Origin of the sequence: Calothrix anomala FACHB-343, from assembly GCF_014696435.1 — a bacterium.
GTDB lineage: Bacteria > Cyanobacteriota > Cyanobacteriia > Cyanobacteriales > Nostocaceae > Aulosira > Aulosira anomala_A.
On sequence record NZ_JACJQG010000024.1, the window covers coordinates 57512 to 114344 of the forward strand.

A 56833-nucleotide genomic window follows, 5' to 3' on the forward strand; every position below is an offset into this window, starting at 1 on the left:
TAGTCGCAGAACGACCAAAATTGAAACCCCATATTGAGACAATGCGGGATAAGCTAGCGGCTGTTTTACAGTTAGAACCAAATCAAATTGGTATCAAAGCTACTACTAACGAAAAATTAGGCCCTGTGGGAAGAGAAGAAGGGATATGCGCCTATGCTGTGGTTTTACTAGTAGCTGCTAATTAACTCAAATTTCGGTAACAGATTGGTTAATGGATAGCATAGGTATACATGAGCAAGAAATTTCTCAAGAATTATTAAATTATTTAGGAGAACTAGGACAATGGAAGCTGCAAAATTTCAGATTCCTAATTATGTTGCTGATATTGTTGCCTTGGATAAGGATGAGAAAATTGTTTTATTAGTGGAAGTTAAAGCAACAAAATTAGAAGGGAGAGATGCCAAAGAGGAAGCTATTTCACAATTAAAGTCATATTTACAAAATGCCAAAAATACTCGGTTTGATTTAGCAAATGAGACATTTGCTATGTTCGCAGATCTAGAAAATATTTATATTTTTAAATGGGATGGGAAGAAATTTTCAGATTTTCTGATTTCACAAGAAACTGCTAATACTCTTAGCTATTACGATCCTGATTTTAGCAGCAAAACAATCTTGGGATTCTACTTAAAAACGCTGGTAGAGGCTTGGCTACGAGACTTAGCTTATCACTGGAAATCAGAAACACCGCCAGCATCAGAAAAGTTGGCAGAAATAGGGTTGCTGCAAAAATTGGAAGGGGGAACCACTTATTCACAGGTAAATTTTGATGGTGATACTTTACGTTGAAACTAACTTTTTGATGGCAATTGCCAAAGGACAGGATTTAGAAGCTAAAGAATTATTGCGTTCTGTCCCTCCATCAATACATCGTATAGTCATACCAGAAATTTGTTATATTGAAGCTCTTAACAGATGGAAAAAAGAGAAATATTACGCCGATGAATTTGAGAAAGAACTGAATAAGCAGATTAATAACTCAAGCCGAGATTTAGCTTCTCCTCATGCTAAATCTTTTCTTACTTCCTTGGAACAAACTCTGATTTTGAATCAAGCATTACTAAATGATATTCAAGTTCGTCTGTTTGAGTATATTGACTTGCTTATTCAAACAGCTAAAGTAGAAGAAATAAAATTAGATACTACTATAATTCGGAATATTTCTAAAGCAGTTATTCTTCAACCGGACACACTAATTATTAAACGCGACCTCATGGATAACTTGATTTTACATTGTATTATAAGCCATGCAAAAAGTTATTATTCAACCCAGAAAAAAGTATTCTTAAGTGGTAATAGTAAAGATTTTGGTAAACCTGAAGTTATCAAAATTTTGGAAACTGCTGGAATTGAAAAGTATTTCACTAATACTAATAATTTTCTAGGTTGGTTAAACTCTCAGTCCAGTTAAAAATTGATATTTGATTATTAAAATTATGAAATTTTCTACTATTTTGGCTACAGTTAAACGGTTTTGGTTACTCATAATTATCTGTATAGTAACAGGACTGACAGTTGCGGCTTGTAACCCATCTAATTTTAAAACCACAGCCGCTCAAGTTCCCCAGTTAGTCACTAGTATTCTCAGCGATCCGAAAACATTTAATTTTGCGCTTAGTTCGGAATCACCAAATATTTTTGGTTGGACTTATGAAGGGTTAATTACTGAAAATTATGAAAATGGCCAAGTTGAACCAGCTTTAGCAGAATCTTGGCAAATTTCTGAAGATAAATTAAAAATTGTTTTTACCCTACGTGAAAATCTTAAATGGTCTGACGGACAACCATTGACAGTAGATGATGTAGTATTTACCTACAATGATATTTATCTTAATGAAGCTATCCCTACAGATGCTAGAGATGGGATGAGAATTGGTGAAAGTCGCAAACTACCAACTGTCAAAAAAATTGATAATCGGAGAGTTGAATTTTCTATTCCCGAACCATTTGCGCCTTTTTTACGCAGCACGACAGGATACCCAATTTTACCAGCCCATGCATTACGCGAATCTGTAACTACAAAAGACCAAGAAGGTAAACCAAAATTTCTGTCAAAATGGGGCGTAGATACACCACCAGATCAACTAATTGTTAATGGCCCTTTTAAACTAGAGCGATATGACACTAGCCAACGCATAGTTTTCCGCCGAAATCCCTATTATTGGCGTAAGGATGCGCAAGGAAAAGCCCAGCCTTATATTGAAAGAATAGTTTGGCAGATTGTTGAATCTACAGATACATCTTTACTGCAATTTCGTTCTGGTGGTTTAGATACTGTAGGCGTGTCACCAGAATACTTTTCTTTGCTGAAAGTGCAAGAAAAGCAAGGTAATTTTAAAATATATAATGGCGGGCCTGGCTCTGGTACGACCTTTTTAATTTTTAATTTAAATCAAGGTTCCAGAGATGGAAAACCGCTAATTGAACCGAAAAAATCTCGCTGGTTTAATACTGTGGAATTTCGCCAAGCAGTAGCCTACGCCATAGATAGACAAACGATGATTAATAATACCTTCCGTGGCTTAGGTCAACCGCAGGATTCACCAATTTCTGTTCAAAGTCCCTATTATCTTTCACCAAAAGAAGGGCTAAAAGTTTATGATTATAATATTGAGAAAGCCAAACAATTACTCCTGAAAGCTGGCTTTAAATATAACGACAAAAATCAGCTAATTGATGCTGAAGGTAACAATGTCCGCTTTACCTTGCTGACGAATGCTGGTAATAAAATTCGTGAAGCAATGGGTTCACAAATTAAACGGGATTTAAGCAAGATTGGCATTCAAGTTGATTTTAATCCTATTGCTTGGAATACCTATACAGACAAACTTGCTAATTCTCTAGATTGGGAAGCAGCTTTATTAGGTTTAACTGGTGGTTTAGAACCTAATGATGGGGCTAATGTTTGGTCTCCTGAAGGGGGATTACATATGTTTAATCAAAAGCCACAAACAGGACAAAAACCAATTCAAGGTTGGCAAGTTGCGCCTTGGGAAGCAAAAATTGGTGAACTTTATATCAAAGCAGCCAGAGAATTAGACGAAGCCAAGCGCAAAGCAATTTATGCAGAAACACAACAAATTACTCAAGAGAATTTACCATTTATTTACTTGGTGAATGCCTATGCAATGTCAGCGTTGCGCAATCGTTTTGAAGGCATTAAATTCTCTGGACTTGCTGGTGCATTTTGGAATATTCATGAAATCAAAATAGTTGATTAGTCAAGGGTCAATAGTCAATAGTCAATAGTCAATAGTCAATAGTCAATGGTCAATGGTGATGAGTTTTAGACAAATGACAAATGACAAATGACAAATGACGAATGACAAGTAACAAAGGACAAATAATACATGACCAATGAAAATGCTTTGCGATCGCTCTTAAAAGCGGTTGCAGATGGTAATGTGACGCCAAATCAAGCTTTAGACTCTCTCAAAGACCTAGCTTATGAGAAAGTGGGGGATTTTGCCAAAATTGACCACCATCGGGCGCTGAGGACTGGTTTTCCTGAAGTAATTTGGGGTTTGGGTAAAACTCCCGATCAGATTGCGCAAATTATGGAAGTGATGCGTCAGCGCAATCCGGTAGTTATGGCTACCCGCATTGAACCTGCAATCTACGCCACTCTACAATCTAGGGTGAGAGGCTTACGCTACTATGAGTTAGCAAAAATTTGTGCTATTACTCCCAGTGAAATTGAACCGCAGTTTGACGGTGTAATTGGTATTCTTTCAGCAGGAACAGCCGATTTACCTGTAGCCGAAGAAGCAGCCGTGACAGCCGAACTTTCTGGTTTTCGCGTATTACGTCTGTGGGATGTTGGGGTTGCTGGTATCCACCGTTTATTAAGTAATCGCCACTTAATTGAGTCAGCATCGGTTTTGATAGTTGTAGCGGGGATGGAAGGCGCATTACCTAGCGTAGTTGCAGGTTTAGCGGATTGTCCTGTGATTGCAGTACCTACCAGTATTGGTTATGGTGCGAGTTTTGGCGGTTTAGCACCCCTTTTAACAATGCTTAACTCTTGCGCGCCAGGAATCGGCGTAGTCAATATTGATAACGGCTTTGGCGCAGCCGTCTTAGCTGGGCAAATTTTACGGACAGCAGTGAAATTAAATAATAGTCAGTTGTGATTGGGCATGGGGCATTGGGCATGGGGCAAATAGAATTCTTACAGCATATTTCAGGTAAATGAGGTACGCGCTTTGGGGCATGGCAGTGCCAATGCCCCTACAATTAACGATTATCTGTATCTCACCAACTTGCAATTCGCTGTAATTTTGAATTTTGAATTTTGAATTTTGAATTTTGAATTATTTGTCCCCCTTCCCTTCCCCCAACGCTGGACATCACCTACAAGTAGAGGTTATGACATAACCATACTTCAGGGTACTAAGTATGAACTATTTCAGTAATGTGCTAGCTGAGTTATTTTGGCATTCGCCTGTAACTTTATGGCTGGCTCAAAATATTACCGATCCGAATGTTTTGGGGCAAATGCAAAGCGCTTGGAACCATTTTGTCAAAACAGGGCAAGTTTGGGCACTGTTGATTGGTTTGGTTATTGGCTATCTGATTCGGAATTTAACTAGCTACGGTTAAAGTAATTTAAGATTTAAGATTTTGCAAAAAATCGGATCGCTGACTGTCGGCGATCTGAATTTTTCTGGATGGATTGTTAATCAATCCAAAATCTTAACTTAATTGCCCCACCTTTAACGTTTATGACCGAACAAAAAACTTGGAGCCAGAGGTTTGAATCAGCGTTGCATCCAGCGATCGCTCTTTTTAATGCTAGTATTAATTTTGACATTGAACTCATTGAATATGACCTAACTGGTTCTCAAGCCCATGCAAAAATGCTGGCTCATACTGGCATTATTTCCCCAGAAGAAGGAGAAACATTAGTTACTGGCTTAGAACAAATTCGTCAAGAATATCGCCAAGGAAAATTTCAGCCTGGTATTGATGCGGAAGATGTTCACTTTGCTGTAGAACGGCGATTGACAGAACTTGTGGGTGATGTGGGTAAAAAGCTGCATACGGCGCGATCGCGTAATGACCAAGTTGGCACTGATACAAGACTTTATCTGCGCGACCAAATCCAGCAAATTCAGCAGCAATTGCGGGAATTTCAAACTGTTTTACTAGAAATAGCGGAAAAAAATGTAGAGACTCTCATTCCTGGCTATACTCACCTACAACGCGCCCAACCACTCAGTTTAGCCCATCATCTCTTGGCTTACTTTAATATGGCGCAACGCGACTGGGAACGCCTAGCAGATGTATATCGCCGAGTGAATATCTCGCCTTTGGGTTGTGGTGCTTTAGCGGGAACGACTTTCCCTATAGACCGGCATTATACAGCCGAACTCTTGAATTTTGACAACATTTATGCTAATAGCCTGGATGGAGTGAGCGATCGCGATTTTGCGATCGAATTTCTCTGTGCAGCTAGTTTGATTATGGTTCACCTCAGCCGTCTGAGTGAAGAGGTGATTCTTTGGGCATCAGAAGAATTTCGCTTTATTATCCTCAAAGATACCTGTGCTACAGGTTCCAGCATCATGCCTCAAAAGAAAAACCCCGACGTTCCCGAACTAGTCAGAGGTAAAACCGGGCGTGTCTTTGGGCATTTACAAGCCATGCTGGTAATTATGAAGGGGCTACCGTTGGCATATAACAAAGATTTGCAAGAAGACAAAGAAGGTTTATTTGACAGCGTTAACACAGTCAAAGCCTGCTTAGAAGCAATGACAATTTTGCTGCGTGAAGGTTTAGAATTTCGTCCTCAACGCCTAGCAGCAGCTGTAGCCGAAGACTTTTCTAACGCCACCGATGTAGCAGATTATCTAGCAGCAAAAGGCGTACCCTTCCGAGAAGCTTATAACCTCGTAGGTAAGGTAGTTAAAACCAGTATCGCCGCAGGTAAATTGCTCAAAGATTTGACATTGGCAGAGTGGCAAGAAATACATCCAGCATTTGCAGCCGATATTTATGAAGCCATCTCGCCCCGTCAAGTCGTCGCCGCCCGTAATAGTTATGGTGGTACAGGCTTTGCCCAAGTTCGCAACGCAATTAATACTGCCCGTACTCAGCTAGAGGCTAGGGGCTAGAGGCTAGGGGCTAGGGGCTAGGGACTAGGGGCTAGGGGGACAGGGGGCAGAAATTTGAGATTTTGGATTTGAGATTGACATCTCAAATTTAAAATCCACGCATTCTTGACAATGCCCAATGCCCCATGCCCCATACCCAATGCCCATAAAATAATTCAGGACGTACATTATCTGTACGCCCTGAAAAATCAAACATTTAAAGAGCAATTAAAGAGTAAGAATTTTAATAGATGGCTTACTCAGCATCAATTGCTGATACACCCTCATCTTCATCACTCTTAGGAGGTCTTTGTTGGAACCTTCTCTGCATTCTTCCTGTAGTAGTTCGTTTACGAAACTTTCTGGCGTATGCCTGGTTCCGTAGCGCCTTTTCTTTTTTCGGGTTACGGCGCTTAGCCATGTTCACCTCATTAAATAAACAACAAAAAAAGCTACTAGGCAATATCAGCTACCGTTGTTATTGATATATATTTAGCCTAGCGTAGCTATCAGATAGTTTGAACAGCATACAATTATAACGTATATAATTGGGTAATGTCAACATTTATTCAGCGTCTATTTCTGGTTGCATAGCATACACATTTGTGAATTTTTGTCTATCAAAAGGGGGAATTAACACAATCAACTATTGAATATAGCAATCCATTGAGGTTTGTTGACAGTTAACCGTTGACAGTTAACAGCCAAAACCGATATTTTGCACAACTGAAATAGGAATGCTATGTGCCAGTTGTGTAATTTATGATTATTTTTAAACCAATATTTTTCAGGAATTTATTTTTTCATATAAATGATTTAATTCATTACTATATTTACAGATTAATCTTGATAAAAAATTTATGTATTTATGGAATTGATCGCCTAATAAATCTAGATGAAATCAAGTAAAAAAGCATGATGATACTGTTGATTTTATATGTAAACCTAGCTGGTGTATATTTTACTAATTAATTATGAATTATCGGACAAATTACTGGAATTATTAGTTGATATTGATAAAATTTCAGCTAATGAATCAGTTTTACTGATTGTAAATACAAGCTGATTTATCAAAACTGCATCCCTCAAGGAACTTCTTCTAAGAAAATGCTAGAATGAAAACTCCAAACCATTAACATTTTGTATAGTACACAACTAATTTTTTTGTATTTAAGCAGTTATGTTAATTGGTCAGGAATTTTAGAATACAATACACAAATTTGCAGATTGAACATTCTTGCTTTGTTTACTATAGCTTTACAGTCTACACGTAGCTTATGGCGCTTTGGGCAAACGGTATTGGGGATAATTTTCCGTCATCCCATTACCGGTACCAGCATTATCCCCGTCCTACCTGATGGTCGGATTGTGCTAATTAGGCGCAGTGACAATGGCCTCTGGGCGTTACCTGGGGGTATGGTCGATTGGGGAGAAGATATTCCTAGTACAGTCCGCCGAGAATTGTTGGAGGAAACTGGCTTGGAGTTAGTAAAAATCCGCCGTTTAGTTGGGGTTTATTCTTCGCCAAGCCGAGATCCGCGAATTCATTCGATTTGTGTTGCAGTGGAAGCTGAAGTTCAAGGTGTGATGGCAATTCAGGATAAATTGGAAGTTACAGAAATCCAAGCATTCTCTCCTAATTCCCTACCTCTAGAACCAATGTCTCATGACCACTCTCAGCAATTACAAGACTATTTAAATGGCTTGACAATTGTGGCATAACAATATTTACTTATTCGGTAGTCAACTGCAGTATGAAGTATAAAGTATGAAGGGACAAACCTCGAATTTTGGCAGCATCTACTCTTGGGGTATGTAAAGATTATTTTGAATTGGCATCTTTACAAGTCGCTTTGTATCTACATTCTTTACACTTCATATTTTTTAGTCATATAGTCATTGGCCTATATTTACTGTGCAATGATTATTGATTATTATGCTAAAACTTAATCGTTAAAATTCAGATGGATACGCTATTTCGTAACTCCCGGAGAAAACTGTCTCAAGGGCTATTATTCTGGCGCGAAGTCGGTCAGGGAACGCCAATTATTTTTTTACATGGTGCTTGGAATGATAGCAGCCAATGGGTATCAGTAATGGAATCTCTTGCAGATAATTTTCATTGCTTCGCCCCAGATTTATTAGGTTGTGGGGAGTCAGATAATCCTAATGTTCACTACTGTGTTGAGTTACAAGTAGAGTGTTTAGCTGAGTTTTTAGCAGCGTTAAAGCTGGAGAATGTGTATTTAATCGGACATTCTTTAGGCGGGTGGATTGCTGCTAGCTATGCTTTGAAGTATCCAGAGCAAGTAGAGGGTTTAATATTATTATCACCAGAGGGTGTGAAAGTAGAAGGACAAGAGAAAAGATGGAAAAAGATGCAGTGGTTAGTGGATGCGCCACAATTATTATTTCAAATTTTGCGATCGCTCCTACCAATCATGAAAATTTTCGGTTTGCATAGCAAAATTGAAAAGTATTTACAAAAGCGTAAAACTCTACTACAACAATCTACAGCCTGTCAATTACTCTTTAACCGACCAAAGCCAGAAATTGCAGCAGAATATCTTCAAGACAAATTGCACCTGTTAGCAAATCCTGTGTTAATTTTACAAGGTGGTAAAGATACCCCTGATGCTTTAGCTAGGAGTCAAACTTACCATCAACTTTTACCTCACGCTGAATTAAAAATTATTCCTCACGCTAGCGATAATTTACCAGAATCTTGTGTAGGGCTGGTGGCTGAAGATATTCAGGAATATATCAAAGCAATTCAAAATTCAGAATTCAAAATTAAGAAATTTAGATTTTCGTAGGTTTCTTTTAACAAGATTTACCAGTGAATGTAGCTGAATTAGTCACGGTTTCAATTATTCTTTTACTCGTAGCCACCGTTGTTGCTTTACTGTCGCGCTGGTTACGAGTTTCTTATGTTGCGGGTTTAGTTTTAGCAGGTTTAGCAATCACAGAACTTTTACCACAACGTATTGGGTTGAATGATTCGCTGATTTTAAATTTATTTCTGCCGATTTTGGTATTTGAAGCTGCTATTTACGTAATTAAGATTTTTTTTCGTAGGGGCGGGGTTTCCCCATTGGTATCAACTTAATAAACCCCCATTTCATCTAGCTCCCATGCTCTGCGTGGGAGCGAAAATCTGTGGGCTACTGCCTCAATTTATCAGCTTTCGAGGCAGAGCCTCGCAATAAGCATTTCCAGCCGGAGGCTGGCAACGAGATATAGAAAGGTTTTGAGCTTAAGTTGACATGTATGGTTTTCCCTGCCCTTGTAAGGGTTTCAATGTTAAGTTTTAGATTGCATTTTGGAATAAGTAAGTCGCCCGGAATAAAACTAAATATGTTATGGCAATCCCAGGTATATCATTTAATTCATCACTTTACAGATGTGGTTTGAGAGTTTTTGACATTTTTAATAACTTTACCAGTACTCACAAAAGACACACCTTGTTGAAATTCTGTGGCTATCATTACGGCTTCGACTATCGGCTCAGAAATAACTTTTGCAGATACCCATTCGACAATAAAATTTGCGCCTAAACCGCCACTGGTATCTCTTCTATTAATAAAAAATTCTGTAGAACCTAAAGCTTTTAATTGAATCGGTTGGTCTAAATATTGTCTAATTAATGCACCTTCTGAATCATAGTAACGCACAGTAGTAATAATTATCGGATTAGTTAAATCTGTATTGCGAATACTCAAGGTAGCGGCTAAGTTTAAAAGTTGCGGTTCATCACCATGATATATATGGGAATATATGGGTACATATATAGTTTGACCCATTGCTACAGGAAAATTTTTGTCTAGAGTGACAACTTGTTGAGAGGATGTAGTTTTATTATTTGGAGATTGTGAATTTTGCGGTTGATTGGGTGATGTACAAGCTACTAGAAAAATCAAAACGGCAGCTATTAAATAAAAACGTATATATAGCTTCATTAAATTTATTTACAGCCTTCAATAAAATCTATCATTTGATGCAATGAACCCGGTTTGGTGACAACTAGTATAGTTGATTCAGGTTCTAAGACTGTACTACCGTTAGGAATAGTTAAATCTTCATTAGGATGGGGTTGATAGCCAATAATTAGAGAACCTGTAGGAAAGCGTGAATCCTGAGCAATTTCGGCAATACTGCGATTTACTACATAGCACTTATTGGGAATTGCTAGTTTTAAAACTTCGATTTGTCCTTGCTCAAAATGCATCATTGATTCTACTTGGGGATATTCAATTGCATTCACCATTGTGGAAACTGCTAGTTCAACTGCGCCGATAATATGATTAGCTCCAGCTAATTTAAACGGTTCAGCAAAATCGGAATGGCGCATCCGCGTCACAATATGGGGAACGCCGTAATGTTTGGCGAGGGTTACCATTGCTAAGTTCAACGCATCACTCCGCAACACAGCTGCTAAAGCATCGGCTTTGCGAATTCCTGCTTCTAATAAAACTTGTGTGCTGACGGCGCTACCTTCAAAAGCCATCGCGCCTACTTGCTCGCGGGCGTAGCGACAAGCATTAGGATCGATGTCAATGACTGCTACAGTATGTCCTAGTTCGATTAATTTCTGCGCTAGGCTGAGTCCGACTAAACCAGATCCACCAATTAGCACGTACATAGCTGTTGTTTGATAATGTTCAGACTTTTACTTTATCAAACGTGGCTTTTAAGGGCGGCTATACCCCAAAAGATTAAATTGGGTTCTACAGTTAAACGGGATGCGATCGCGGGATACAAAATTTGGAGATAATTGAATAGTAAAGTGCGATCGCCTCCTTTAATCGCAATCTTCCCTTCTGGATATAATTGCCACCACGCTTCAATAAAGTCTTTGATTCCAGCTAACAGGGTATAAATCACACCGCTTTGAATCGCTTCTGCGGTACTTAAAGCGAAGCGTGGCGGAAGAGATACAAGAGATTCTGTCTCTATTTGGGGTAATTGTCCGGTTTTTTGCCCTAAAGTTGCAAATTGCAAGCCCAAACCCGGTAAAATCGCTCCTCCCACTAAATACTGGTTAGCATCCGCAGCTGTAAAAGTCAGTGCTGTTCCCGCATCAATTACCAGCATGGGAAATCCCCAAGTTTTACCCGCACCCCATAAAGCCAAAGCGCGATCGATTCCTAATGTAGGATAGATGTTTTTGAGGGGTATTTGCTCTAGGGTGATTACCCGCACATGAGGATAAGTTTGCCACAGTGCTGTTTGACTGGGAACTACAGAGGCGATGGTGAGGAGGGGGGGCAGGGAGCAGGGGGCAGGGAATGAAATTTCTGGGGGTAAGTCAGCCAGTGTGTGAGATTGTGCTAGTTGCTGGATGACTGATTCTGGTAAATATTCGGTATCCCAGGTACAGTCAAGCTTTGCGCCGATAAATAACGCCCAATGTAGCCGAGTATTGCCAATTTCCAATGCCAACCAAATATTGTCTGTTTTACCCACTTGTTCTTTCACGACTCCTAAATATCCTTCTTTGCAATGCCCAATGCCCCATGCCCCATGCCCAATTTAATTTTCTTAAGTTACCTATAGATTTTTTAATAAAAATTTACAATCCTGCCATGTCAAAATAAAGTTAGAGGAAAATATACTCATTTTGTCAAGGAGGGGAGTTATGGTAGCGCTCACCGAAAGAATTGAAAAAAGGCTAACCATTCAGACTGTGGATATTGCTGAAGATACTACAGCTATTCGCTCTTTGGACTGGGATCGCGATCGCTTTGATATTGAATTTGGTCTGCAAAACGGTACAACTTACAATTCATTTTTGATTCGCGGTGAGCAGACCGTGCTTGTTGATACCTCCCATGAAAAGTTTCGTCAGCTATATTTTGATACGCTCACAGGGCTGATTAATCCTCAAGAAATTGATTATTTAATTGTCAGCCACACTGAGCCAGATCATAGCGGTTTAGTGAAAGATTTATTACAGATAGCACCGAATATTACTGTAGTTGCTTCAAAAGTAGCAATTCAGTTTTTGGAAGATTTGGTACATCAGCCGTTTAAACGCCGGATTGTCAAAAATGGCGATCGCTTGGATATTGGGAACGGTCATGAATTTGAATTTGTGATCGCCCCTAACCTGCACTGGCCGGATACTATCTTTAGTTTTGACCATAAAACGCAAACTCTCTACACCTGCGACGCTTTCGGGATGCACTATTGTACCGAAAGTACTTTTGATGAAGATTTAAAAGCAATTGAGGCGGATTTTAAATATTACTACGAATGCTTAATGGGGCCGAATGCGCGGTCAGTACTGTCAGCTTTAAAGCGCATGGGCGAACTTCCCGAAGTAAAAATGATTGGTACCGGTCACGGGCCCTTACTTTATCACAACGTTACCAAACTTACCGGACTTTACCGCAGTTGGAGTCAAACCCAACCCAAACCAGAAACAGTCATTGGCATATTTTACGTTTCGGAATACGGTCATAGCGATCGCCTCGCCCAAGCCATTGCCAATGGTATCAACAAAGCTGGGGTAGCGATAGAATGGGTAGATTTAGGTTCTGGCATTGATTTACAAGAACTGCGAGAATTAGTAGGTCGTTGTGCTGGGTTAGTGGTGGGTGTACCGCCGGTTTCCAGTTCTGCGAATATCCAAGCCGCCCTCAGCACCGTTTTAGGCTCTGTAAAAGAAAAGCAAGGCATTGGTATATTTGAAACTGGCGGCGGCGATGACGAACCAATAGATCCTTTATTAACTAAGTTCCGCAATTTGGGACTAACAACAGTTTTCCCTGCAATTCGCATTAAACAAACCCTCAGCGAAAACACTTATAAACAGTGTGAAGAAGCTGGTACAGACTTAGCTCAGTGGGTAACACGCGATCGCAGTATTAAAGCGATGAAATCTCTGAGTGCTGACTTAGATAAAGCCCTGGGGAGACTTAGCGGCGGTTTATATATCATCACCGCCAAAAAAGGCGATGTGAAGAGCGCCATGTTAGCTTCTTGGGTAGCCCAAGCCAGCTTTAAACCTCTAGGATTTTCCATTGCAGTCGCTAAGGATCGGGCGATTGAATCACTTATGCAAGTAGGCGATCGCTTTGTCCTCAACATCTTAGAAGAAGGCAATTATCAAACATTAATGAAGCACTTCTTAAAGCGATTCGCCCCTGGTGCCGATCGCTTTGAAGGCGTAAAAACCCAGCCAGCCGAAAACGGCGCACCCATCCTCACCGATGCCTTAGCTTATATCGAGTGCGAAGTCCAAAGCCGGATGGATTGCGGCGATCACTGGGCAGTCTACAGCACCGTCTCCGCCGGACGAGTATCTAAGTCAGAAGCCTTGACTGCTGTGCATCATCGTAAAGTTGGTAACCATTACTAGGGGCTAGGGGCTAGGGACTAGAGACTAGGGGCTAGGGACTAGGGACTAGGGGCTAGGGAAGAGAGAAATATATCCAATGCCCCATGCCCAATGCCCAATGCCCAATGCCCAATGCCCAATGCCCCATGCCCCATGCCCCATGCCCTATGCCCTATTCCCCATGCCCTATGTCTACTAAACCTCGTGACGTTCAAGTTTTCCCGATAGCTACAGATACCACCGTACTGCGATCGCGCAGTTGGTCAAGGTTAAGGTTTGAAATTGAATATGCCTTAGCTAAGGGTACAACAGCTAATTCATACATAATTCAAGGTGATAAACTCGCCCTAATTGACCCCCCTGGCGAAACTTTTACGCAAATCTACTTAAATGCTTTGCAGCAAAGATATGATGTCAAAGCTATTGAGTATGTAATTTTGGGTCATGTCAACCCCAACCGCGCCGCGACTTTAAAAGCGTTGCTAGAAGTCGCACCGCAAATTACCTTTGTTTGTTCTAATCCTGGGGCGATCGCTTTACGTGGGGCGCTAGAAAACCCAGACTTACCAATTCTGGTGATGCGGGGGGATGAAACCCTAAATTTAGGTAAGGGTCACGATTTACAATTCATCCCTACCCCTAACCCCCGCTATGCAGACCTCCTCTGCACCTATGACCCCCAAACGGAAATTCTCTATACAGATAAGTTCTTTGGGGCGCATATTTGTGGCGATCAGGTGTTTGATGAAGGCTGGGAATCAATTAACGAAGACCGCCGCTATTATTTTGATTGTTTGATGGCTCCCCATGCCCGTCAAGTGGAAACAGCCCTAGATAAACTAGCCGATTTCCCCGCCAGAATTTACGCCACTGGACACGGGCCTTTGGTACGTTATGCCTTAATTGAACTCACCAAAGCATACCGGGAATGGAGTCAGCAACAAACTTCCGCAGACTTGACAGTTGCACTAATTTATGCATCAGCGTATGGCAATACAGCTACATTAGCTCAGGCGATCGCTCGCGGCATCACCAAAGCAGGTGTGGCTGTAGAATCGATTAACTGTGAATTTACAGATCCAGAAGATATCCGCGCGGCTGTAGAGAAATCTGCTGGCTTTGTCATGGGTTCCCCTACATTGGGAGGTCATGCACCCACGCCAGTACAAACAGCTTTAGGGATTGTCCTGGCCACCGCTACTAATAATAAACTTGCGGGTGTATTTGGCTCCTTTGGCTGGAGTGGTGAAGCCGTCGATTTAATTGAAAGTAAACTCAAAGACGCAGGTTATCGCTTTGGTTTTGACACCATCCGCGTCAAATTCAAACCCAACGATGTCACCTTGCAACTGTGCGAACAAGCCGGAACCGACTTTGCGCAAACATTGAAGAAAGCGAAAAAAGTGCGATCGCAAAGCGTACCCGCCACCACTGTAGAACAAGCAGTAGGGCGAATTGTTGGTTCTCTATGCGTTCTCACAGCCAAGCAAGACGATATATCCAGCGCCATGCTAGCCTCCTGGGTAGCGCAAGCTAGCTTTAGTCCCCCTGGCTTAACCATAGCCGTAGCTAAAGACCGCGCCGTCGAATCCCTAACACACACAGGGAATCAATTTGTCCTAAATATCCTCAAAGAAGGAAATCATTTAGGCTTGATGAAACACTTCCTCAAACCCTTCGGCCCCGGACAAGATAGATTTGCTAATGTCGCCACACAAGAAGCTGAAAACGGTTCTCCCATTCTTAATGATGCATTAGCATATTTAGAATGTTCTGTCAAGAACCGCATGGAATCCGGCGATCATTGGCTAGTTTATGCAACTGTCGAGAATGGCAAAGTGCTAAATCAAGACGGTGTTACAGCAGTGCATCATCGCAAATCCGCGACTCATTATTAATTGAGTGTTAACTTAAGGCAAAACCCCAATTATACCTCGCTCCCATGTTTTGCATGGGAGTTTAGAGCAATTAGAAAATAATAAGACGAAAAATCAAGTTTATTAGCCTGCGTAGGCAGGCTTGGTTTGTATAGCCTCACCCTTATAGGGTGTAGGTGCAAGATATCAGCGATCGCAACGCACCGACAACCATCAACAATTCAAAGTCTGTTAACCTACAGCACAACACACCCTGCGAAGTTACATAGAGTGTTAGAAGTTACCCATGAATGGGAATACTGAAACTAGTACAGCAATGTGGATATAAAGCGAAATTCAATCAAAATAGCCGAAAAGCCTACTTTATAAGCTTGGATAATTTTGAGTTTTAGCTTCCGCGTAAGTGTACTAGGTTATCAGTAAGCTTCTTCATCCATCCTCAATATGACACAGCTAAATACTCTCGAACTGGCTAAACAGGGTGATGCAAACGCCATTAACACTTTGATAATTGAGTGGTTAGGCTTACCCAGCATTACAGCAAAAACTAGCCTGAAACAAGATTGTTTACAGGTAATGCTAGAGTCAGAAAATATCCCAGAGCAAAATTCATTAGTACCGCTAATTCATCATGGATTAAGTGATTTAGGTAGCCAAACTTTTAAAAAGGTCAAAATATTTGGGCGAGAAGCTGGTGAAGATTTTCCTGATTGGCAACAAGAATTAGAATTACAGCCAGATTCATCTGCGTCAACGCTTCAAGCAGATGTTGTCACCGAATCCGTCACAGTAGTCACCACAACAAAAGAAGATAGTCAATTATCTATAAAAGAACCATCTTTCTTTGACTCATTATTTGGGGTAGTAGCAGGTACAGCAGATGCAGTAGGTAGTGCAGCTTTTCACACTGGACAGGCGGTTGCAGGAGCCGCTATGGGAATTGGTGGAGCTATTGGTGGTGTAGCTTGTGGTGTAGCAGATGGTGCTGTACAAACTGGACAGGCGGTTGCAGGAGCCGCTATGGGTGTTGGTGAAGCTATTGGTAGTGCTGCGATACAAGCAACACAAGTAGCAGGACAAGCACTAGCAATCGTCGGTAATAATCCCCCGTTGAGATTAGCAATCAAATCTTTAAATCAGGATTGGTTGAATCCCTTTATCGAAAAGATAGATATAGTTAAGGCTGAGGCTGCTGTCAAAAAGTTACAGCAAGAACACCCCAATCAAAAACCAGGAGAAATTGCTCATCATTTGATGTTGGAAAAAGCTGTTTTTGCTGGAGGAACAGGACTAGCTAGCAGTCTAGCGCCAGGACAAGCCGCAGCCATGTTTGCTGTCGATTTTGCGGCTACGGCTGCATTATCAGTGGAGTTAGTTTATCAAATTGCTGCTGCTTATGGGATGAATTTAACAGATAGCGAACGAAAATCTGAAGCTGTAGCAATTTTTGGTTTAGGTATAGGTGGAAAGACAGCAATCAAAGCAGGGTTAGGTTTGCTGCGAAATCTACCAGTAGCAGGTGCAGTAATTGGTGCTAGTTCCAATGCAGTCATGATTTATGCCTTGGGTTATGCTGCTTGTCAATTTTATGAAGCAAAGCAAAATCCCTTAACCTTACAAGCAACATTAGTAGATGCTCAGATAGAAAGCGAAAGATATCTCGAAGCTGCTATATCCCAAGAAAAAATTATGGATCAAATTTTAGTTCATATTGTTTTAGCAGGTAATCCAAATAAATCTTGGGAAGAGATTCTGCCAGAATTGCAAACCGCTAATCTCAGTCCGGCATCAATCGATGCGATCGCTACTAATATTAAATCACCACCATCTTTAGACAGTTTACTTAAGCAAGTTAACAGTGATTTTGCTGTACCTCTAATAGCTCAATGCCATAGAATTGCTCATTTAGATGGAGTAATTACACCAGCAGAAGCTAAGGTAATAGAGACAATTAAACAAAAGCTCAACCGTAATTAAATCACAATTCCATATACCTAACTTGCCTTTGCAGCCTGTGTTAAACTAGCCGCATCCTGAATGGATGACGGCTAATATTAATTAAATCGCATCATCCCAATTCAATATGAAGATGCATATAATCTAGCCTGCGCAGGCAGGCTTTGTAATTATAGCCCCACCCTTGAGGGTGAGGGCGTTAATGTGCAGCCTCACAGATAATTGGTATTACACCCTTGTAACTAACTTGCGCCGCAGGAAATCCAATGCACCACAGGCACTAACATAGCGAATATAAGCACGAGTGCGCGTTGAGCCAAAGCGATACTCAATACTTGTGACTTCATCCTTCGGCCCGGCTAAACCCACATAAACCAAACCTACAGGCTTTGTATCACTCCCCCCTGTTGGGCCTGCAATACCAGTGACACCTAATCCCCAAGTTGTAGACAGGCGGGTTTTGACTCCCAGCGCCATTTGTTCAGCAACAGTAGCACTCACAGCGCCAAATTTATCTAAATCCTCTGGGTTAACGCCTAACATACCCACTTTCACGGAGTTGTCATAAGAAATTACACCACCCCAAAAGTATTCCGAACTACCAGAAATATCAGTTAACATCTGCCCTAATCCTCCACCAGTACAGGATTCCGCTACTGATAGAGTTTCTCCCGATGCCTGCAATAACTTACCCACTACCACAGCTAAGGTATCATTATCCACACCGTAATAATCTAAGCCAGCAATTTCTCTGATTTCTTTTTCAATCGGTGCAATTAAATCTGCTGCTACTGCTTCCGAAGCCGCCTTAGCAGAAACTCTCAATCTCACTTCTCCGTTACCCGCGTAAGGCGCAACTGTGGGATTAGTTAAATCAAAGTAAAAGGAGACTTTTTCTGCCAAAGCCGATTCACCAATTCCCCAAAACCTTAAACTACGGCTGTAAATAATTTCTTGACCCCAACCTTGGCTTTTGAGAAAAGGTACTGCGGTTTCTTCCCACATCCGATACATTTCCGAGGGTACGCCGGGGAAGGTTAAAATTGTTACTCCTGGACGAGGTTGCCAAATAATTCCTGGTGCTGTGCCTGTGGGATTAGGTAAAATATCTGCACCTTGGGGAATCAAAGCTTGTTTGCGGTTATTAGCGCTCATTACCCGACCCCGTTGGGCAAATTTCGCCGTCATATCTTCAATAATTTCCGGCTTTTCTACCAAAGGCGCGCCAAAAAAATCAGCGATGGTTTCGCAGGTAAGATCATCTGGGGTGGGGCCTAGTCCACCTGTAAAAATTAAAATTTGTGCCCTAGAAGTAGCAATATCCATAACTTGCTTGAGTCGTTCAACATTATCTCCAACTACGGTTTGATAGTGATGGGGAATACCTAATTGGGCTAATTGTTTGGCTAAATATTGAGCATTGCTGTTGAGAATATCCCCTAACAGCATTTCTGTACCCACACAAATAATTTCTGCACTCATAGATTTTGATTTTAAATTATATGAATCCCTGTTTAAACCTGCTTCCGCAATGGGGAGAGGTTGAGAAAACCTGGAAATTCAGGAATCAAATTTTAACAAAAAAGATTTATTATTTTACCGCGAAAGCTTCCAAACTCGCCAAATAGCAAAGCTAATAACTGAAGTAGCTGCAAAAGCGTATGTCATACCACTAGGGATACCAGCAATAGCTAATGCTAAACTGCCCACCCAGAGGGTTAAAGAATAAATAAATAATACTGTCCAACGATGGGATAAACCAGCCTTGAGTAAGCGATGATGCAGATGGCTTTTATCTGCTGTAAAGGGAGATTTACCGCTATGCAATCTAGTTAAAATCACGGCTGACATATCGACAATGGGAACCGCGAGAATTAAGTAAGGCAATAATACTGCTGTAAAAGCGGGAATTTTCACCAAACCAATTACACCTACAGAGGCTAGAGTAAAGCCCATAAAATAAGCCCCGCCATCTCCCATAAAGATTTGTGCGGGGTTGAAGTTGTAGCGGAGAAATCCTAGTGCTGCACCAGCCAAGGCGGCGGCTATGAGGGCGGCGGCTGGTTGGTTCATAAACAGGGCGACAACCAACATGACTAAAGCTGCAATTCCCGATACCCCAGCCGCTAATCCATCTAAACCGTCAATCCAGTTAATAGCATTTACCATCCCCACTAGCCAAATGACTGTTATCGGTAAACTCAGCCAGTATAGATTCACAATGCCGACATAGGGAATGGTAACAAAATCTATACTTACGCCCGCTTTCCATGCGCCAGCTGCAATAATAATTTGCATCAACAGACGCGACAAGGGTGACAAGTTCAGCAAGTCGTCGGCTAAACCAATGAGAAAGAAGCCGAGACCGCCTAAAGTGACACCCCAAATTTGCCATTCCTTGTCTGGTGGTAGGCTGCCAAATCCACCTAACCACCAGACAATGAGTAAAGAGGTAACTGTCCCTGCGAAAATCGAAACTCCTCCCAGGCGTACCATTGGGCGTTGATGGACTTTGCGTCCGCCAGGCTGGTCTACATTTCCACTTTTTATACCAATGTTCCTGACATCTGGTGTAGTCCAGAGAACGACTACAGCAGCCATGAGGAAGGAAATCAGATGATAAATCTGAGGAGGCATCTGTATTTTCAAAAGGTAAGTTTTCAGACAAGATTCGGGGCTAGGGACTGTTTTCAAACTCTAAATTAGACTTAATTGTAGGTTGGGTTGAGGAACGAAACCCAACATTTACGTCACTTCGTTGGGTTGCGTCTACTTTCTGCAACCTACTTTCGGGGTTTGAAAACACGCCCTAGGGGCTAGGGACTAGAGAATTAGGGGTTAGGGAATAAGAAGATAAGTCTTTATACCCAATGCCCAATGCCCCATGCCCAATGCCCAATGCCCTATACCAATGCTGGTACGGGAATTTCTAGATGAGAGTATAGGGGGAAGCGATCGCATAATGCTGCTACTCTTCGCCGACAATCAGCCGCAACTTCTTCAGAATCTGGCGAAAGCAGGCGATCGGCAATAATATTACCAATCTCGGTAAATTCTGCCTCTCCTAGTCCTCTACTAGTCATTGCTGGCGAACCTAATCTCAAACCACTGGTAACAAATGGTGATTGTGGGTCGAAGGGAACGGTATTTTTGTTAGCAGTGATATTGACACCACTAACCAACTGATCCGCTTGTTTTCCAGTCATGCAAATAGACCGTAAATCTACTAACATTAAATGGTTGTCTGTTCCATTCGATACTAGTTTTAATCCCCGATTTTGTAATTGTGCTGCTAAAGCACGAGCATTATCAATTACTTGAGCAGAATAGGTTTTAAACTCAGGCTTTAACGCTTCACCAAAAGCTACTGCTTTCGCCGCAATTACATGCTCTAAAGGCCCGCCTTGAGTTCCGGGAAAAACGGATTTATCCAGCTTTTTACCCAATTCTGCGTCCCCAGTCAAAATTAAACCACCACGAGGGCCTCGGAGGGTTTTATGGGTGGTAGTGGTGACTACATGACAGTAAGGAATCGGGTTAGGATGAAGACCAGTAGCGACTAAGCCAGCAATATGGGCGATATCTGCTAGCAAGTAAGCACCCACTTCATCAGCAATACTGCGGAACTTTTCAAAGTCAATAATCCGGGGATAAGCCGAATAACCGCAAATTAAGAGCTTAGGACGCTCTTTGAGGGCTAATTCGCGAATTTGCTCATAGTCTAATTGTTCAGTTTCTTGGCTAACGCCATAATGTCGCACTTGGAACCATTTACCCGACACATTCACCGGGGAACCGTGGGTTAAATGTCCGCCATGAGACAAATCCATCCCCATAATTTTGTCGCCTGGTTCTAGGAGTGTCAAGAACACGGCAAAATTCGCCTGTGCGCCAGAATGGGGTTGGACGTTAGCATGAGCCGCACCAAATAGCTGTTTAGCGCGGTCGATGGCTATTTGCTCAACTTTATCGATAAATTCACAACCGCCATAGTAGCGTTTACCAGGAAGTCCCTCAGCATATTTATTTGTCAGTACAGAACCTTGAGCCGCCAATACGGCAGGAGAGGTAAAATTTTCACTGGCGATCAACTCTAAATGATCGCGTTGACGCTTAAGTTCTTGATTCAACAAATCCGCGATCGCTGGATCGCTAGCATTCAAAAAGTCCGAATTAGTCTTACTCACTTCAGCTATCCTTAGGGAAATTGCACAAGGGTTATTTTTGGCTGCGTGTTACATCGTAGCAACAATCCACAGTCAAGATTACATAGTTAAACGTCTATAGTTCAATGACTTTCGCTAATAGATGTTAATTTCTGCTGACTTATTTATTATGAGATGTCAGTCCCAAACTTTACCAAGGAAATTGCATGGGGCATTGGGCATTGGGCATGGGCCATTGGGCATTGGGCATTGGGCATTGTGTATGATAATTTATCTTCTTATTTTCTAGTCCCTAGTCCCTAGTCCCTAACCCCTATCTCTCAGCTGGACTTTGAAGATAAAAATATATGTATTACTATATGTATTACTTTTTACTAAAAAAACTCCACTTAACTATACACAACATACAATAAATATAGAGTCTACTAAGCAATTTTGATTGCTTGGCGATCGCTTTTAGCTAATGCGATCGCGCACATCATTGCTCAAGAGACATTAGAGGTTACTTTTAGGCGTTCACTGCCCAATTCAATCAATATCCACTTTTTTTACTGGTAATTCTCCGGCTGGGGCGTCTAAAAAGCCGATCCTCCCTAAATCAAAATGTGGATCGTAGTGTGAATTTACAGGAGGAAAGAGAATGCTAGTAATTGTCATGGAAGATCAAATCCTCACACCCCTTAAGGTTTGTCAATCTTGTTTACTAGCCGACCGTAGCGGACAACCACGTTGGAGCCAAGGCCAACTGCGTTGTGGTCAACAACTACCCACCATCAACGCCCAACAACCAGAGCAATATGAATGTATGATGGGTTTCCGGATTGCGAATATAGAATAACTAGGAATATTGAGATTTACTAGTAACCGCAAGCAACTGCGTTATCAAAAATTTGGGTCTAAAACCCCGTCGTTCTCAGACGGCTTTATGCTTTTTGTGTTAGCATAATTATGTGGTGAATTGGTCGATACCCATGATTGTTTACGAGTTTAAGGTCAAAGGGAAGAATCAGCAATATCGGGCGATAGACGAAGCAATTCTTACTAGCCAATTCATTCAGAATAAGTGCTTACGCTATTGGATGGATAACAAAGATTCAAAGGTAGATAAGTACGCATTAAATAAATACTGTGCGGTATTAGCTGCTGAATTTCCCTTTGCTGATGAATTAAACTCAATGGCTAGACAATCTGCGGCTGAACGTTGTTGGAGTGCGATAGCTCGGTTTTACGATAACTGTAAGAAAAAGGTTAAGGGTAAAAAGGGTTTCCCAAAGTTTAAGAAAAACTGCCGTTCCGTTGAGTATAAATCAACTGGGTGGAAGCTTTCAGAAACCAGAAAGGCAATAACTTTCTCAGATAAGAAAGGTATTGGAACTCTCAAGTTAAAGGGAACCTATGACCTGAACTACTTTTGTCTCAAACAAATTAAGCGTGTGCGGTTAGTGCGTCGTGCTGACGGGTACTATGCTCAGTTTGCAATCGATGTTGATGGGCGAATAGAAACTCAACCCACAAATCAAGTAGTGGGTATTGATTTGGGATTAAAGTACTTCATTGCCGACAATAAAGGCAATGTTGAACCCTCACCCCAGTTTTACCGCAAGTCACAAAGACAGTTAAACCGCGCAAATCGCCAAAAATCTCAGAAGTTCAGCCCTGAGAAACACAAAGCCAAGCTTCAACAATCTAACAATTACCACAAAGCTAGAATAAGATATGCCCGTAAGCATTTAAGGGTAAGTAGGCAACGAAAAGAGTATTGCAAGAGATTAGCGTACTCCGTGATCCAATCTAACGATTTGGTAGCCTATGAAGATTTAAATGTCAAAGGGCTGGTACATAATCGGCATCTAGCTAAATCAATCTCTGATGCTGGTTGGTACACTTTCCGCAGTTGGTTAGAGTATTTTGGACATAAATATGGAAAGGTAACTATTGCAGTTCCTCCCCACAATACAAGCCAAAATTGTGCTAATTGCGGTGAGAAAGTACAGAAATCCCTATCAACTAGAACTCATGTTTGTCCTCACTGTGGGTTTCAAGAAGACAGGGATATCAATGCAGCCATCAACATTTTGAGAAGAGGTCTAGCTACCGTGGGGCACACGGGAACTTACGCTACAGGAGATTTGCCCTCTTGGGCTGTTGGGGTAACCCTGCTGTCTAACGGCAAGTCTGTGAATGTAGAATCCCCGCCCTTATAGGGCGTGGAGTGTCAACCTAAGCTCAAGTGACTGTTGAATTTTAGTTAGCCACAGGAGAACGCACAATGGCTTGGCGCGGGTCTACAACGGTGTCCGATCGCATTTTTGCTTGCTTACCTTATTTATTGCCCTTAATTGATGGGTTGATGTTCGGTTATATTTCCTTATTAAGGCAATTTCCCGCATTACAAGTTGTATTTTTGCCTCTGCAACCAATTATTGCCATTTACGCTAGTTTAGGACAAATAGGACAACTAATTGTTTTCTTTGCCTTATTCTTTTTAGTGGTGAGAAATGAAAAAATTCTTCATTTCATTCGCTATAACACCATGCAGGCAATTTTGTTAGATATCATTGTGTTTCTGTGCAGCATAGTTTTGCGGGTTGTCGCACTCCCTGGTATAGATTTTGCAATTCAAACAGTAGCCAGCACCATCTTTCTCGGTCTAGTTGCAGCAGTTGGATATTCTGTAGCTCAGTCTCTGATGGGACGTTACGCAGAAATTCCCGCAATTTCTGATGCTGTTTACATGCAGGTACGTTAGGGATTAACGGGCAATCACGGTGTTTTCTAGGCGACCAATGCCTTCAATTTCTACACGGACGCGATCGCCTAATTGCAACGCGCCTACACCCTCTGGTGTCCCTGTCAGCACCACATCCCCTGGTAGCAAGGTCATTACCTGACTGATGTAGGAGACTAAAAAATCGGGAGGAAATACCATCCGATCGATACAGCTGGATTGTACGGGATTAACATCGTCATTTAAAAACGTTTGTAATCTCGCTCCCGGATTTAATTCGCGAACAATCCACGGGCCTAACGGACAAAAGGTGTCAAATCCCTTGGCACGCGACCATTGACCGTCCTTTTTTTGTAAATCCCTGGCGGTGACATCATTAGCGATGGTGTAACCCCAAATTTTAGTTTGGGCTTCTTCGGGAGTACAATCACTAGTGCGATCGCCAATAATCAACGCTAACTCGCCTTCATAATCTACCCGTTGAGACAGCGACGGATATTTAATTTCTGTCTCTGAGGCAATAATACATGTTGACGGCTTGAGAAACAGCAAAGGTTCGCTCGGTACAGGCGTCCCCATTTCTGCTGCATGATCTGCATAATTTTTACCTACCGCCACAATTTTTGAAGGCGCACAAGGAGCCAGAATGTGATAATTTTCTGGTTCCAAAATTAAATCTGTTGGCTGTCCTTGTAGCCAAGGTGGAGCATCTAGTACTTGGACTTTCAAGGATAGTTGTAATAGCCCATAGTAAATCTGTCCTTCTGGATTTTGAACTCGCACATAGCGCTGCGCCATAACCTTGATTAATATCCTTTTGGATGCAATTAAAAGCTGTTAGTTGGTAGCCACCATAAGTTAGCTGTTGGGGAAATTCCAAACAATCAATATTCTAAGGTAGAGCCTGGACTCTTCCACCGATATGTATTGACATTGAGCGGCTGACAACCACTAGCTGAATTCCCCTGATGAAAATTAGTCCTGGAGTTAAATTAACTGCCACTGTTGTGACTCAGCAACTTACCATGAGGGTATTGCTGAAGTTGCTCCTTGGTCTGTTAAACTTCAGAAGTCAAGGGGTAGCTTCTGGTGAGAAATTGAAACTCAGGCTAATTTTGCTCAAGATTCAATTTAAAAACTGGTAAGATTATAGTTCCTTGTTGCTTCAGATGTTGATTTATACTGAGATTCCTTTTTGCGATTTTTGTATCAACCAATATCAGCAGCCAATCTGTCCATAAGGAGACTCCAAAGCCATGTCGATAGTTTACGAAACAATGTACATCTTACGTCCCGATTTAGGAGACGAACAGGTAGAGCAAGCGATTAACAAGTATCAGAACTTGCTCAAAGAACAAGGTGCGGGTGAGATCCAAATCCAAAATCGGGGTAAGCGTCGTCTGGCTTATGAAATTAAAAAGCAGCGCGATGGCATTTACATTCAATTTAACTACACTGCGCCACCAACTGCGATCGCTCCTGTCGAAAGAGCAATGCGCTTAAGTGAAGAAGTCATTCGCTACCTGACAACTAAACAGGAAGTCAAAGAAGAGAAAGCTGCTAAAGCGGCTGTACCTGCTTAGGCAATGTAGTAGTAAATTGGTGCTGAGGTCTTGCAACTCAGCACTGAGAAAATAATTAACATAAAACTTATAAAAAAATCTGCCTTTTTTGCTCCTTGGCTTGGTTAGTAATGCTAAATTAACAACAACTTACTGCAAGTAAGTTGACCGTAATTCTAACTAAAAGTGGACAAGATTCTGAATGGGAGCTGTAAGCCACTGTGAGCCAATTTGATACATCCGACATCCAAGCTCTCTCTAATGAAGTATCGCAACTCCGCCAAGAGTTGCAACTTCGCGATCAATTAGTGCAACAATTATCTCAAGAACTTTTCCGGCTGGTAAAGGGTAATACTACCTTTATTCCCCCAAAACCGGAACCGGAAAGAGATATGCAGCAGTTGCAAGCTTTGCAAGAACAATTGCAAGCAGTCGAACAACAGGTGACTTTCTATCAAGAGCAAATTACAGCGCGAGACGCCGAAATCTACCAACTGCGTCAGTCAGTCCAAGAACTCACCGATCGCAGTCGGATGTTGGAGCAAGTAGTTCAAGAGTTACCGCAAATTTATCGGCGCAAATTCGAGGAGCGTATGGCTCCAATCCGAGAAAAAGTAGCAATCCTACAAAAAGAAAATCGCCAACTCCAAGCAGAACTGCAAAGCGTCAGTTACCGCTTGGCAGTCAAAAGCCGTAATGCCAACCATAGTGGCATCGATCTGCCATCTTTTCCCCGTCCTGCTGCCGACCAAACTAATATTTCTGCTGTATAGTTAATATTAATTAACATTGACTGAAAATTTACTCCCCTAGCTTTGAGGTGCGGGGAGTCTTGCTTTATGGGTGAATTCAACCGCTACTCATCGCCTACTAACTGAAATACCCTGCCATATCTGAGCCTCAAGGGCAATCGCCCTTAAGGTATGTAGGTTTACTGTTAATGTTGATGATGGTGAGGCTATAATTATAAAAAATTTATTAAGAATTACTAAAACAGCTTTGACTCACCATCGTAATTTGTTATTAATAAAGGTTCACCCTGCTACTAACAGCCTACTATCTTCAGTGATATTCATGACATCTTCATAGGTATGACAGATTTCAAATACTGAATCCAACTGAGTCAATTCTAAAATCAAGCGTACAGGTGCTTTGACATTGCACAGCACCAAGCGACAGCCACTTTGATGTGCAGCTTTTAATCCTGTCACCAGGGAAACCAAGCCAGAACTGTCCATAAAATCTACGGCTGCTAGGTCGATAACCCAGAGTTGATGAGGTTGTGGTACTACTTGAGACATTTCCTCACTTAAGGCGATTCCACCTTGTAAATCGATGCTACCTTGGGGTTTAAACAAAACCACTTGAATTTGTTGTGTCTGATTCATGATTTTCACGGTATTAATTGCAACACTATAACAGAAAACAGAAAATCGGCACTGATACTGAGTTGCCTATAGATATGCAAATTCTGTAATTACCTCAATAAGTTAGGTATGACAAAAGTGCATCTTCGACAACATTTTTCAGTACTTATGCCGTATAATTTGTTTTAACTTTCACAATATTAGGCATAAGCTACTAATAATTACAGTAGCGTGTGTATCTTTTACAGGATTTTTACATTAATGAGCTTGCAGATAAATTTTTTATAAAAAAATTATAGTTAGTCTCAGTAACTATACTGGTATGTTATTACCTGAGAATAGCGCTATCGTCAAGACTCTAGAGATAATAGTTAGTATAGGGTAGAAGCTATTAAATCTTGTCGGTGGCTTGATTGACACCCCAGCCAAAAAAGAGCAAAGATTATAGTACAAGTAAAAATTTGTAAAGGCGGCGGTGCGGAATGTCTCTTGAGTTGATTTCACTAGAAAACATCCAGGAATTCGCCCACCATTATGGTTATTGGGCAATTTTTTTGGGAATTTTGCTAGAAAATTTAGGCATTCCCCTTCCTGGTGAAACCGTAACCCTTGTAGGTGGGTTTCTTGCAGGTAGTAATGAACTAAATTACTGGCTGGTGCTGGGGGACGCCGTTGCTGGTGCTGCAATTGGTGGCACTTTTGGTTACTGGATTGGTAGACTCGGTGGCTGGAATGTCTTGCTCCAAATTGGGAAGTTATTCCGGATCTCTGAAGAAAAGTTACTAAATATTAAAGCCCAATTTAGTGAAAATGCTGTTAAGGCTGTATTTTTTGGACGCTTTTTTGCGTTATTGCGCATATTTGCTGCACCTCTAGCGGGGATAGCTGATATGTCCTTCGGAAAATTCTTTGTATATAACTTAGCAGGGGCAAGTGCTTGGGCAAGCGTGATGGTAACATTGGCTTTCTTTGCCGGAAAAGTTGTTTCTTTAGAACAATTGGTTTCCTGGGTGAGCCATTTTGCGATCGCAGCCTTACTCATTTTAGTGGCTTTAATTGTTGTGCCTATTTGGTTAGAATCTCGCCAAGTTAAGCGCGCGGCGGGAGAATAATCAAGTCAAAAGTCAAAAGGCAAAAGTAATCACTTGCTTTTACCTTTTGACTTTTATTTTATTTATTTTGCTGTGCCCAAATTCTGGTTGGTAAACCCCAAACATAAATAAAGCCTTCAGCCGCTTTATGATCGAATTGATCTTCAGCGCCGTAGGTGGCTAAATCTGGACTGTAAAGGGAATTATCGCTCCAACGCCCAACAAGGGTAGCATTACCTTTAAATAATTTGAGTCGCACAGTTCCCGATACTCGTTCTTGAGTTTTTTGAATAAACCCATCCAAAGCAGCTTTAAGGGGACTGTACCAGAGACCGTTGTAAACTAATTGGGTATAAGTCTCTTCAATACCGCGCTTATAGTGACTAACATCTGCGGTTAGAGTTAAGCTTTCTAAATCTCTGTGTGCTTGAATTAACACAATCATTGCGGGTGATTCGTAGATTTCCCGCGATTTAATTCCTACCAAGCGGTTTTCGATCATGTCAATGCGACCGATCCCGTGATTTCCCGCTAGCTGATTGAGTTCGTCAATTAAAGCTACTGGAGTTTTAGCTACACCGTTGAGGGTAGTAGGAATACCTTGTTGGAAACCTATTTCGATGTACTCTGGCTGATTTGGGGTATCAGCGATCGCCTTTGTCATCTGATAAATTTCTTCTGGTGGCTCATTAGCTGGATCTTCGAGGACACCAGCTTCAATGCTACGACCGAGCAAATTTTTATCAATACTATAAGGAGAAGACTTTTTCACCGGTGCGGGGATACCATAGCGTTCGCCATAGGCGATGGTTTCCTCTCGACTCATTCCCCATTCTCTAGCTGGTGCGAGGATTTTTAGATTGGGATTTAGCGCCGCACAGGAAACATCAAAGCGCACCTGATCGTTACCCTTACCGGTACAACCGTGAGCGATCGCATCGGCTCCATATTTTTCTGCTGTTTCTACTAATATTTTGGCAATTAGGGGGCGAGCAAGTGCAGTTCCTAGCGGATAACGATTTTCATATAAAGCGTTAGCTTGAATCGCTGCAAAAGCGTAATCTTTCACAAAGCTGTCTTTAACATCCGCTACCAGAGATTCACTTGCACCCGATTTTAGGGCTTTTTCACGAACTGGTTCTAATTCATCACCTTGACCTAAATCTGCGGCTAGCGTAATTACTTCTTCCACACCCCACTCTTGTTTGAGGTAGGGAATGCAAACTGAGGTATCAACTCCCCCAGAATATGCTAAGACAACCTTTTTGGCGCGACCCATTAGTTTCTCCACTTAGGAAAACAAAGAATGAGTCATTATTATATCTAACTACTACACGTATATTTGCATGAGCGATCGAACTCTGGAAGGGAAATAGTAGTTGCTAATATCAGCAAATATTTTATCTATATCCACGATGATTGAATGAAAGGCAGCATGAGAAATTGTCAGTACAAAGCTGCTGCCTGGAATTTTTGGATCGGCAGTCTCTTTTTTTGCGGTTTAATTTTAGTTGGTGACTAAGGGAGAAACCTGGTTCCAACTGCCAGAGAAAACAAAGGTTTCCAGGTTTTTGCGCTGGCGTGGCGCTAATTGTCGTTGTTGCAACTTTTCGGATAAGGTATTGACATCTCCTAAATAACCGAGAGCGATCGCTGCTACAGCTTCATAACCTTCAGCTATGCCATAAACTTCTTTGGCTTTAGCTGCATCAAATCCCCCCATTTGGTGAATATATAGTCCTAATGCAGTAGCTTGGATTGCTAGAGTCGCAGAAGCTGCTCCCACATCATGAAAAGCATGTCTGTTTTCTGTACCGTTATGCTGAAAGTAAAGCTTGGCGACAGACAGCATCAGTACTGGAGCATTCTTTGCCCAATCTTGATTTGCTGGTACTAGGCAACTTAATAACCGTTCAAATTCCACCGGATTATCTTTAGTTGCAACTATAAAGCTCCAAGGTTGCTCATTAAAACAAGATGCAGCCCAAGAAGCAGCTTCTAAAACGGTACATAATTTTTCTGTTTCTACTGGTTGTTCAGAGAAAGCTACAGGACTCCAACGCCGCAGCAGTAACTCTTCAACTGGATATTGGGTATTAGGTATGTTGTTGCTCATCAGCCGGCCTTTTTTTGCACAGTCTTTATCATACCTAAACGCAGCAGAACTTCGACACTTCGGTAAACTCAGTAACAAATAACCAATGACTATATGACTATTGAATATTGACAAATAATTTTTATCTTTCCCCCCAATAAGTTAAGAATAATTAGTTAAAAATTTTTTTAAAGTCTCCACTTGCTAAGAAGAGTTGCGGTATCATAAGTAAAGATGAGAATTAATTCGGTGATAGTGTTTTTTGTTAGTATTGATTGGCTTTTTCCTTTTGGTATTTTCAGACTCTCTCCGAAATCTAAATCTCTACAAGTTGACGATTTTGGAGACATTCTATGTCAGTTTATGTAGGTAACCTTTCTTACCAAGTTACAGAAGATGCACTGACTGCGGTTTTTGCAGAATATGGTTCTGTCAAGCGAGTTCAAATACCTACCGACCGTGAAACAGGCCGTGTACGCGGCTTTGCTTTTGTGGAGATGAGTTCAGACACTGAAGAGACTGCTGCTATTGAAGCGCTCGATGGTGCTGAATGGATGGGACGGGATCTCAAAGTTAATAAAGCCAAGCCCAAGGAAAGCAAAGGTTCCTTTGGTGGTGGTAATCGCGGTGGCTATGGCGGTGGCGGTGGAAACCGTGGCGGTCGCTACTAAATTACAGGGTTTATTAAAAAAAGTTTAGGGACTGTAATTTCATCAGTCCCACTAACTTTATTAAATTTTGTTAAAGCTCAAACATTGCTGTTTGAGCTTTTTTAATATTGGGCATTGGGCATTGGAACAATTTTGGATTTTGGATTTTGGATTTTAGATTGTATTTGAATCTAAAATCCAAAATCTAAAATCTAAAATTCCTAGCCCCTACTTAAGCCATTGTGTCTCAACAAGGGAGCAGTACTAGGTTCCCGTCCCCGGAAGGTTGTAAATACTTCCATTGGGTGTTTGCTACCACCTAGCGCCAGGACTGTATCGCGGTAGCGTCTACCAGTATCTTTGATTGCTGCTTCGTTTTCTAGCCCTGCTTCTTCAAAGGCGGCAAAAGCATCTGCACTCAGGACTTCAGCCCATTTGTAACTGTAATAACCTGCCGCATAACCACCGCCAAAGATGTGACCGAAAGCACATAAAAAAGCATCTTCAGGGAGTGGAGGTAAGACTGTGGTAGTTTTGGCGATGCGGTGACGGACATCGCTGGGGGTTTCGTTACCACCGGGACGATAGCGTGAATGTAGTTCTAAATCTACACTGCTAAAGTGAAGTTGACGCAACATCCCGCTACCACTCATGTAATTGCGTGCGGCTATGAGCTTTTGATAATAATGTTCTGGTAAAGGTTCGCCTGTTTGGTAATGTTTCGCCATCCCAAATAAGGTGGGACGCTCATAACACCAGTTTTCCATGAATTGGCTGGGTAGTTCGACGGCATCCCATTCGACATTATTTATACCTGCCGCCCCTGTATAATCCACTTTGGTAAGCATGTGGTGTAAACCATGTCCAAACTCGTGGAATAAGGTTTCTACTTCGTTGAAAGTCATTAAGCTGGGCTGACCATCAATGGGGGGTGTTTGATTACAAACTAAGTAGGCGACTGGTAAGCGGATGCCAGTCACGCCATTTTCGACGATTTTACCGCGATTAATGCAAACATCCATCCAAGCACCGCCGCGTTTTTCGGCAGGGCGACTGTAGGGATCGAGGTAAAAGTAAGCGATGGGCGCACCGGTTTCGTCAGCGATTTGGAAGTAACGGACATCTTCATGCCATACTGGGGCTTGACCATCGGCGGGGGTGACGGTAACGCCAAATAAGCGATTTACTAAGCCAAATAAACCGTCGAGAACTTGAGGAAGGGGGAAGTAAGGACGTAATTCTTCGGCGGTAAAGTCAAATTTTGCTTCTCGCTGACGTTCCGCCCAAAAGCTAATATCCCAGTGTTTTAAATCTTCAGCTTCTTGTGCGCCTTTAGATAAAGCAAATTCTTTGAGTGCGGTTAAATCTTTGACGGCTGCATCATAACTTACCTGACGCAGTTCTTCTAGTAAAGCTTCCACGGCTTCGACATTAGGAGCCATTTTACTGGCTAGGCTCAATTCAGCAAAGTTATGGAAGCCGAGTAAACCGGCTAGTTCTTGACGTAATTCTAAAATGCGCTCGATCAGGGGATTGTTATCTAAATCGCCAGAAGCAGCACGACTGATAAATGCTTTGTATAGCTGTTCGCGCAAATCGCGTCTGGTGCTATGCTGCATAAAAGGCCCGTAACTGGGGAAGTCTAAGGTGATGCGCCAAGGGCCATTTTCTGGTGTAGCGTTTTCTTCACCGGCAGCACGGGCGGCTTGGGCTGCTAGACTGAGTAAGCTTTGGGGTAAGCCGTCGATTTCTGCTTTAGTGGTGAGGGTTAAGCTAAAAGCTTTGGTAGCATCTAACACATGATTAGAGAATTTGGTGGAAAGTTCTGCTAATTCTAGTTGAATGGCGTTGAAACGTTCTTTGGCTTCTCCTTCTAAGCCGACACCAGATAGTTCTGCGTCGCGAATTGCAGCTTCTACAATTCTTTGCTGTGCTGATTCTAAGGTGTTCCATTCAGCACTATTACGGAGAGATTTGAAAGCATTGTATAGAGGTTTGCTTTGTCCGAGCTTGGTGAAGAATTGAACGACATCTGGCTGTACTGCTTCGTAAGCTTCCCGGAGTTCGGGGCTATTTTTTACCCCCATTAAATGGTTGACTATTCCCCAAGTCCAAGATAAGCGTTCTGTGAGTTTATCTAAGGGTTCTACTAAACTGCTCCAAGTTGGCTGTACATTAGTTTCTAAGTTGGCAAGTTCTGTATCTAGTTCTGTAACGAGCTGCTGAAAGGCTGGTACTACTTGCTCTGGTTTAATTTCTGTAAAGGGAGGTAAGCCAGTACCTTTAAGTAGGGGATTTTGGGAAATAATAGCGTTTGCATTCATGATGATGTGTGAGCGGCGATCGCTTTGACTCGATAATGATTTTTGGTTATATATTTTCTAATGTAACGATCGCTGTGCCATTTCGGGGCTAATCCTAGAGATTACAGCTTGTATCATCTGGAGAGCGATCGCTACATTTACAAGATGCTATTGTTCTGGTAGTTGAGCCGGTGATTGACTATTTACCTCTGGTAACGGTAAGTCAATCCCACGGCTAGTAGGAGAAGCATCAATAATGACTGTGAAGTTGAAAGGTGTCACCTGTAGAGAAACTTTCCCGTCAAACCCCAGTAGCATCGCTAACAAACTAGCCAACAAAGCAGTATAAAGAAAAATCCAAACATTATTTTGTGGGCGATTCACAGAGTTCATCCTTTTGATTGAGTAGGTGTGTGAATCCCTACGCCCAAGTTATGAGAGGAAAAAGCCAACAGTGAAACGGTCAAAGCCGATGGCTGAGTGATAAAATATGAATAGAGAAAAAATTAGTCGGCTCGAATCCTGTGATTCTTAACTTGGGTTCGGGCTTTTTCATTAGCGATGGGGAAGTTATCCCGAATCGCTAAAAACGTTAATTTTTGGGTAAATTTTTCCCATAATAGAGATTTTGTGCATATTTTCAACATGACCCTGATGTGAGATGTAGTAGATGCATAGGGTTGAGATTAGCGATCGCTTGCGGCAGAATAAACTTGATTTTGTGTCAGTATCCAGGTTTGTAGCCGATCAATTAGCTCATTTTCAGTTTTTGCATGGTATCCCATGACTTCAATACCTTGAATGAGGGTACTTTGCTCAAGCTGATTACCATGTAAGGATTTGCTCCAAGAACTAATGGTATTGACTGCGAATCTTATCTCCCCCACTAAACTCAAAAGCGACTGACTAGCAGCTGCGGAAACAAAACGCCTGTTGAGTAATTCATCTAGAAGTAGGCTTTGGATATGAGCGTTCTCCTCAATAAATTCCAAGGCGATACGTTTCTTCTTTTGATCCAGCCTCACTCGACTTAAAAGGATTAAAGCGGAGTTGATGTTATTCAGGGTAACTCTGAATTTGTCACAAATTAGACAATTAAGTTCATTTAAGCGCTCATTTGGCGGTTTTAGGTATGCCTTATGGCTGATTTTGCTGTTGCTCATAAGATGTATTTGAGAATAAGCGGTAGTGAGGTTAGGAAAATATCGGTAATGAGCGGTTATTTGCCATCTTCAAACCTTTTATAAAGAACTGCTACTATCTGGAGATGGAAAAAATTTAAATTGCAACTTCTATCTTGAGGAAGAGAAGCTAGAAATAGAAGCTAACAAAACACGGAAATTTATTGCTGAGAAATGATTTTGTCAGTAATGAGAGATACATGATTTTTTGTTGATGCTATGTATTACTCACAATCAATAGCAATTTGCTTTGATGTAGCGAAATTATTGACTTTGGGTAGAAACTAGAAACACAGCAGCCGGGATCAATATCAAATAGGAGTTATCCAGCTTTGAGGATGTTAATCAAGGGTGGTAAGTATCGTCACCCCATCAGGTACATCTTTGTAAAGTAACAATAAAACTCAGATGGAAAATGATGAATAGCTAGTATTATAAGTATTTGTACGGTAAAATACATTTGAAAATATCTGGAAATGTCTATAAAAGCTGAAAAAATAGACAAAACAGAAAATTTGAGTCATCAATTATCTAATCTTTTAGCGATGATTGTTTTAATATTTGCCCGCTCCATTGGCTCTAGTTTCTAGAGGGTGCAAAAATTATCCAGAAGTAGAGGATAGGAAATGACAGCAATCATCATCGTGCAAGAGATTTGGGAAAAATTAAAGCAAGCTTATATAGAAAAGTTTGGCGGTTCGCCTAAACTACTGATTACTGAACTGAATAATGTTTATCGAGATAAAACTAACAGTACTAAAGATGTCATCTCCGATAAAACTATTCGCAATTTTTTTAATAGTAGCGAACCCATCAAGATGCAAGAGAAGAACTTGAATTTCTTGTGCGGTGTATTATTGGGTTACGAAAGTTATCAAGAAGCGTTAAGACAACAAGCTGCTGTAGAGAAAGGCAAAACAGTAGATGTTGAGGTGAAGACAGATTGGATTGCAGAATACCAAGAATATATTCAGGTAAAATGCAACAATATGAAAGTGCTGTCAATGACTCAGCCAGTACAACTTAATAGCATTTACACCAATGTCAAAGTTCTGGAAACGGTTCCAGCTAAACACCAAAAAACAATTGAAGATTTACGCCTGAATTTATCCAACGAAAATCTCAAATTTAGTCGGCTGAATTATCGAGTGCGTCATGACGATATTTTAGCTTTTGATGCAGTCAAAAAATATCGCAAGCTGTTGGTTTGGGGTAGCCCTGGTGCAGGTAAGACGACATTTTTAAAACATCTAGCAACATCGGCTAGGGATTTAGAAAATCAACCCCTACCAATTTGGATTTCTTTAAAAGCATTTGCAGATGTAGAAAATCAACCCAATTTGATTGATTTTATTGAAAAAGATTTTATCAAATTTGTGACTCAGCCAGCAGAAATTGTACAGCAGTTGCTCAAATTAGGGCGCTGTTTGATTTTGTTAGATGGCTTAGATGAAGTTGCAGAAACCCAAAGCGATCGCATTTATCGCCAAATTCATAGTTTTGTCGAGCAATATCCCAAAAATATCTTTGTTTTAACTTGTCGTTCTGGTGCGGTAGATTATATATTTGAGCATTTTACCGAAGTAGAAATCGCAGATTTTAAAGAACCACAAGTTAAGGAATTTGTCAGACAATGGTTTAAACTGTGCCAGGAACCAGCGTTAGCAGCTAAATTTTTAGGAGAATTAGAAAAGAATAGTTCTATTAAAGAGCTAACCACAAGTCCGTTGCTGTTGACTATGTTATGTTTGGTATTTCAAGATAACTATGAGTTTCCGAGAAATCGCTACTTATTGACTGAAGATGCGGTGAATATTCTGTTACGCAAATGGGATGCTAGCAGACGCATAGATAGAAATGCAGTTAATAAATTTAATTTACCATATCAGCGCAAAGTCAACTTACTAAGTCAAATAGCTTATCAAGCTTTTAACCAAGAACCACAACAGTATTTTTGGTTGCAACGAGAGTTAGAAACCTTAATTGAGGATTATTTAGACAATTTTCTAGAAATTCCGCCAGAAACTTTGGCGGAGGAAAGTCAGGAGATTTTAAAAGCGATTGAAACTAATCATGGCTTATTGATTAAACAATCCCAAGATGTTTACTCTTTTTCGCATCTGACATTTCAAGAATATTTTGTAGCGCATCATGTAGTAGAAAGCAGAAATCAAGCGACGTTAAATGAAGTGATACAACAACATTTAACAAAGCGTCAGTGGCGAGAAGTATTTTTGATGATTGCGGGAAGATTGGCGAATACTGATGATTTTTTTAAATTGATGTTTCGCCAAATTAATCTGCTAGTCGTGGAAAACAAGGTTTTACAAGATATGTTAATTTGGCTAGATAATGTCACTACCTTACATGGTGTCAAATCTAGTTCTTGGCGGGCTTTTTATTTGTTTGTCGATCAGGTATTTGAATTATATAGTAATTTACAGTCAAAGATTGATTACCATTTAGCGCAAGAACTAGCTGTTAGTTTAAGAGAAATCAATAAAGAAAGAAAATCTATACATCCTCGTTCTTTACTATCGGATTTTGCGTTTGATTTGGTTGATTACCATGCCCATATAGTAGATACAAAAACTCAAGAAAAAGGCTTTGAATCGCAAAACTTAAGTCCTTTGTTAAAGCAAGAACTTCCGGCTAGCGAGCAAATTGTCACAAAACCGCAACTGCGAACAGAAGTTAGTTTAATTGATAAAAATAGTGGCGTAATTTGTATTACTAAACCAGCACAAGAAAATATTCAGTCAGAATCGCAACAAATACAACCAAATTACTCGCTGGCGCAAGTTCATCATTGTAGCGAATATGCAGAGGAACCGGGTAATTATATCAATGAAGATTTAGCAGAGTTTCTCGTTTTTTTAAAAGAAAGTCGCCCAGATGAGCAAGCACCAGAATCAGATTGGTTAGACTGGGCGAATAGATTGCGATCGGCTATGCGTTTATATTTAGATATTGGTTGGAATGATGTGATATTTACTGAAGATGAAATTAAGATTTTAAAAGATTATTTTTACGCTAATATTCTGCTGCTTAAATGTATTCACAGCGATAGTTACTTGACTAAAGATTTACGCAATCAAATTATTGACCATTTGTTGTTGCCTAGTCAACGTATTCCTGCAGCTTTGTTGACTGTTGGTTGAGGGTTGAAAAGGTAGTCAATAGTCAATAGTCAGAGGTTGTTTGAAAAGTGGTTGGCTGTGATTTTAGATACTAGTCGATCCCCCCTAACCCCCCTTAAAAAAGGGGGGAAAAGAATCAAAGTCCCCCTTTTTAAGGAGGATTTAGGGGGATCTCAAACTTTTGGCTCCTAACAAGAAGACTTTTAAAACATCCTCTCAATAGTCAATAGTCAGTAGGGGCGGGTTTATTGAGAATTATCGTTGATCGGTGAGGATATTTGTGAACCCGCCCGTACAGTTGTCAATAGTCAAGGCGATTTTTAAGACAGATGAACGCGAGAAAATCTTATTTAATTTATCAGCTTATCCCGAAATCCCGCCGTCACCCTGAAGGGTGCGGCTAATTGTACAAAGCCTACCTTTGTAGGCTGAAGAAATTTAGGCTGCGTAGGTGGGTTTTGTAACTTTAGCTCCAGGCTTTGAGGGTGTGGGTGTTATTTTGGGTGAACGAGAGGATTTTTTGAGCGCAATTTCGCAAATGCTTATGCTGCCGAATTATGCAGGTTCGTTACCGCTAGTTGCCGGAATTTACCATTTAATACTATGATATTCAGATACATTACAGCAGTTGCAACAATTGCTACTCTTTATGGAACAGCAGATTCAAAAAGTATGTCAGCAGAAACTAGGTGGAAAGTGGAAAGACGGCTGTTGTACCGATAATCCACCAGTAGATCATATTTCTTTCCCGTCTAATGCGATCGCATCTGCAGAGCAATATCCCATAGCCTCAACTGAGTCACAAACAGACTCACCAGCAGCGAATACAGTGTTAATTCAGGATTAGCTAGAAACTTCGTAATTCGTAATTCGTAATTCGTAATTCGTAATTAAGAATTTATCAGTCAACCGTCAACCGTCAACATTTAATATTATTCGCAAATTGTTGTAAATTTTCTCGTCGCCATTGGGCATCATGGGCGCGATTTGTTCTCAGTTCCAAAACACGAATTCCTTGGGTTGGTAGTGGGTTTAATTTTTGTTGTAACTGTTCCCAATTATTAATTAATTCATGCTCTACGCTATAGGTAGCGCACAATTGAGCAAAATCAATATCTTGGGGAGTGCCAAAAAACTCCTCAAAAGGTGGGTTAAATTTGGCAATGGGTAACATTTCAAAAATACCGCCACCATTGTTATTAATTAATAAAATTGTGAGATGTCCGATAAATTTGTTGCGAATTAAAAAGCCATTAGTATCGTGTAATAAAGCCAAATCTCCTGTTAACATCACAGCACTTTGATTGTGATGGGCGATTCCTAAAGCTGTAGATAATGTGCCATCAATACCATTAGCACCCCGGTTAAAATGCGATCGCACTCCTAAATTATTCGGTTGCCAAAAAAATTCTACATCCCGCACTGGCATACTATTAGCAATAAATAAGGGCGTTCCTGGCGGTAAAGTTTGCGAAAGTAACCAAGCTGCTTTACCTTCAAATAACTCCGCCATTGTCCCCAAAGTCCGATCAACAGCAGTTCTCACTTGAGCTTCTACATCACACCACAATTGCAAGTATTCCGGAATTGATTCCCTACCTTGTCCCCCAACCTCTAATTCCTCAATCGAAATTCTCAAATGAGTCGTCTTTCCATGTAAAGGATCAAGATTTTGATCGCTAGGATCTATTACCCAGCGTCGCGGTTGTGTAGCATTGATCCAATTACGTAATTCTTTACTAGTAGGCATTTCTCCTACTTGAATTACCATTGTGGGTGCTAGTTCTTTACTTAATTGGGGATGGCGCAGAATTAAATCGTAGGTGGAAATTAAATCAGGGTTGAGGTGGGCGTAATTTCTTAGGGGTGAGAGTCCTTCGGCGAGAACAGGCCATTTTAAAGTTTGAGAAAGTCGGGCGATCGCTCTACAATAATCTTGCGGTTGCTGTGGTTGGGCAACACCAGCGATAATAATTCCGCGATCGCATTGCAGCCATTCATCGGGAATTGGGTATCGGGAATGGGGTATAGGGAAAGTATTTGTTAATCCCGCGAAAAACTCTACAAAATTTAACTGAGATTGCAAATCACTCAAATCAATACCATCAGGAACCGGCGCTAAAGGATCGCGTAAAGGAATGTTGAGATGTACTGGCCCCGGTGAGGGTATTTGCGTCCGTTCCCAAGCATGAATAATTGTTTGTCGTAGATAGCCAAGCATCCCCATATCTGCTATGGGTAAAGTTAATTCTGTCTGCCAGTTGGGATATCCACCGTATAACTTTAGTTGATCGATAGTTTGTCCGGAGTGACAATCGCGCAATTCTGGCGGTCTATCCGCAGTTAAGATTAACAAAGGTACGCGACTTTCTCTAGCTTCAATTACAGCTGGATAAAAATTCGCGCCAGCTGTCCCAGAAGTACAAACCAGTACCGCAGGTTTCCCACTCGCTTTTGCTTGTCCTAGAGCAAAAAAAGCGGCGGAACGTTCATCGAGAATTGAGATAACATCAATATCCGGCCTTTGTGCAGCAAACGCCACTGCTAGCGGTGTAGAACGGGAACCCGGACAAATCACAGCACAAGCCAACCCTAAACGCTTGAGGGTCTGAGTTAAGATATCAGCCCAAAGTTGATTAACATTGCTATAAGCGATCGACATTCCAGCAAACAGAACAATAACTAAATCCTCAACTACTCAAGCCTATACTGCAACGGGACAAATCCAGCTAAAATCCAGAATGCAAAATTCGTATTTTGACTGTTATGGACTGCATTCATTTAACGGGAATTCGCGGTTATGGCTACACGGGGTTTTTAGCAGAAGAACAGGTTCTCGGACAATGGTTTGAGGCTGATGTGACATTATGGTTAGATTTGGCGACTCCGGGACAGACAGATGCGATCGCAGATACAGTAGATTATCGCAGCGTGATTAGCTTAGTCCAAAGCCTGATTAAAACATCCAAGTTTGCTTTAGTGGAAAAGCTAGCTAGCACAATTGCAGATTCTATTCTCCAACAGAGCGATCGCATTACCCAAGTCAAAGTCATTCTCTGCAAACCCGCAGCACCCATCCCCGACTTTGGCGGCAAAATTCTGATTGAATTGACTAGAACTCAGCCCAATATTTAAGAGTGGTCAATGGTCAATGGTCAATAGTCAATGGTCAATGGTTAATGCTTAATGGTCAATCAATTCTCAACAGTGGACTATTGACTCTGGACTATTGACTCTGGACTATTGACTCTGGACTATTGACTCTAGACTATTGACTCTGGACTATTGACTTCAATATTTTTCTGCTGAAAATTTATCCATCAGGATTTTTTGGACAATATTTTTATACATGTAAGTAATTGTTTTATCTTGGCTTAAATATAAGCAATCTATCATTCTTATCTCATCCAATTGATAGAGGATTTAAATAAATAGTATATTGTTATACTTTTTATATAGTAAAATCCTGTACTATTCGTTCAAAACATACATTAGGATTTTTAATCTACTCAGTCAAAAGTGTAGCAAAAAATAGCCGGACTACACATTAAATATCCTGAATACTTGCAACAGTCTAGAAGAATTTGATAAGCTAATTGTCACTGAAATTGCAACATTTTCATGGTGTTAAAAGCTGCCTAGTGTCTCCCTTACACCCTGCGGTTTCAATGTGTAAATTAAATGCTTCACAGTTTATTACTTCTAGAATACCTATTATTTAGTCAGTCTATTAAGGTTCAAATCTTTATTACCCTTCCGTAGAAACCGCAAAGATTTGTGCTTTTTCTGATTCATTACTGTCAAATTGCCAAAAAATTTATTTAGTTTCAGATAATTGTATGGCAATTTACATTTTTAAATAGTATCTTGGCTTATTAACCGGATATCAACTGTATGAGGAAAATCAAAAATATGTAAATAAAAACTTAGTTATTCTTTTACTCCAGGTACTACACAGGTAGATTAGAGATTGATTATTATAGGATTATTGATTTTCAGAGTGAGCCGAGACTGAAAACAAAATCTGCACTTTAGCCAACAGATTAGTCTAACATGTTCTCCCACAAAATCTTAGTTGTTGAGGATGAAAGAATCCTAGCTTCAGATATCAGAAATAGTTTGCAGAAGTTAGGGTATTCTGTTTTAGAATTGACAGCTTCTGGTGAAGAAGCCATCAAAAAAATAGCGGAGGATAATCCACATTTAGTATTAATTGATATCTGCTTGGCAGGTAAAATTAATGGTACTGAAATTGGGGATATTATCCAGAATGATTTCCAGATACCAGTTGTGTATTTAACTGAGTATTCAGCAGACAAGCAAACACACCAAAAGCAACTCAGCGAGCCATTTAGTTATATTCACAAACCATGTGCTGAAAAAGACTTACATTTTGCTGTAGAAATGGCTCTTTACAAGCATCGGTTGAACCAAAAATATGAAGCAGAAAAGCAGCGACTCACAGCAATTATTAACAGTATGGGCTGTGGCGTAGTTGTTACTTGTGCTGATGGGAGTATTCAAATGATGAATCCTGTAGCCGAAGCACTCACAGGTTGGAGGCAAAATGAAGCTTATGGCAAGGATTTAGAAGAAGTTGTAAACTTAATTGACAAAGAGATGGATGAAGTAATTGATAATTTAGCCACTAAAGCTATACAAGCAGGAGAGGTTTTAAATATCCCCGATAACTGTAACCTGCTGACTAAGGATGGCAAGATTATACCTATTGGTGATTCTGTAGCACCGATTCGCGATGCTGATGGCAATATCGATGGTGCGGTTTTAGTCTTTCAAGATATTAGTCAACGCAAACAAACAGAAGCACAATTACTGCGCAATGCTTGTCACGATGCCTTAACTGCGCTTCCCAATCGAGTATTATTTCTAGATCGTCTCAGGCAAACAATTGAACGCAGCAGACGACGCAATGATTATAATTTTGCAGTTTTATTTTTAGATTTAGATGGTTTTAAGGGGATTAACGATCGCTTTGGTCACGCAATCGGCGATGATTTTCTAGTAGCGATCGCGCGTCGTTTAGAGTTATGTTTACGTAGTGGCGATACAGTTGCTAGATTTGGTGGGGATGAATTTGCTGTCCTTTTAGAAGATATTAAAGACGTTACAGACGCTACTAATGTTGCTAAACGCATTCAAGAAGCTTTAAGCGTACCACTTAACCTCAACGGACATCAGATAATTCCCACAGCTAGCATTGGTATTGCTTTGAGTAGCAGTCATTATGAAGAACCCCACAACCTACTCAGAGATGCTGATATTGCAATGTACCATGCTAAACGGCAAGGAAAAGCTCGCTATGGCGTGTTTTCAAACGCTTAAACTCTTCAACTTTTAGCGATAGATTGTCAGTTATGATGTAATTGGCAACAAAATCTCAAGTCTGAAAATTCTGTGATGGAGAAAACAGAGAAGCAGAAAATGCTGGCTGGCGAATTATATTGGGCAGAAGACACAGAACTAGTCACTGAGAGGAAACGCGCCTCTCGTCTTTTGCGAATGTACAACGCTACCACCGAAGAACAAGAAGAGCAAAAGTGGCAGATTTTACAAGAATTATTTGGGCAAATAGGTAAAAAAGCTACAATTGTGCCACCATTTTACTGTGATTATGGCAGTAACATTTACGCAGGCGATCGCTTATTTATGAACTTTGGCTGTGTAATTTTAGACTGCAATACAGTTCATATTGGTGAAAATGTCATGTGCGCCCCTTACGTGCAGATATACACTGCCTACCATCCTACAGAACCAGAGATTCGGCTTGCCGACAGAGAATTAGCCGCACCAGTCAAAATTGGTAATAACGTATGGATTGGTGGCAGTGCAATTATTTGCCCCGGAGTCACAATTGGAGATAATACAACTATTGGTGCTGGTAGTGTCGTAGTGAAAGATGTACCTGAAAATGTTGTAGCTGCTGGCAACCCATGCCGTATTATCCGGCACCTATCCTAAAATTTGCTTAAAACTTGTATCCTCTAGCCAGCCAATATTGCCAGTCTGCAAGGGCTTCTAGAGTGTCTTCATCAGCATCAATGGCTTCGATTTCCGATAGCTTTGCTGAATACACATCATCTTCTTTGCCATTGATGACAGCTACCTCGACAATCATATCTTTGAGACACTCATCATCTGGAGCCATTCCCAAAACTTCAACTTGCTTTTCTTGGGGTGTCGTTGATTTCCGACTCTTTTTTGTCCATTTGGCATTAAAAGGAAAGTTGAGAGCCTCTTCTAGGTAGTAGTACCAAGCCATTGCCCTGTCTTCTTTGTCTTCAGCATCCGCAATGATTTCTGTCTCAATGCGCTGCTCTCGAGTTTTATCTTGTTCAACACTAGGCATAATATCCAGACTTGCTTAGGATAAATTTGGAACTATGTATAGTAACGTTTTGGCGATCGCCTGTCAATTTGTGAAAGATTATTTTTCTTATAGCCACATCAGCTAGCTTTAGAAATATAGCAAATTTTGCAACTTTATTCCATTAAATCAGGAAATTTCCTGGTTTGAGAAGTCAGGAGGCAGGAGGCAGGGGGACAAATAATTCAAAATTCAAAATTCAAAATTAAGAATTCTATTTGCCCAATGCCCTTAATCTGAATCCATTAAGCTGGCGGCTTCTTGCAGCAGGGCTTGTTGTTCTTTTTGAATTGCCTCTAGGCGATCGCAAATATATGCTAATCTTTGTTGTCTTTTTTGAGACTCTGTTACGGAGTTAGCTGGTATTAATGCTGAGTCTGGTTTTATCTTAGAAGCGCCTGTAATAGTTTGGAAACTATAACGAGCAAATTTACTCAGGGAAATAAAACCAACTTTTACCAACCCCTGAAGTAATTGAATGGGAACCCGGAGAATAGTCCAACTGGTGACTTCAATTAAGCGCATCGTCGCTTTAACTAGGCTCCAGAGCAGAGCTAAAATTAATACCAGCAGGATACTACTAATAATTGGGTGATTAGCTGCCCAACTGAGGATTTGTACTAGGCGGAAAAAAGAAGGGTGTTGTACTAGCCAATCATTCATTGAAGAAGCGATTGCATTTTGCATGGCTACAGACGTTGTAGTCTTAATATTCTCAGCAGAACCTTTCGCTTGTTCCCAAGTTGTTGTTATGGCATCAACTGCTCTGATAGTAGCTTGATTGGCAGTATCCTGAACAGACTGCCCTGCCTGCTGTACTGAATTACCAACAGACTTTACACTATCATTCACCAAAGACTGCGCCTGTTGCCAGCCTTGCCAAATTCCTTGAGCTAAATTAATGCCGATTTGAGGTTCCATAGAACATTGCACCACGGCTAAATCGAACCTGCAACCCATCTTACATAAACTGGCCAGGAAAGCACACTCATTTGGGTATGGGGTATGGGGCATGGGGCATGGGGCATTGGGCATGGGGCATGGGGCAGAAAGTATTCCTTCTGGCTCCTCCTATTTGCCTTCTGCCTTTCTTGGTTAATTTCTCGGAAACTGAATTGCAACTGCAACGTCACATAAAATATCTTCTTTTGGAATTACTAGCTGATAGCAACTCACCATGAAGTTGCGTTGAATATGTAGTAGCTAAAAAAGAGCTATTACTGAGTATATGCTGCAACATTGAAGAAACCATCAGGAATTATCAAAAGTAAATTCCGGAAAATAATATTAATAAATGTAGGAAATATCAACTCTTAAGGTCAAAGTGCATGAACGGCATTTCTAAACTATCTCACTCAATGAAAACTATATGTCATTTTCCCCAAAATGTCATATTTTCTTTAGCATTAACTAGCTTTATATGTGGCATTGGCTTGATTGATAATTATGCTAATGCTGCGCCTAATGTAGCTCATATCCAATTAGCACAAACCGGACAAAATAACCAAAATAGACTGCCGAAAAACGTTGCTAGAGCCATACTCAAGGACGCCGCCAAACGTGTTGACTTGCCTGTCAGCGAGTTAAAAATTACTAAAGCTACCACCAAAACCTTTAGTAATCCTTGTATTTTCAGGTTTGGGGAAGTTTGTACTAGAGAATATAGACCTGTCAATGGTTGGGAAGTAATTGTACAAGTAAAAGACCAATCTTGGACTTACCATGCCAATAGATCGGGTTCAGAAGTCTATTTAGATCCGAAAAGTAATCAATCAATAACAGTACCTTTACCCAAAGCGATCGCTAATAAAATTCTCAACGATGCTGCTAAACGTTCTGGTGTCGCAGTTGGCGATTTAAAAATTAGCGAAACCACATCTATCAGCTTTGGTAATCGTTGCACATTCAACTTTGGCGAAATCTGTACTGCAGATTATAATCCGGTGCATGGCTGGCGAGTAATTGTGCAAGTTAAAAATGAACCTTGGACTTACCATGTCAATAGATCCGGTTCGCAAATTATTTTAGATCCCATAATTAGAGAATGGCCAAAAGTGACTTTAACCACAGCGATCGGCAGTAAAATTTTAGATGATGCTGCCAAACGTTCTGGTGTTGCGGTTGGCGATTTAAAAATTACCCAGGCTACAGCTAAAAATTTTGGTAATCCTTGCGAGTTCGGCTTTGGTGAAGTCTGTACTAAGGAATATAATCCGGTTCCTGGTTGGGAAGTAATTGTCCAAGTTAAAGACAAATCTTGGACTTACCATGTCAATCGAGTTGGCTCGCAAATTATTTTAGATCCGAAAATTAATCCATCGGCAAACGTGACTTTACCCAGAGCGATCGCCAATAATATCTTAAATGATGCTGCCAAACGTTCTGGTGTCGCAGTTGCCAATTTACAAATTACCCAAGCTACAGCTAAAACCTTTGGAAACCAATGCCATTTTGGGTTTGGCGAAGTTTGTGCAGAGATTTATCAACCTGTTGAGGGGTGGGAAGTCCTAGTTAAGGTAAAAGAGCAATCTTGGACTTATCATGCTAATAAATCTGGTTCCGCGATCGTTTTAGATCCGAAAGCGGTTTAGGGACTTGCAAATAAAAAAACATCGCGATTGTTAACTTACCAAGCCCACAACCTCGTAGGGGCGGGGTTACCCCCACCTGTGTCAACTTAACGCAAAACCCTTATCCTAACTGGCTCCCATGCTCTGCGTGGGAGCGATGATTCTGAGGCTCCGCCTCAATTTATCAGCTTTCGAGGCGGAGCCTCGCAATACGCATTTCCAGCCTCTGGCTGGAAACGAGATATGAAATGGGGGTTTCACGTTAAGTTGACACCAATGGGTTACCCCACCCCTACAATTTATTGTGGCTCATGCAATTCGATGCGCTTAGTATATAATGATGGATTGTGTCGATCAAAGCCAAACCATGCCTAAACTCAAAACTCGTAAAGCTGCGGCAAAGCGATTCCGTGCCACCGGTACCGGTAAAATCGTCCGTCGCAAAGCCTTCAAAAACCACCTTTTAGAGCATAAGACTACCAAGAAAAAGCGTAGCTTCTCCAAGATGGCGATTGTAAATGAGCGCGATGAAGAGAATGTACGTTTAATGCTCCCCTATTTGTAAGTTTTTCAGGAATTTTCAGGAAAATATAAGTTATGACACGGGTAAAACGCGGTAATGTAGCTCGTAAACGCCGCAATAAAATTCTCAAACTAGCTAAAGGTTTTCGCGGTTCCCACTCAACTCTGTTTAGAACCGCTAACCAACAGGTAATGAAAGCGCTGCGGAGTTCCTACCGCGATCGCAAAAAGAAAAAGCGCGATTTCCGTAGCCTCTGGATTGCTCGGATTAATGCTGCTGCAAGAGAACATGGTTTAAGCTACAGCCAGCTAATCGGTAATCTCAAAAAAGCTAATGTCCAACTCAATCGTAAAATGTTGGCACAAATGGCAGTTGTCGATCCAGCTAGCTTTGGTAAAGTAGCTGCATTAGCCATTCAAGCTAAGGGATAAAGGATTAAGGATGAAGCATGAAGTATGAAGGCTGAAGTATACCCCAAAAATCAATCTGGGGGCTGGAAAAAAGACACCTTACTGCAGAGAATAGGTGTTTTACAGCAATTTTGGTTTTCATCCTTTATCCTTTACTCCTTATCCTTATTATTAATTGTTAGCTGTTGCTTTTTAGCCACAGGATCAATTGCATCTGCCGCCGAAATGCCAGAAATTCTGCGGCGAGGCTATTTAACTATTGCGGTTAAAGATAACTTGCGTCCCTTGGGATTTAGAGATGCTAGCGGGAATTTGCAAGGCTTGGAAATTGACTTAGCACAGCGTTTAGCCAGTGATTTGTTAGGGAAAGCAAATGCTGTGAAGTTACAACCAATAGCAAATCGCGATCGCTTATCTGTAGTCTTTAACAATCAAGTTGACTTTGCTATTGCGAGAGTTACAGCCACAGAGTCACGCTCTCGCTTAGTAAGTTTCAGTGTTCCTTACTACTTTGATGGCACATATTTAGTAGTAAAAGATACAGGAATCCAGAAGACAAAAGATTTAGTAAACCGTAAAATCGCTGTCCTGAATAACTCTAGCAGCATTGCTGATGTGAGGTACTATGTGCCCAATGCTGAGTTAGTCGGGGTGAATTCTTACGCAGAAGCGCGATCGCAAATGGAAACTGGGGAAGTACAAGCCTTTGCTGCTGATGCTAGCCTTTTGAGCGGTTGGATACAAGAATATCCCCAGTACCGCCTACTTCCAGACAAACTCTCCACAGCACCCTTATCTGTAGCCATGCCCAAGGGCTTGCAGTACGCTGATTTAAGATTACAGGTAAATGAAGCGATCGCGCGTTACATCGCCGAAGGTTGGCTCAAGCAGCGCGCTCAATATTGGGGGTTACCATAAGTCAACAGTCAACCGTCAATCGTCAACCGTCAACCGTCAACCGTCAACCGTCAACCGTCAACCGTCAACCGTCAACCGTCAACCGTCAACCGTTAACCGTTAACCGTCAACAGTCAACCGTCTCCCAGTTCCCCTTGCAGCTGATAATAAATAAGAAGACTCTTTATAATTTTCTCTTTCAAGACAATGGATAACAGTCTAGCGGTTGTTTATCTCTCGATTTTCGTAGGTATACTCGCCTTTGCAGTTGTGGCTATTTTTCGCCAAATTTTCAAAACTCGTCGGATTGAAAGTTCGTTGTCCCGCTTAAAAAACAAGTTGAGTAAAGAGAAGGGTACAACTCAAGAATATTACGAGTTAGGCAGTATTTATTCGCAAAAGAAAATCTATTCCCAAGCAATTACGCTGTTTCAAAAAGCTCTCAAAACGGCGGAAGAAGAAGGGGAAGAAAATATTGCTCCGATCTACAATGGGCTGGGTTATGTTTACTTTACTCAAGAGCAATATGATTTAGCAATTCGTCAGTACAAAGAAGCTCTGAAAAATAAACCTGACTACGTAACAGCGCTGAATAATCTTGCTCATGCTTATGAGCGGAAAAAATTAAACGCCCAGGCGCTACAAACTTACGAAGAAGCCCTGAAATTTGCGCCTAATAATTCTACTGCTAAACGTCGTGCTGAATCTTTGCGTCGGTTAGTTTCTGCTTAATTATTAACTTGATCGCGAATACGCGCTTCGGGGCATGGCAGTGCCAGTGCCCCTACAATCAACGATAATCTGTAGCTCATCAACTTGCAATCTGCTGTATATTTTTTCAATATATCTAATTTAAAAATATAGTTAGATGAATAATTATTCCAATTTGAAAAAAGAAGGCGAAAGATTGTAGGGGCAAGGCAATGCCCTGCCCTCTAGAATACATTAATGTTTCGCCAACATAATTTGAATTGGTATTATCATCCATAATTACAGCAGTTTTCACCTATTTGAACCACATCTATCGTAGGGAACATCAGTAAAATTATTGTATGTACCAAAAGATTGTCGGTGCCGTGCCCCTACAGCGTGGTCTATTTACCTGAAAATAGCTGTAATATAAAAATTTCAGTAAATTTATGCGGTTTATCAATTCCAGCCAAGAATATATATAGCTATATATTCCGATAAATATTTAAATAATGATGAAGCGGCTCTGGTTATTGAGTTTAATTATTGCCATTATTATTTTCATTGTTGGCGCTCTTGGTTATCGAGAAATTTTATTTGCACAACAACCGTCAATTTCCCATCCCCTCACAGCCTTAACAGCAGGAGAAATTAAGACAGCAGTTGCAGTGGTAAAAAAAGAAAAGAATCTCACTGAAAATGTAGTTTTCCCATTAATCAATCTGCAAGAACCAGATAAAAAAGAAGTTTTAAATTTTACACCTGGTAAATATTTTCAACGCCAAGCTTTCTTAGTAGTGTATGAGCGATCGCAAAATCAAACATACCAAGCTGTAGTTGACTTGAAAACTCAAACCCTCAGTTCTTGGAAGCTAATACCTCATGCTCAACCTGCAATAATTAATCCTGAATACGATTTAGCGCGACAGATTGTCCAATCAAATCCCCAATGGCAAGCAGCTATGCAAAAACGGGGAATTACAGATTTTGATAAAGTAAAAATTAATTGCTGGGCACCAGGTATTTTAACTGACAAGGAAATTGCCACAGGTAAACGTCTTTGTCGAGCATTATCTTACTATAAAGGTAATAATTGGAATTACTTCAGCAGCCCCATTGAAGGGGTAGTAGCTACTGTTGATTTAAACACAGGTAAAATCGATAGCTTTATAGATAACGGAGTAGTACCTTTATCTTCAGATAATTGGAATTATGATGTTCAATCTTTTAGTAAATTACTATCACCACCCAAATTATTAAAAATAATCCAACCTCATGGTACTAGTTTCCGCATTCGTGGTAATGCAATTAGCTGGCAAGGTTGGAATTTTCGTTATTTAATGCATCCTAGAAATGGGTTGATTCTCTATCAAGTAACTTATGATGATGGAGAAAAAATTCGCCCAGTTTTATACCGTGCTAGCCTATCAGAAATGGTAGTACCTTATGGTTATCCTGACTTTACCTGGGCTTTCAGAAATGCCTTTGATGTGGGCGAATATAATTTTGGTTCCCTCGCCACTTCAATGGAGTTAGGTAAGGATATTCCGGAGAATGGTTTGTTATTAAATGCCATGATGGCTAACGAACAGGGAGAACCTTATGAAATGCCCAATGTAATTGGTATTTATGAAAGAGACAATGGGCTATTGTGGAAGCATTACGAATACAATACCCGAAAAAATTATGTCCGTCGCAATCGAGAATTAGTGATGACGATGACGGGTGCAGTTGATAATTATGATTACAGTTTAAATTGGATTTTTCACCAAGATGGTAGTTTAGAAATTGAGAACGACTTAACAGGAATTGTGTTAGCACAGGGTACAAATGCAAAAACACAATCTCCAGATAATTCTTATGGCAGACTATTAGCAAAAAATATCTTTGGCGTAAATCATCAACACTTCTTTAACTACCGCCTAGATATGGATGTAGATGGCGAGGCTAATTCTGTCATGGAAATGAATGTGCAAGCCTTACCTTTAGATAATCATAATTCTTTGGGAAATGCGATCGCAGTTACAGATACACCCTTAACTACAGAAAAGGCGGCTGTGCGCGATTTAGACATGAAACACAGCCGCGAATGGATGATTGTTAACCCTAACCGTCAAAATACTTTAGGGACTCCCCCAGCATATATGCTAATGCCAGGGGGTAATACAGTATTTTTCCCCGTAGAAGGTGCTAAGATTCGCGAGAAGGCTGGCTTTGCAACACATCATGTATGGGTAACAAAATATCACCCAGATGAACTTTATGCTGGCGGCGATTATCCAAACCAAACTCAACCAGGACAAGGTTTACCTAAATATATTGCCAATGATGAATCTTTAACGGGTGAAGATATCGTACTTTGGTACACAATGGGCGTTACCCATATTCCCCGTCCTGAAGATTGGCCTGTAATGCCAACACACCGAGTTAGTTTTAAACTTGCTCCTAGAGGATTCTTTAGCCGCAATCCAGCAATTAATTTACCTGAATAAATTTACCATTACGAAGCGAAAATATTCATAATGAAGGCAAGTTTTACTCATTTAATTATCCAGACTTATCCTCAGAAGAAAAGCTGACTTTTGAAGAATTTTGCTCTTGATTTAGCATTATCCATCCAACGATCGCAAGCAACGCACCCAAGGCGAGAAAACCTAGATCCCAAGCTAATTGATTTACCCCTGGTTTCACATGATGGATACCTAAAATTTGATGATTAATTACTCCTTCCACTACATTGAATAACCCAGCACCTATGAGCAAAGAACCAACAAAAGTTCGTGATGACCAAGGAACATCAGCACGCCCTCCCGCACGCCATAGTAATGCTACTCCAATCACAGTTAATACCCAATCCAAAGCATGAAATAAGCCGTCCCATACCATGTTTACGTCTGTATTAGTATCACTGGTTAAGGGTCGAACACTGCTTAACATATGATGCCACTGAAGAATTTGATGCAGCAGGATACCATCGACGAAGCCACCTAGACCTAGACCTAAAAAAATCCCAGCAGTAATTAGTGGTAAACGTTTACGGAAAGCCAAATTATTTGCTGTCATTTTTAAACCCACAGACAGTTTTACCGTCAGAATAGAATTATTTTGTTATGCATATCTTCTGTCTGCGGGGCAATAGCTTAAGTAATTAGGTTAGGACTTACGCAATGTCAGATATTTTTCATGCTTTTTGTCAATGGTCAATAGTCCATAGTCCATAGTCCAAAAACCTGAATTTTGACCATTGACTTTTGACTTTTGACCACCCTTGTGAGGGTTTTTGTGTTCGGTGCATAAGTCCTATAGGTAATTCTTTCATCTCCAAGAATCGCAGTTTCCCAATCCCAGTTTGTTTGAGGAAAGTTTGCAGAAAATAAAGATTTATGTCACTTAAACAACAACAATGTTGTTTAAATTAAGCTCTAGATTGCTGATGGTAACAGGGTTTGGGCGATCGCATGAATTGAAACTTAATAATTACCCCATTTTATTCAGGCTACAAGTTTTGAGAGAATCAGACAACGATGAGAGATTCCGCAATCATAAAGTCCATCTATTAACGGACTGCGTATTGTTTCAGTTTAAAAGGGAGAAAAACTGATGAAATTGGCTTACTGGATGTATGCAGGGCCAGCGCACATTGGTACGCTACGAGTCGCTAGTTCTTTTAAGAATGTCCACGCCATTATGCACGCCCCGCTAGGCGATGACTATTTTAACGTCATGCGCTCCATGCTATCGCGGGAACGAAACTTTACTCCGGTAACAGCCAGTGTAGTAGATCGCAACGTTTTGGCACGCGGTTCTCAGGAGAAGGTAGTAGAAAATATCACCCGCAAAGATGCAGAGGAACACCCAGATTTAATTGTGTTAACTCCTACCTGCACCTCAAGTATTTTGCAAGAAGATTTGCACAACTTTGTCGAACGGGCACAAATAGAAACTAAAGGCGATGTCATGCTAGCGGATGTTAACCACTACCGCTACAACGAACTACAAGCCGCCGATCGCACTTTGCAACAAATTGTCCAATTCTACATTGAAAAAGCCCGGAAAAAAGGCGAACTTCCCGCAGGTAAAACAGCTAAACCCTCAGTTAACATCATCGGGATTTCTACCCTGGGTTTCCACAACCAGCATGACTGCACCGAATTGAAAAGACTGATGGCTGATTTAGGAATTGAGGTAAACACCGTCATTCCTGAAGGCGCTTCTGTCAACGAATTAAAGAAAATGCCCCAAGCTTGGTTTAACCTAGTACCTTACCGCGAACTGGGTTTAACAACAGCGCGTTATCTCGAAGAACAATTTGGTACTCCCTACGTAGATATTACACCAATGGGTGTGGTAGAAACTGCCCGTTGTATCCGTAAAATTCAGCAGGTAGTAAACGCTCAAGGGGTTGATGTAAATTACGAAGATTTCATCAACGAGCAAACTTTGTATGTATCCCAGGCTGCATGGTTTTCTCGTTCCATTGACTGCCAAAACTTGACTGGGAAAAAAGCCGTCGTCTTTGGAGATAACACCCATGCAGCCGCTATGACAAAGATTTTATCGCGGGAAATGGGAATTCACGTGGTTTGGGCGGGAACTTACTGCAAATATGATGCAGACTGGTTCCGCGAACAAGTCAGCGAATATTGCGACGAAGTATTAATCACCGACGATCACGGGGAAATTGGAGATGCGATCGCGCGTGTAGAACCCTCAGCAATCTTTGGTACGCAAATGGAACGCCATGTTGGTAAGCGTTTGAATATTCCCTGCGGTGTCATAGCTGCACCTATTCACGTGCAAAACTTCCCCATTGGTTACAAACCATTCTTGGGTTATGAGGGTACAAATCAAGTCACAGATTTAATCTACAATTCCTTTACTTTAGGAATGGAAGATCATCTCTTAGAAATCTTTGGGGGACATGACACCAAAGAAGTCATTACCAAAGGAATTTCCGCCGAATCTGACTTAAATTGGACAAAAGATGGTTTAGCAGAGTTAAACAAAATTCCTGGGTTTGTGCGCGGTAAAGTCAAACGCAACACCGAAAAATTTGCACGCGATCGCGGTATTAAAGACATTAACTCTGAAGTACTTTACGCAGCAAAAGAAGCTGTTGGCGCTTAGTTGATTAATTAACTTCAAAAGATTCAGGGTGAAGAGTAATAAATACTTTTTACCCTGTTTTTTTTATTATAAATAATGAGTATTTTAACTAACTAAATTTAAATATGGATGATGAAAAAGCGGTGTTGTTTGCAGAACTTCGTGAATCTGGTATTAAGCATAGTCCAGAAAAAGTTGTGCGAATTGCCAAGCAAGTTGATGGCAAAATCGTATTTTTAGAAGAGGGAAAAGCTGGTAGAAGAGGTAGTGGGTTAGCACATATATTAAAAGAACATCAAGAGGATTTTTCCAGACGCGGAATTTCTGAGAATGAAATCCCAGATGCTGTTATGGCTGCTATCACCAGAGGAACCTTTATTGGCTATCAAGGAACAATAGAACCTCGAAGAGAAATATATGAAGTCATTTTTAATGGCAAAACGCAATACATAGCTGTAACAGTAGGTGATAATGGTTATATAGTTGGAGCTAATCCCGCTTCTTTCCCATAATTCCACCTGAATAGCTATGGCAATAACGATAAAACTAATGGCTGATTATGGGTGCGACCCTTTATGGTGGGCAGATGCTGATAAAGTTGGTAATATCGATCCAGCAAAATTGCCCCTCAGTCTAGAAACCATAAATCGCCTAAAAAATTGGGCTAGTGATTATAATGCAAGCTTAAACTGGCAAGATCCTGCTAACTCACCAGATTTAAGTCCAGAAGCTGAAGCAGCTTTTGAGGAAGAAGGAATTAACCTCTGGAAGCAACTACAAGCAGAGCTAGCACCTAATTATCAAGTTATCTATTTCAGCGAGTTACTAGGTAAAGTGATAATCCATCCCAGTGAATTAGAAGCTAGTACTGTGTATTAACGCAGTGTCACCTACCATTTATTATCATACTCTGAAGGAAATATGTAGCATTAAGTTAAGTTATCTAACAGAAGTTCAATAGCTAAATCAGGAATATTGCTGAATCTCATAGCAAGTTTACACATAGCTGATGCAGCTAATCTCTTATCGTCTGTTGGCGCTTAGGCTAACACTTGATTGTCAAAAAAATTAGAGCATCCACAGAGGATGCTTTTTTTATTGTTCATCGCCAGAGTTAACAGAACCAGATGGGTAGGTTAGGTTTACCTTGTGTAAACCTAACCTACATCCACTAGAATCCGCACCCTTCAAGGTTGGGGAGTATATCAACTATGTGCATCATTCTTCAAGTGAAACGGTATGAGCCAGAGCTGAATCTTCATTAAAAATTAAGCCATCCTCATTTTTTTCTCATTTTTATTCAGTAGCATTTCTCATCATTAAGTAAAACAACAACTGAATTTTATTAATATTTTTACTTAAAAGCTTAAAAATCTTGATACATAATGTACTGAAGCTTAAAGCTTTAATTGAGATGAGATAGTCGGTGTAAGAACTGAATAGGCTGATATATAACTTCCGCCTAGCTTGCTGCAAAGGAAGATAATCTGAAGTTTTTTAATATTTGCCACTGATATTTTAAAGGTTCGATATAAATTCTCTATTTAGAATTTTTAGCATCTAAAATTAAATTATTAGATAAAAATTTAAATATATGCAGGCTAAACGAATTCCTCATAACTTAAAAAATAATTTTTTACGGACAAGGGTAAGTTTTTTGGGGAAGAAAATTTATAACTTAAATATTGGTCAAAAAATTTGTTATGGATATGTACTTAGCCTCAGTATTGCTGTTGTGGGTATAGTTGGCGGTATAGTTATTGGAGATTACCACCAAAAATTTGCCCAGCAGCAACGAGATGATGCTTACTATGAAATAAATCTACTGCATCGGTTACAAACTGCTTTATTACAAACAAGAACTACTCAACTACAAATTATTCCCTTGCTCACTCACAAGCAGGAATTATTACATCAACAATATGCTGATTTCTCTCAAGATTCAGCAGAAGTTAAAAGGCTATGGTCTGAACTAAATTTACATATAACAAGCAAAAATTATCAACAACAGGTAAACATTGAGGGTATACCATTTTTCCTGAAAACTTACTCAAGTGTAATTAAAAGATATATCTCTCAAGTAGAAGAATTAATTAATAAAAATCCTGTAAATTTGAATTTAAACTCTGAAGAAATCGAAATTAGACAGGAAGTTTGGGTAGAATTTTCTAGCAGTCAACTAGCGCTTAAATATGATGTTATTGACGATCAACTAAATCATGTAATCTCTGCATCTTATGAAGACGAAAAAAGAGCAAATGCAGCACTAATTAATGCGGAAAAAATTCGCTTTAGAATTGTTGTGTCCAGTATCTTATTATCCGTGATTTTGGCTGCTGTTGTTGCTAGCTACACCAGTCGTATTCTCACAGAGCCGATTTTGGCTGTGACAGATGTAGCAAGGCGCACAACTGAAGAATTAAAGTTTAATAGATTAGCTCCTGTGACGACAGGAGATGAAGTGGGAGTATTAGCCACATCACTCAATAGTCTGATTCAACGCTTATCGCAATATACCCATGAATTAGAATTAGCTCGCCAAAATTTAGAAAGTCGGGTAGATGAAAGAACTCAAGAACTTAGTCAAGCTTTAGAGGGTGTTTGAAAAGTTTTTAGGGGTCAAATTTTATGCTAGCCGCCTCACCATAATACGGATCATAGCAAGGTAGATAAAGGTTTCTGAAGTTTCGGGTAATAAC

The 56833-nt window shown here is 40.7% G+C and carries 53 protein-coding genes and 1 pseudogene (1 of these 54 only partly in view); 36 read left to right on the top strand and 18 right to left on the bottom strand.

Annotated elements, in window-relative coordinates:
• The 7 genes from ispF to argH form a co-directional block, all read left to right on the top strand.
• On the top strand, positions 1 to 185 hold the 3' end of the coding sequence (gene ispF, locus H6G08_RS15545) for a 2-C-methyl-D-erythritol 2,4-cyclodiphosphate synthase (RefSeq protein ID WP_190544179.1). The gene continues 301 nt to the left of window position 1, outside the view; 185 of the gene's 486 nt are visible here — the last part of the coding sequence; its start codon lies off the left edge, out of view; it ends in the stop codon at positions 183 to 185.
• Between the two features lie 97 nt (positions 186 to 282).
• Positions 283 to 789: a type I restriction enzyme HsdR N-terminal domain-containing protein gene (locus H6G08_RS15550; protein WP_190544182.1), complete on the top strand. Its 507-nt coding sequence runs from the start codon at positions 283 to 285 to the stop codon at positions 787 to 789.
• Positions 770 to 1411 carry a PIN domain-containing protein gene (locus H6G08_RS15555; protein WP_190544185.1) on the top strand — a complete coding sequence of 214 codons (642 nt, stop codon included), beginning with the start codon at positions 770 to 772 and terminating at the stop codon, positions 1409 to 1411. The genes H6G08_RS15550 and H6G08_RS15555 overlap by 20 nt, the downstream gene beginning before the upstream one ends.
• 25 nt (positions 1412 to 1436) lie before the next feature.
• The gene (locus tag H6G08_RS15560) at positions 1437 to 3221 is read left to right on the top strand and encodes an ABC transporter substrate-binding protein (RefSeq protein ID WP_190544188.1); all 1785 of its coding nucleotides are present in this window, start codon (positions 1437 to 1439) and stop codon (positions 3219 to 3221) included.
• A gap of 129 nt (positions 3222 to 3350) precedes the next feature.
• Positions 3351 to 4133, top strand: coding sequence for a nickel pincer cofactor biosynthesis protein LarB (gene larB / locus H6G08_RS15565; RefSeq protein ID WP_190544191.1), 783 nt, complete (start codon positions 3351 to 3353; stop codon positions 4131 to 4133).
• A gap of 265 nt (positions 4134 to 4398) precedes the next feature.
• Complete coding sequence (locus H6G08_RS15570) at positions 4399 to 4602, top strand: hypothetical protein (protein WP_190544193.1); 204 nt, start codon at positions 4399 to 4401, stop codon at positions 4600 to 4602.
• A gap of 122 nt (positions 4603 to 4724) precedes the next feature.
• Positions 4725 to 6116, top strand: coding sequence for an argininosuccinate lyase (argH, locus tag H6G08_RS15575; RefSeq protein WP_190544196.1), 1392 nt, complete (start codon positions 4725 to 4727; stop codon positions 6114 to 6116).
• 235 nt (positions 6117 to 6351) lie between these two features.
• On the opposite strand, the gene H6G08_RS15580 is transcribed toward argH, so the two are convergent.
• A complete protein-coding gene (locus H6G08_RS15580; RefSeq protein WP_190544201.1) occupies positions 6352 to 6516 on the bottom strand; it encodes an Asl3888 family RNA-binding protein in 165 nt (54 codons plus the stop codon).
• Positions 6517 to 7322: 806 nt separating this feature from the next.
• Here H6G08_RS15580 and H6G08_RS15585 point away from each other — a divergent pair.
• From H6G08_RS15585 to H6G08_RS15595, 3 genes and pseudogenes are all read left to right on the top strand, one after another.
• Entirely contained in the window at positions 7323 to 7817 is a 495-nt protein-coding gene (locus tag H6G08_RS15585; protein WP_190544203.1) for an NUDIX hydrolase, read from the top strand.
• A 242-nt stretch (positions 7818 to 8059) separates the two neighbouring features.
• Entirely contained in the window at positions 8060 to 8911 is an 852-nt protein-coding gene (locus H6G08_RS15590) for an alpha/beta fold hydrolase (protein WP_190544205.1), read from the top strand.
• 23 nt (positions 8912 to 8934) lie between these two features.
• A pseudogene (locus H6G08_RS15595) lies at positions 8935 to 9147 on the top strand (cation:proton antiporter); the annotation flags it as partial.
• Positions 9148 to 9487: 340 nt separating this feature from the next.
• Here H6G08_RS15595 and H6G08_RS15600 read toward each other — a convergent pair.
• The 3 genes from H6G08_RS15600 to H6G08_RS15610 are packed head-to-tail and all read right to left on the bottom strand — an operon-like array spanning position 9488 to position 11573.
• Entirely contained in the window at positions 9488 to 10054 is a 567-nt protein-coding gene (locus H6G08_RS15600; protein ID WP_190544208.1) for a DUF3124 domain-containing protein, read from the bottom strand.
• 5 nt (positions 10055 to 10059) lie between these two features.
• Positions 10060 to 10737 carry a potassium channel family protein gene (locus H6G08_RS15605; protein ID WP_190544212.1) on the bottom strand — a complete coding sequence of 226 codons (678 nt, stop codon included), beginning with the start codon at positions 10735 to 10737 and terminating at the stop codon, positions 10060 to 10062.
• A 35-nt stretch (positions 10738 to 10772) separates the two neighbouring features.
• Positions 10773 to 11573, bottom strand: coding sequence for a pantothenate kinase (locus tag H6G08_RS15610; RefSeq protein ID WP_313941859.1), 801 nt, complete (start codon positions 11571 to 11573; stop codon positions 10773 to 10775).
• 160 nt (positions 11574 to 11733) lie between these two features.
• Between H6G08_RS15610 and H6G08_RS15615 the strand changes: the two genes are divergently transcribed.
• From H6G08_RS15615 to H6G08_RS15625, 3 genes are all read left to right on the top strand, one after another.
• Positions 11734 to 13458 carry a diflavin flavoprotein gene (locus H6G08_RS15615; protein ID WP_190544215.1) on the top strand — a complete coding sequence of 575 codons (1725 nt, stop codon included), beginning with the start codon at positions 11734 to 11736 and terminating at the stop codon, positions 13456 to 13458.
• Positions 13459 to 13625: 167 nt separating this feature from the next.
• Entirely contained in the window at positions 13626 to 15335 is a 1710-nt protein-coding gene (locus tag H6G08_RS15620) for a diflavin flavoprotein (protein ID WP_190544348.1), read from the top strand.
• A 423-nt stretch (positions 15336 to 15758) separates the two neighbouring features.
• On the top strand, positions 15759 to 17291 hold the full coding sequence (locus H6G08_RS15625) for a hypothetical protein (RefSeq protein ID WP_190544217.1): 1533 nt from the start codon (positions 15759 to 15761) through the stop codon (positions 17289 to 17291).
• Between the two features lie 207 nt (positions 17292 to 17498).
• Here the strand turns inward: H6G08_RS15625 and H6G08_RS15630 are convergent, their stop codons facing one another.
• From H6G08_RS15630 to glyA, 3 genes are all read right to left on the bottom strand, one after another.
• Entirely contained in the window at positions 17499 to 18752 is a 1254-nt protein-coding gene (locus H6G08_RS15630; RefSeq protein ID WP_190544220.1) for a competence/damage-inducible protein A, read from the bottom strand.
• Between the two features lie 114 nt (positions 18753 to 18866).
• Positions 18867 to 19907, bottom strand: coding sequence for a glycosyltransferase family 4 protein (locus H6G08_RS15635; RefSeq protein WP_190544223.1), 1041 nt, complete (start codon positions 19905 to 19907; stop codon positions 18867 to 18869).
• 266 nt (positions 19908 to 20173) lie between these two features.
• Positions 20174 to 21457 carry a serine hydroxymethyltransferase gene (gene glyA, locus H6G08_RS15640; RefSeq protein ID WP_190544226.1) on the bottom strand — a complete coding sequence of 428 codons (1284 nt, stop codon included), beginning with the start codon at positions 21455 to 21457 and terminating at the stop codon, positions 20174 to 20176.
• Between the two features lie 619 nt (positions 21458 to 22076).
• On the opposite strand from glyA, the gene H6G08_RS15645 reads away from it, so the two are divergent.
• The 3 genes from H6G08_RS15645 to H6G08_RS15655 all read left to right on the top strand — a co-directional run bounded on the left by H6G08_RS15645 (position 22077) and on the right by H6G08_RS15655 (position 24185).
• Positions 22077 to 22274, top strand: coding sequence for a hypothetical protein (locus tag H6G08_RS15645; protein ID WP_190544229.1), 198 nt, complete (start codon positions 22077 to 22079; stop codon positions 22272 to 22274).
• Positions 22275 to 22407: 133 nt separating this feature from the next.
• A complete protein-coding gene (locus H6G08_RS15650; protein WP_190544232.1) occupies positions 22408 to 23640 on the top strand; it encodes an RNA-guided endonuclease InsQ/TnpB family protein in 1233 nt (410 codons plus the stop codon).
• Between the two features lie 65 nt (positions 23641 to 23705).
• Positions 23706 to 24185, top strand: coding sequence for a Tic20 family protein (locus H6G08_RS15655; RefSeq protein ID WP_190544234.1), 480 nt, complete (start codon positions 23706 to 23708; stop codon positions 24183 to 24185).
• A gap of 3 nt (positions 24186 to 24188) precedes the next feature.
• Here the strand turns inward: H6G08_RS15655 and H6G08_RS15660 are convergent, their stop codons facing one another.
• Positions 24189 to 24962, bottom strand: a complete 774-nt coding sequence (locus tag H6G08_RS15660) for a fumarylacetoacetate hydrolase family protein (RefSeq protein ID WP_190544239.1) — start codon at positions 24960 to 24962, stop codon at positions 24189 to 24191.
• A gap of 458 nt (positions 24963 to 25420) precedes the next feature.
• Here H6G08_RS15660 and rpsF point away from each other — a divergent pair, with 458 nt between their 5' ends.
• Positions 25421 to 25747 carry a 30S ribosomal protein S6 gene (rpsF, locus tag H6G08_RS15665; RefSeq protein WP_190544243.1) on the top strand — a complete coding sequence of 109 codons (327 nt, stop codon included), beginning with the start codon at positions 25421 to 25423 and terminating at the stop codon, positions 25745 to 25747.
• A gap of 200 nt (positions 25748 to 25947) precedes the next feature.
• Entirely contained in the window at positions 25948 to 26499 is a 552-nt protein-coding gene (locus H6G08_RS15670) for an Npun_F5560 family protein (protein ID WP_190544245.1), read from the top strand.
• Positions 26500 to 26760: 261 nt separating this feature from the next.
• Here the strand turns inward: H6G08_RS15670 and H6G08_RS15675 are convergent, their stop codons facing one another.
• Entirely contained in the window at positions 26761 to 27114 is a 354-nt protein-coding gene (locus tag H6G08_RS15675) for an STAS domain-containing protein (protein ID WP_190544248.1), read from the bottom strand.
• A 461-nt stretch (positions 27115 to 27575) separates the two neighbouring features.
• On the opposite strand from H6G08_RS15675, the gene H6G08_RS15680 reads away from it, so the two are divergent.
• Complete coding sequence (locus H6G08_RS15680; RefSeq protein WP_190544252.1) at positions 27576 to 28205, top strand: DedA family protein; 630 nt, start codon at positions 27576 to 27578, stop codon at positions 28203 to 28205.
• A gap of 58 nt (positions 28206 to 28263) precedes the next feature.
• On the opposite strand, the gene H6G08_RS15685 is transcribed toward H6G08_RS15680, so the two are convergent.
• The gene (locus tag H6G08_RS15685) at positions 28264 to 29463 is read right to left on the bottom strand and encodes an argininosuccinate synthase (RefSeq protein WP_190544255.1); all 1200 of its coding nucleotides are present in this window, start codon (positions 29461 to 29463) and stop codon (positions 28264 to 28266) included.
• A gap of 228 nt (positions 29464 to 29691) precedes the next feature.
• Positions 29692 to 30300 (bottom strand): nitroreductase family protein, encoded by a 609-nt coding sequence (locus H6G08_RS15690; protein ID WP_190544258.1) that lies wholly within the window; start codon positions 30298 to 30300, stop codon positions 29692 to 29694.
• Positions 30301 to 30632: 332 nt separating this feature from the next.
• On the opposite strand from H6G08_RS15690, the gene rbp reads away from it, so the two are divergent.
• Positions 30633 to 30950 carry an RNA-binding regulator gene (gene rbp / locus H6G08_RS15695; protein WP_190544261.1) on the top strand — a complete coding sequence of 106 codons (318 nt, stop codon included), beginning with the start codon at positions 30633 to 30635 and terminating at the stop codon, positions 30948 to 30950.
• Positions 30951 to 31150: 200 nt separating this feature from the next.
• On the opposite strand, the gene H6G08_RS15700 is transcribed toward rbp, so the two are convergent.
• The 3 genes from H6G08_RS15700 to H6G08_RS15710 form a co-directional block, all read right to left on the bottom strand.
• Entirely contained in the window at positions 31151 to 33253 is a 2103-nt protein-coding gene (locus H6G08_RS15700) for a M3 family metallopeptidase (protein WP_190544264.1), read from the bottom strand.
• A 147-nt stretch (positions 33254 to 33400) separates the two neighbouring features.
• Positions 33401 to 33616, bottom strand: a complete 216-nt coding sequence (locus H6G08_RS15705) for a hypothetical protein (RefSeq protein ID WP_190544266.1) — start codon at positions 33614 to 33616, stop codon at positions 33401 to 33403.
• Positions 33617 to 33918: 302 nt separating this feature from the next.
• The gene (locus tag H6G08_RS15710) at positions 33919 to 34395 is read right to left on the bottom strand and encodes a hypothetical protein (RefSeq protein WP_190544269.1); all 477 of its coding nucleotides are present in this window, start codon (positions 34393 to 34395) and stop codon (positions 33919 to 33921) included.
• A 644-nt stretch (positions 34396 to 35039) separates the two neighbouring features.
• Here H6G08_RS15710 and H6G08_RS15715 point away from each other — a divergent pair.
• Positions 35040 to 37574 carry an NACHT domain-containing protein gene (locus H6G08_RS15715; protein WP_190544272.1) on the top strand — a complete coding sequence of 845 codons (2535 nt, stop codon included), beginning with the start codon at positions 35040 to 35042 and terminating at the stop codon, positions 37572 to 37574.
• A gap of 628 nt (positions 37575 to 38202) precedes the next feature.
• Positions 38203 to 38400: a hypothetical protein gene (locus H6G08_RS15720; protein ID WP_190544275.1), complete on the top strand. Its 198-nt coding sequence runs from the start codon at positions 38203 to 38205 to the stop codon at positions 38398 to 38400.
• A 72-nt stretch (positions 38401 to 38472) separates the two neighbouring features.
• On the opposite strand, the gene menD is transcribed toward H6G08_RS15720, so the two are convergent.
• Entirely contained in the window at positions 38473 to 40215 is a 1743-nt protein-coding gene (gene menD, locus H6G08_RS15725) for a 2-succinyl-5-enolpyruvyl-6-hydroxy-3-cyclohexene-1-carboxylic-acid synthase (RefSeq protein ID WP_190544278.1), read from the bottom strand.
• Between the two features lie 104 nt (positions 40216 to 40319).
• Here menD and folB point away from each other — a divergent pair, with 104 nt between their 5' ends.
• From folB to H6G08_RS15740, 3 genes are all read left to right on the top strand, one after another.
• The gene (gene folB / locus H6G08_RS15730; protein ID WP_190544281.1) at positions 40320 to 40688 is read left to right on the top strand and encodes a dihydroneopterin aldolase; all 369 of its coding nucleotides are present in this window, start codon (positions 40320 to 40322) and stop codon (positions 40686 to 40688) included.
• A 918-nt stretch (positions 40689 to 41606) separates the two neighbouring features.
• Positions 41607 to 42896, top strand: coding sequence for a GGDEF domain-containing response regulator (locus H6G08_RS15735; protein WP_190544284.1), 1290 nt, complete (start codon positions 41607 to 41609; stop codon positions 42894 to 42896).
• A 75-nt stretch (positions 42897 to 42971) separates the two neighbouring features.
• Entirely contained in the window at positions 42972 to 43532 is a 561-nt protein-coding gene (locus H6G08_RS15740) for a sugar O-acetyltransferase (protein WP_190544287.1), read from the top strand.
• Between the two features lie 7 nt (positions 43533 to 43539).
• Here H6G08_RS15740 and H6G08_RS15745 read toward each other — a convergent pair whose 3' ends face one another.
• Together H6G08_RS15745 and H6G08_RS15750 are read right to left on the bottom strand one after the other, a co-directional pair.
• Positions 43540 to 43920, bottom strand: coding sequence for a calcium-binding protein (locus H6G08_RS15745; RefSeq protein WP_190544290.1), 381 nt, complete (start codon positions 43918 to 43920; stop codon positions 43540 to 43542).
• Between the two features lie 249 nt (positions 43921 to 44169).
• Positions 44170 to 44859, bottom strand: a complete 690-nt coding sequence (locus tag H6G08_RS15750; RefSeq protein ID WP_190544292.1) for a hypothetical protein — start codon at positions 44857 to 44859, stop codon at positions 44170 to 44172.
• A gap of 407 nt (positions 44860 to 45266) precedes the next feature.
• On the opposite strand from H6G08_RS15750, the gene H6G08_RS15755 reads away from it, so the two are divergent.
• The 7 genes from H6G08_RS15755 to H6G08_RS15785 all read left to right on the top strand — a co-directional run bounded on the left by H6G08_RS15755 (position 45267) and on the right by H6G08_RS15785 (position 51520).
• A complete protein-coding gene (locus H6G08_RS15755) occupies positions 45267 to 46529 on the top strand; it encodes a DUF8738 domain-containing protein (protein WP_190544296.1) in 1263 nt (420 codons plus the stop codon).
• 346 nt (positions 46530 to 46875) lie between these two features.
• The gene (gene rpmI, locus H6G08_RS15760; protein ID WP_190544299.1) at positions 46876 to 47073 is read left to right on the top strand and encodes a 50S ribosomal protein L35; all 198 of its coding nucleotides are present in this window, start codon (positions 46876 to 46878) and stop codon (positions 47071 to 47073) included.
• A gap of 32 nt (positions 47074 to 47105) precedes the next feature.
• Positions 47106 to 47462, top strand: a complete 357-nt coding sequence (gene rplT / locus H6G08_RS15765) for a 50S ribosomal protein L20 (RefSeq protein WP_190544302.1) — start codon at positions 47106 to 47108, stop codon at positions 47460 to 47462.
• 24 nt (positions 47463 to 47486) lie between these two features.
• Complete coding sequence (locus tag H6G08_RS15770) at positions 47487 to 48359, top strand: transporter substrate-binding domain-containing protein (RefSeq protein ID WP_190544305.1); 873 nt, start codon at positions 47487 to 47489, stop codon at positions 48357 to 48359.
• Entirely contained in the window at positions 48344 to 48553 is a 210-nt protein-coding gene (locus H6G08_RS15775; RefSeq protein WP_199322602.1) for a hypothetical protein, read from the top strand. Before H6G08_RS15770 ends, H6G08_RS15775 begins: the two co-directional genes overlap by 16 nt.
• Positions 48546 to 49070 carry a tetratricopeptide repeat protein gene (locus tag H6G08_RS15780; protein ID WP_190544308.1) on the top strand — a complete coding sequence of 175 codons (525 nt, stop codon included), beginning with the start codon at positions 48546 to 48548 and terminating at the stop codon, positions 49068 to 49070. The genes H6G08_RS15775 and H6G08_RS15780 overlap by 8 nt, the downstream gene beginning before the upstream one ends.
• Before the next feature lie 470 nt (positions 49071 to 49540).
• On the top strand, positions 49541 to 51520 hold the full coding sequence (locus H6G08_RS15785) for a primary-amine oxidase (protein WP_190544311.1): 1980 nt from the start codon (positions 49541 to 49543) through the stop codon (positions 51518 to 51520).
• A gap of 55 nt (positions 51521 to 51575) precedes the next feature.
• On the opposite strand, the gene H6G08_RS15790 is transcribed toward H6G08_RS15785, so the two are convergent.
• Complete coding sequence (locus H6G08_RS15790; protein WP_190544314.1) at positions 51576 to 52091, bottom strand: DUF2243 domain-containing protein; 516 nt, start codon at positions 52089 to 52091, stop codon at positions 51576 to 51578.
• A gap of 537 nt (positions 52092 to 52628) precedes the next feature.
• Between H6G08_RS15790 and bchB the strand changes: the two genes are divergently transcribed.
• The 4 genes from bchB (at position 52629) to H6G08_RS15810 (ending at position 56739) form a co-directional block, all read left to right on the top strand.
• Positions 52629 to 54155: a ferredoxin:protochlorophyllide reductase (ATP-dependent) subunit B gene (gene bchB, locus H6G08_RS15795; RefSeq protein WP_190544318.1), complete on the top strand. Its 1527-nt coding sequence runs from the start codon at positions 52629 to 52631 to the stop codon at positions 54153 to 54155.
• A 104-nt stretch (positions 54156 to 54259) separates the two neighbouring features.
• Positions 54260 to 54646 carry a hypothetical protein gene (locus tag H6G08_RS15800; RefSeq protein ID WP_190544320.1) on the top strand — a complete coding sequence of 129 codons (387 nt, stop codon included), beginning with the start codon at positions 54260 to 54262 and terminating at the stop codon, positions 54644 to 54646.
• A 16-nt stretch (positions 54647 to 54662) separates the two neighbouring features.
• Positions 54663 to 55013: an immunity protein CdiI family protein gene (locus H6G08_RS15805; RefSeq protein WP_190544323.1), complete on the top strand. Its 351-nt coding sequence runs from the start codon at positions 54663 to 54665 to the stop codon at positions 55011 to 55013.
• A 715-nt stretch (positions 55014 to 55728) separates the two neighbouring features.
• On the top strand, positions 55729 to 56739 hold the full coding sequence (locus H6G08_RS15810; protein ID WP_190544326.1) for a HAMP domain-containing protein: 1011 nt from the start codon (positions 55729 to 55731) through the stop codon (positions 56737 to 56739).
• Positions 56740 to 56833 lie beyond the last annotated feature (94 nt).

Bases quoted from the DNA above. Each gene is read 5' to 3' on its own strand.
- H6G08_RS15550 (WP_190544182.1), top strand. From the start codon at position 283: ATGGAAGCTGCAAAATTTCAGATTCCTAATTATGTTGCTGATATTGTT.
- H6G08_RS15555 (WP_190544185.1), top strand. From the start codon at position 770: ATGGTGATACTTTACGTTGAAACTAACTTTTTGATGGCAATTGCCAAA.
- H6G08_RS15560 (WP_190544188.1), top strand. From the start codon at position 1,437: ATGAAATTTTCTACTATTTTGGCTACAGTTAAACGGTTTTGGTTACTC.
- larB (WP_190544191.1), top strand. From the start codon at position 3,351: ATGACCAATGAAAATGCTTTGCGATCGCTCTTAAAAGCGGTTGCAGAT.
- H6G08_RS15570 (WP_190544193.1), top strand. From the start codon at position 4,399: ATGAACTATTTCAGTAATGTGCTAGCTGAGTTATTTTGGCATTCGCCT.
- argH (WP_190544196.1), top strand. From the start codon at position 4,725: ATGACCGAACAAAAAACTTGGAGCCAGAGGTTTGAATCAGCGTTGCAT.
- H6G08_RS15580 (WP_190544201.1), bottom strand. From the start codon at position 6,516: ATGGCTAAGCGCCGTAACCCGAAAAAAGAAAAGGCGCTACGGAACCAG.
- H6G08_RS15590 (WP_190544205.1), top strand. From the start codon at position 8,060: ATGGATACGCTATTTCGTAACTCCCGGAGAAAACTGTCTCAAGGGCTA.
- H6G08_RS15600 (WP_190544208.1), bottom strand. From the start codon at position 10,054: ATGAAGCTATATATACGTTTTTATTTAATAGCTGCCGTTTTGATTTTT.
- H6G08_RS15605 (WP_190544212.1), bottom strand. From the start codon at position 10,737: ATGTACGTGCTAATTGGTGGATCTGGTTTAGTCGGACTCAGCCTAGCG.
- H6G08_RS15615 (WP_190544215.1), top strand. From the start codon at position 11,734: ATGGTAGCGCTCACCGAAAGAATTGAAAAAAGGCTAACCATTCAGACT.
- H6G08_RS15620 (WP_190544348.1), top strand. From the start codon at position 13,626: ATGTCTACTAAACCTCGTGACGTTCAAGTTTTCCCGATAGCTACAGAT.
- H6G08_RS15625 (WP_190544217.1), top strand. From the start codon at position 15,759: ATGACACAGCTAAATACTCTCGAACTGGCTAAACAGGGTGATGCAAAC.
- H6G08_RS15630 (WP_190544220.1), bottom strand. From the start codon at position 18,752: ATGAGTGCAGAAATTATTTGTGTGGGTACAGAAATGCTGTTAGGGGAT.
- H6G08_RS15635 (WP_190544223.1), bottom strand. From the start codon at position 19,907: ATGCCTCCTCAGATTTATCATCTGATTTCCTTCCTCATGGCTGCTGTA.
- H6G08_RS15645 (WP_190544229.1), top strand. From the start codon at position 22,077: ATGCTAGTAATTGTCATGGAAGATCAAATCCTCACACCCCTTAAGGTT.
- H6G08_RS15650 (WP_190544232.1), top strand. From the start codon at position 22,408: ATGATTGTTTACGAGTTTAAGGTCAAAGGGAAGAATCAGCAATATCGG.
- H6G08_RS15655 (WP_190544234.1), top strand. From the start codon at position 23,706: ATGGCTTGGCGCGGGTCTACAACGGTGTCCGATCGCATTTTTGCTTGC.
- H6G08_RS15660 (WP_190544239.1), bottom strand. From the start codon at position 24,962: ATGGCGCAGCGCTATGTGCGAGTTCAAAATCCAGAAGGACAGATTTAC.
- rpsF (WP_190544243.1), top strand. From the start codon at position 25,421: ATGTCGATAGTTTACGAAACAATGTACATCTTACGTCCCGATTTAGGA.
- H6G08_RS15675 (WP_190544248.1), bottom strand. From the start codon at position 27,114: ATGAATCAGACACAACAAATTCAAGTGGTTTTGTTTAAACCCCAAGGT.
- H6G08_RS15680 (WP_190544252.1), top strand. From the start codon at position 27,576: ATGTCTCTTGAGTTGATTTCACTAGAAAACATCCAGGAATTCGCCCAC.
- H6G08_RS15685 (WP_190544255.1), bottom strand. From the start codon at position 29,463: ATGGGTCGCGCCAAAAAGGTTGTCTTAGCATATTCTGGGGGAGTTGAT.
- H6G08_RS15690 (WP_190544258.1), bottom strand. From the start codon at position 30,300: ATGAGCAACAACATACCTAATACCCAATATCCAGTTGAAGAGTTACTG.
- rbp (WP_190544261.1), top strand. From the start codon at position 30,633: ATGTCAGTTTATGTAGGTAACCTTTCTTACCAAGTTACAGAAGATGCA.
- H6G08_RS15700 (WP_190544264.1), bottom strand. From the start codon at position 33,253: ATGAATGCAAACGCTATTATTTCCCAAAATCCCCTACTTAAAGGTACT.
- H6G08_RS15710 (WP_190544269.1), bottom strand. From the start codon at position 34,395: ATGAGCAACAGCAAAATCAGCCATAAGGCATACCTAAAACCGCCAAAT.
- H6G08_RS15715 (WP_190544272.1), top strand. From the start codon at position 35,040: ATGACAGCAATCATCATCGTGCAAGAGATTTGGGAAAAATTAAAGCAA.
- H6G08_RS15720 (WP_190544275.1), top strand. From the start codon at position 38,203: ATGGAACAGCAGATTCAAAAAGTATGTCAGCAGAAACTAGGTGGAAAG.
- menD (WP_190544278.1), bottom strand. From the start codon at position 40,215: ATGTCGATCGCTTATAGCAATGTTAATCAACTTTGGGCTGATATCTTA.
- folB (WP_190544281.1), top strand. From the start codon at position 40,320: ATGGACTGCATTCATTTAACGGGAATTCGCGGTTATGGCTACACGGGG.
- H6G08_RS15735 (WP_190544284.1), top strand. From the start codon at position 41,607: ATGTTCTCCCACAAAATCTTAGTTGTTGAGGATGAAAGAATCCTAGCT.
- H6G08_RS15740 (WP_190544287.1), top strand. From the start codon at position 42,972: ATGGAGAAAACAGAGAAGCAGAAAATGCTGGCTGGCGAATTATATTGG.
- H6G08_RS15745 (WP_190544290.1), bottom strand. From the start codon at position 43,920: ATGCCTAGTGTTGAACAAGATAAAACTCGAGAGCAGCGCATTGAGACA.
- H6G08_RS15750 (WP_190544292.1), bottom strand. From the start codon at position 44,859: ATGGAACCTCAAATCGGCATTAATTTAGCTCAAGGAATTTGGCAAGGC.
- H6G08_RS15755 (WP_190544296.1), top strand. From the start codon at position 45,267: ATGAACGGCATTTCTAAACTATCTCACTCAATGAAAACTATATGTCAT.
- rpmI (WP_190544299.1), top strand. From the start codon at position 46,876: ATGCCTAAACTCAAAACTCGTAAAGCTGCGGCAAAGCGATTCCGTGCC.
- rplT (WP_190544302.1), top strand. From the start codon at position 47,106: ATGACACGGGTAAAACGCGGTAATGTAGCTCGTAAACGCCGCAATAAA.
- H6G08_RS15770 (WP_190544305.1), top strand. From the start codon at position 47,487: ATGAAGGCTGAAGTATACCCCAAAAATCAATCTGGGGGCTGGAAAAAA.
- H6G08_RS15780 (WP_190544308.1), top strand. From the start codon at position 48,546: ATGGATAACAGTCTAGCGGTTGTTTATCTCTCGATTTTCGTAGGTATA.
- H6G08_RS15785 (WP_190544311.1), top strand. From the start codon at position 49,541: ATGATGAAGCGGCTCTGGTTATTGAGTTTAATTATTGCCATTATTATT.
- H6G08_RS15790 (WP_190544314.1), bottom strand. From the start codon at position 52,091: ATGACAGCAAATAATTTGGCTTTCCGTAAACGTTTACCACTAATTACT.
- bchB (WP_190544318.1), top strand. From the start codon at position 52,629: ATGAAATTGGCTTACTGGATGTATGCAGGGCCAGCGCACATTGGTACG.
- H6G08_RS15800 (WP_190544320.1), top strand. From the start codon at position 54,260: ATGGATGATGAAAAAGCGGTGTTGTTTGCAGAACTTCGTGAATCTGGT.
- H6G08_RS15805 (WP_190544323.1), top strand. From the start codon at position 54,663: ATGGCAATAACGATAAAACTAATGGCTGATTATGGGTGCGACCCTTTA.
- H6G08_RS15810 (WP_190544326.1), top strand. From the start codon at position 55,729: ATGCAGGCTAAACGAATTCCTCATAACTTAAAAAATAATTTTTTACGG.